This window comes from Fortiea sp. LEGE XX443, assembly GCF_015206815.1.
GTDB lineage: Bacteria > Cyanobacteriota > Cyanobacteriia > Cyanobacteriales > Nostocaceae > Nostoc_B.
This window is the reverse complement of sequence record NZ_JADEXZ010000010.1, coordinates 57,672-105,276: the sequence shown is the minus strand read 5'-3', so window position 1 is coordinate 105,276 and position 47,605 is coordinate 57,672. Positions and strand designations below refer to the sequence as shown.

General features: G+C 40.8%; 44 protein-coding genes, 1 tRNA gene and 2 pseudogenes (1 of these 47 running past the window's edge). 20 read left to right on the top strand and 27 right to left on the bottom strand.

Going from position 1 to position 47,605, the window contains the following annotated elements:
- Positions 1-171: 171 nt before the first annotated feature.
- From IQ259_RS06795 to IQ259_RS06785, 3 genes are all read right to left on the bottom strand, one after another.
- The gene (locus IQ259_RS06795; protein ID WP_228014403.1) at positions 172-1,179 is read right to left on the bottom strand and encodes a M48 family metallopeptidase; all 1,008 of its coding nucleotides are present in this window, start codon (positions 1,177-1,179) and stop codon (positions 172-174) included.
- A 6-nt stretch (positions 1,180-1,185) separates the two neighbouring features.
- On the bottom strand, positions 1,186-1,773 hold the full coding sequence (locus tag IQ259_RS06790; RefSeq protein ID WP_193882873.1) for a LemA family protein: 588 nt from the start codon (positions 1,771-1,773) through the stop codon (positions 1,186-1,188).
- 230 nt (positions 1,774-2,003) lie between these two features.
- On the bottom strand, positions 2,004-2,777 hold the full coding sequence (locus IQ259_RS06785) for an MlaE family lipid ABC transporter permease subunit (RefSeq protein ID WP_193882870.1): 774 nt from the start codon (positions 2,775-2,777) through the stop codon (positions 2,004-2,006).
- Between the two features lie 606 nt (positions 2,778-3,383).
- Between IQ259_RS06785 and IQ259_RS06780 the strand changes: the two genes are divergently transcribed.
- On the top strand, positions 3,384-5,057 hold the full coding sequence (locus IQ259_RS06780; protein ID WP_193882868.1) for a fasciclin domain-containing protein: 1,674 nt from the start codon (positions 3,384-3,386) through the stop codon (positions 5,055-5,057).
- A gap of 73 nt (positions 5,058-5,130) precedes the next feature.
- On the opposite strand, the gene IQ259_RS06775 is transcribed toward IQ259_RS06780, so the two are convergent.
- The 8 genes from IQ259_RS06775 to IQ259_RS06740 form a co-directional block, all read right to left on the bottom strand.
- Positions 5,131-6,522 (bottom strand): UDP-glucose/GDP-mannose dehydrogenase family protein, encoded by a 1,392-nt coding sequence (locus tag IQ259_RS06775; RefSeq protein WP_193882865.1) that lies wholly within the window; start codon positions 6,520-6,522, stop codon positions 5,131-5,133.
- A 160-nt stretch (positions 6,523-6,682) separates the two neighbouring features.
- Positions 6,683-7,618, bottom strand: coding sequence for a UDP-glucuronic acid decarboxylase family protein (locus tag IQ259_RS06770; RefSeq protein WP_193882862.1), 936 nt, complete (start codon positions 7,616-7,618; stop codon positions 6,683-6,685).
- Positions 7,619-7,964: 346 nt separating this feature from the next.
- Positions 7,965-10,067 carry a cation:proton antiporter gene (locus tag IQ259_RS06765; RefSeq protein WP_193882859.1) on the bottom strand — a complete coding sequence of 701 codons (2,103 nt, stop codon included), beginning with the start codon at positions 10,065-10,067 and terminating at the stop codon, positions 7,965-7,967.
- 142 nt (positions 10,068-10,209) lie between these two features.
- Complete coding sequence (locus tag IQ259_RS06760; protein WP_193882857.1) at positions 10,210-10,866, bottom strand: HAS-barrel domain-containing protein; 657 nt, start codon at positions 10,864-10,866, stop codon at positions 10,210-10,212.
- 101 nt (positions 10,867-10,967) lie between these two features.
- A complete protein-coding gene (locus IQ259_RS06755) occupies positions 10,968-11,165 on the bottom strand; it encodes an NAD(P)H dehydrogenase subunit NdhS (RefSeq protein ID WP_193882854.1) in 198 nt (65 codons plus the stop codon).
- A 101-nt stretch (positions 11,166-11,266) separates the two neighbouring features.
- Entirely contained in the window at positions 11,267-12,646 is a 1,380-nt protein-coding gene (gene rodA / locus IQ259_RS06750) for a rod shape-determining protein RodA (RefSeq protein WP_193882835.1), read from the bottom strand.
- A gap of 98 nt (positions 12,647-12,744) precedes the next feature.
- Positions 12,745-13,839 (bottom strand): Mrp/NBP35 family ATP-binding protein, encoded by a 1,095-nt coding sequence (locus IQ259_RS06745; RefSeq protein ID WP_193882832.1) that lies wholly within the window; start codon positions 13,837-13,839, stop codon positions 12,745-12,747.
- A gap of 337 nt (positions 13,840-14,176) precedes the next feature.
- Positions 14,177-14,701, bottom strand: coding sequence for an SRPBCC family protein (locus IQ259_RS06740; RefSeq protein WP_193882829.1), 525 nt, complete (start codon positions 14,699-14,701; stop codon positions 14,177-14,179).
- Between the two features lie 65 nt (positions 14,702-14,766).
- Here IQ259_RS06740 and IQ259_RS06735 point away from each other — a divergent pair, with 65 nt between their 5' ends.
- The 3 genes from IQ259_RS06735 (at position 14,767) to IQ259_RS06725 (ending at position 16,986) form a co-directional block, all read left to right on the top strand.
- Positions 14,767-14,913 carry a hypothetical protein gene (locus IQ259_RS06735; RefSeq protein ID WP_193882826.1) on the top strand — a complete coding sequence of 49 codons (147 nt, stop codon included), beginning with the start codon at positions 14,767-14,769 and terminating at the stop codon, positions 14,911-14,913.
- 231 nt (positions 14,914-15,144) lie between these two features.
- Positions 15,145-16,188, top strand: coding sequence for an oxygen-dependent coproporphyrinogen oxidase (gene hemF, locus IQ259_RS06730; protein ID WP_193882823.1), 1,044 nt, complete (start codon positions 15,145-15,147; stop codon positions 16,186-16,188).
- Between the two features lie 429 nt (positions 16,189-16,617).
- Positions 16,618-16,986 carry an STAS domain-containing protein gene (locus IQ259_RS06725; protein ID WP_193882821.1) on the top strand — a complete coding sequence of 123 codons (369 nt, stop codon included), beginning with the start codon at positions 16,618-16,620 and terminating at the stop codon, positions 16,984-16,986.
- 84 nt (positions 16,987-17,070) lie between these two features.
- Here IQ259_RS06725 and IQ259_RS06720 read toward each other — a convergent pair whose 3' ends face one another.
- A complete protein-coding gene (locus IQ259_RS06720; RefSeq protein WP_193882818.1) occupies positions 17,071-17,688 on the bottom strand; it encodes a chromophore lyase CpcT/CpeT in 618 nt (205 codons plus the stop codon).
- A gap of 176 nt (positions 17,689-17,864) precedes the next feature.
- Here IQ259_RS06720 and psb29 point away from each other — a divergent pair, with 176 nt between their 5' ends.
- Positions 17,865-18,572: a photosystem II biogenesis protein Psp29 gene (psb29, locus tag IQ259_RS06715; protein ID WP_193882813.1), complete on the top strand. Its 708-nt coding sequence runs from the start codon at positions 17,865-17,867 to the stop codon at positions 18,570-18,572.
- Positions 18,573-18,593: 21 nt separating this feature from the next.
- On the opposite strand, the gene IQ259_RS06710 is transcribed toward psb29, so the two are convergent.
- Both IQ259_RS06710 and IQ259_RS06705 read right to left on the bottom strand, forming a co-directional pair.
- On the bottom strand, positions 18,594-19,382 hold the full coding sequence (locus tag IQ259_RS06710; RefSeq protein WP_193882811.1) for a hypothetical protein: 789 nt from the start codon (positions 19,380-19,382) through the stop codon (positions 18,594-18,596).
- A gap of 379 nt (positions 19,383-19,761) precedes the next feature.
- Positions 19,762-20,061, bottom strand: coding sequence for a 30S ribosomal protein PSRP-3 (locus tag IQ259_RS06705; RefSeq protein ID WP_193882808.1), 300 nt, complete (start codon positions 20,059-20,061; stop codon positions 19,762-19,764).
- Between the two features lie 151 nt (positions 20,062-20,212).
- Here IQ259_RS06705 and IQ259_RS06700 point away from each other — a divergent pair, with 151 nt between their 5' ends.
- Both IQ259_RS06700 and IQ259_RS06695 read left to right on the top strand, forming a co-directional pair.
- Positions 20,213-21,013, top strand: a complete 801-nt coding sequence (locus IQ259_RS06700; RefSeq protein WP_193882805.1) for a TIGR01548 family HAD-type hydrolase — start codon at positions 20,213-20,215, stop codon at positions 21,011-21,013.
- Positions 21,014-21,120: 107 nt separating this feature from the next.
- Positions 21,121-22,515, top strand: coding sequence for a cytochrome P450 (locus tag IQ259_RS06695; protein WP_193882802.1), 1,395 nt, complete (start codon positions 21,121-21,123; stop codon positions 22,513-22,515).
- A 375-nt stretch (positions 22,516-22,890) separates the two neighbouring features.
- On the opposite strand, the gene cysC is transcribed toward IQ259_RS06695, so the two are convergent.
- From cysC to ruvB, 4 genes are all read right to left on the bottom strand, one after another.
- The gene (cysC, locus tag IQ259_RS06690) at positions 22,891-23,442 is read right to left on the bottom strand and encodes an adenylyl-sulfate kinase (RefSeq protein ID WP_193882799.1); all 552 of its coding nucleotides are present in this window, start codon (positions 23,440-23,442) and stop codon (positions 22,891-22,893) included.
- 51 nt (positions 23,443-23,493) lie between these two features.
- Positions 23,494-24,771 carry a glycosyltransferase gene (locus IQ259_RS06685; protein ID WP_193882796.1) on the bottom strand — a complete coding sequence of 426 codons (1,278 nt, stop codon included), beginning with the start codon at positions 24,769-24,771 and terminating at the stop codon, positions 23,494-23,496.
- 100 nt (positions 24,772-24,871) lie between these two features.
- Positions 24,872-25,678: a tetratricopeptide repeat protein gene (locus IQ259_RS06680; RefSeq protein ID WP_193882793.1), complete on the bottom strand. Its 807-nt coding sequence runs from the start codon at positions 25,676-25,678 to the stop codon at positions 24,872-24,874.
- 176 nt (positions 25,679-25,854) lie between these two features.
- Entirely contained in the window at positions 25,855-26,955 is a 1,101-nt protein-coding gene (gene ruvB, locus IQ259_RS06675; RefSeq protein ID WP_193882790.1) for a Holliday junction branch migration DNA helicase RuvB, read from the bottom strand.
- Between the two features lie 157 nt (positions 26,956-27,112).
- Between ruvB and hisF the strand changes: the two genes are divergently transcribed.
- The 11 genes from hisF to rpsN all read left to right on the top strand — a co-directional run bounded on the left by hisF (position 27,113) and on the right by rpsN (position 38,482).
- Positions 27,113-27,886: an imidazole glycerol phosphate synthase subunit HisF gene (gene hisF, locus IQ259_RS06670; RefSeq protein ID WP_193882787.1), complete on the top strand. Its 774-nt coding sequence runs from the start codon at positions 27,113-27,115 to the stop codon at positions 27,884-27,886.
- 109 nt (positions 27,887-27,995) lie between these two features.
- Entirely contained in the window at positions 27,996-28,187 is a 192-nt protein-coding gene (locus IQ259_RS06665; RefSeq protein ID WP_015113328.1) for a hypothetical protein, read from the top strand.
- 94 nt (positions 28,188-28,281) lie between these two features.
- Positions 28,282-28,354 (top strand) — tRNA-Ala (locus tag IQ259_RS06660).
- A 15-nt stretch (positions 28,355-28,369) separates the two neighbouring features.
- A complete protein-coding gene (locus IQ259_RS06655) occupies positions 28,370-28,513 on the top strand; it encodes a hypothetical protein (protein WP_193882784.1) in 144 nt (47 codons plus the stop codon).
- A gap of 215 nt (positions 28,514-28,728) precedes the next feature.
- Complete coding sequence (locus IQ259_RS06650) at positions 28,729-31,356, top strand: site-specific DNA-methyltransferase (protein ID WP_193882781.1); 2,628 nt, start codon at positions 28,729-28,731, stop codon at positions 31,354-31,356.
- A 25-nt stretch (positions 31,357-31,381) separates the two neighbouring features.
- Entirely contained in the window at positions 31,382-32,740 is a 1,359-nt protein-coding gene (locus IQ259_RS06645; RefSeq protein ID WP_193882777.1) for an AAA family ATPase, read from the top strand.
- A gap of 10 nt (positions 32,741-32,750) precedes the next feature.
- Positions 32,751-33,266: a hypothetical protein gene (locus IQ259_RS06640; RefSeq protein ID WP_193882774.1), complete on the top strand. Its 516-nt coding sequence runs from the start codon at positions 32,751-32,753 to the stop codon at positions 33,264-33,266.
- 38 nt (positions 33,267-33,304) lie between these two features.
- Positions 33,305-36,121, top strand: a complete 2,817-nt coding sequence (locus IQ259_RS06635; RefSeq protein ID WP_193882771.1) for a BPTD_3080 family restriction endonuclease — start codon at positions 33,305-33,307, stop codon at positions 36,119-36,121.
- Positions 36,122-36,241: 120 nt separating this feature from the next.
- On the top strand, positions 36,242-37,315 hold the full coding sequence (gene rseP / locus IQ259_RS06630; protein ID WP_193882768.1) for an RIP metalloprotease RseP: 1,074 nt from the start codon (positions 36,242-36,244) through the stop codon (positions 37,313-37,315).
- Between the two features lie 123 nt (positions 37,316-37,438).
- A complete protein-coding gene (nth, locus tag IQ259_RS06625; protein WP_193882765.1) occupies positions 37,439-38,107 on the top strand; it encodes an endonuclease III in 669 nt (222 codons plus the stop codon).
- 72 nt (positions 38,108-38,179) lie between these two features.
- On the top strand, positions 38,180-38,482 hold the full coding sequence (gene rpsN, locus IQ259_RS06620) for a 30S ribosomal protein S14 (protein ID WP_193882762.1): 303 nt from the start codon (positions 38,180-38,182) through the stop codon (positions 38,480-38,482).
- 53 nt (positions 38,483-38,535) lie between these two features.
- Here the strand turns inward: rpsN and IQ259_RS06615 are convergent, their stop codons facing one another.
- Positions 38,536-38,865, bottom strand: a complete 330-nt coding sequence (locus IQ259_RS06615; protein ID WP_193882745.1) for a hypothetical protein — start codon at positions 38,863-38,865, stop codon at positions 38,536-38,538.
- A gap of 148 nt (positions 38,866-39,013) precedes the next feature.
- On the opposite strand from IQ259_RS06615, the gene aat reads away from it, so the two are divergent.
- Positions 39,014-39,589: a leucyl/phenylalanyl-tRNA--protein transferase gene (gene aat / locus IQ259_RS06610; protein WP_193882742.1), complete on the top strand. Its 576-nt coding sequence runs from the start codon at positions 39,014-39,016 to the stop codon at positions 39,587-39,589.
- A gap of 73 nt (positions 39,590-39,662) precedes the next feature.
- Here aat and IQ259_RS06605 read toward each other — a convergent pair.
- From IQ259_RS06605 to IQ259_RS06570, 8 genes and pseudogenes are all read right to left on the bottom strand, one after another.
- A pseudogene (locus tag IQ259_RS06605) lies at positions 39,663-39,917 on the bottom strand (Uma2 family endonuclease); the annotation flags it as partial.
- Positions 39,918-40,068: 151 nt separating this feature from the next.
- Positions 40,069-40,383 (bottom strand): annotated as a pseudogene (locus IQ259_RS06600) (Uma2 family endonuclease); the annotation flags it as partial.
- A 99-nt stretch (positions 40,384-40,482) separates the two neighbouring features.
- Positions 40,483-41,292: a DUF3598 family protein gene (locus IQ259_RS06595; protein ID WP_193882740.1), complete on the bottom strand. Its 810-nt coding sequence runs from the start codon at positions 41,290-41,292 to the stop codon at positions 40,483-40,485.
- A 44-nt stretch (positions 41,293-41,336) separates the two neighbouring features.
- Entirely contained in the window at positions 41,337-42,239 is a 903-nt protein-coding gene (locus tag IQ259_RS06590; RefSeq protein WP_193882737.1) for an ABC transporter permease, read from the bottom strand.
- A gap of 305 nt (positions 42,240-42,544) precedes the next feature.
- Complete coding sequence (locus IQ259_RS06585) at positions 42,545-44,257, bottom strand: diflavin flavoprotein (RefSeq protein ID WP_193882734.1); 1,713 nt, start codon at positions 44,255-44,257, stop codon at positions 42,545-42,547.
- 694 nt (positions 44,258-44,951) lie between these two features.
- Positions 44,952-45,203 carry a hypothetical protein gene (locus IQ259_RS06580; protein WP_193882731.1) on the bottom strand — a complete coding sequence of 84 codons (252 nt, stop codon included), beginning with the start codon at positions 45,201-45,203 and terminating at the stop codon, positions 44,952-44,954.
- 246 nt (positions 45,204-45,449) lie between these two features.
- A complete protein-coding gene (locus IQ259_RS06575; RefSeq protein WP_193882878.1) occupies positions 45,450-45,998 on the bottom strand; it encodes a DUF2231 domain-containing protein in 549 nt (182 codons plus the stop codon).
- A gap of 27 nt (positions 45,999-46,025) precedes the next feature.
- The gene (locus IQ259_RS06570) at positions 46,026-46,766 is read right to left on the bottom strand and encodes a DUF2993 domain-containing protein (protein WP_193882728.1); all 741 of its coding nucleotides are present in this window, start codon (positions 46,764-46,766) and stop codon (positions 46,026-46,028) included.
- 256 nt (positions 46,767-47,022) lie between these two features.
- On the opposite strand from IQ259_RS06570, the gene IQ259_RS06565 reads away from it, so the two are divergent.
- On the top strand, positions 47,023-47,605 hold the 5' portion of the coding sequence (locus IQ259_RS06565; RefSeq protein WP_193882725.1) for a hemerythrin domain-containing protein. It continues 473 nt past the right edge of the window; the window shows 583 of its 1,056 coding nt (coding positions 1-583); the start codon lies at positions 47,023-47,025; the stop codon falls past the right edge of the window.

Sequence of the window (47,605 nt, the reverse complement as noted above, 5' to 3'; positions counted from 1 at the left end):
CCTTTTAATTGCTGTGCAGTTTCCTTCAACAAATGCTTTAGTGAATCTGTTAATTCCATTGACACCTATGCACATCCAAAATCGAATCATCATTGAATTTACTACAAAAAGGGAAGGGAAAGGTTGCTAACGGCAACCTTTCCCTTCCCGCCACCAGAATGATTATCATTTTCATAAGTTGTATACTTTATTCTCTGGAAGTCCCTTACAGGCAGTAGTGTTACGAACCTTTACACCCCGAACACGACGAATCCGTTCTACTAAGGGCGGGTGGGTAGCTAAGATATCTTCCCAAAAAGATGGGTTGAGAGCATTGCCAAAAAACATGTGGCTGACAGCTTCCGCACCAGGAGCAATCAAGCGTGAATCCATACTTTGGAGTTTCTCCAAAACTCCAGCAATGCCATCGGGGTTCCGAGTGAACTGTACAGCAGAAGCATCTGCCAAAAATTCTCGTTGACGGGAAACAGCAGCTTTGATCAGACTACCGCAAATAAATCCAATCCCGCCAATCAGCATCAGTACCAAGCCAAACGCCCAGAGAGGTAAGCCTTTGTCTTCACGGGAGCTACTGCGAAAATGCCACAGCAATCTGCCAGTGAAGTAAATAAATAAAATGCCATGCAGCAACCCGATCAAACGCAAATTTAGCCGCATATCTCCATTGAGAATATGGCTAAATTCATGCCCAATCACACCTTGTAATTCATCTCGGTTTAGATGCTGTAAAGTCCCGCGAGTTATGCCAATCACAGCATCGTTAGGCGTAAACCCCGCAGCAAAGGCATTGATGCTAGTTTCTGCATCTAAAAGATAAACTTCTGGGACAGAAATACCAGAAGCGATCGCCATTTCCTCCACAATATTTAATAGTTGTCGCTCTTGTTCGTTAGCCCTTTCTGAGATCAGTAACTTTCCCCCTAACTCCTGGGCGATGACTCTACCTCCTTCCCGCAGACAGAAAATTTTATATAGACTGGCTAGAGCGATCGCAATTGTAGTTACACAAACAACACCCAAAAATAATTCCCCATGCCACCATACCCGCGGAGCCATACGCAAGAGAAACAATATGGCTATGTAAATTGCCCCAATCATTAACCCTATTGATAAAACATACAGCCCGACTAACTGTTGTGTATTCTGTCTTGCCCGGTCTTGATGTTCAAAGAAATTCATAAAGATTTAAAAAGATACACGGGGAGCTTGTCGGACTTCGGATGTGGCTTCTGGCAGCAATTCTGCGATTCTAAAGTTAAAAGTATTTGCTACCAAGTTACTGGGGAAAGATTCATTTTTAGTGTTGTAAAGAGTCACAGCATCATTAAAAGCCTGACGTGCAAAAGCAATCCGATTTTCTGTTGAAGATAGTTCTTCCATGACTTGAGTCATGGTGCGATCGGCTTTCAGTTCTGGATAAGATTCAGAAATTACCATCAAGTGTCCTAAAGCACTTGTCAATGCTGCTTCTGCATTACCCAATTGCTGCATCGCTTGAGGATCGCCCGGATTCTGTACAGCACGACTACTAGCATTAATAGCCGAATTACGAGTCGAAATTACTGCTTCTAGGGTTTCTCTTTCATGTTTCATATACCCTTTGGCAGTTTCTACTAAATTGGGAATTAGATCATAGCGACGTTGTAATTGCACATCAATTTGTGAGTACGCATTTTTGTAATGATTACGAAATTTAACTAAATCGTTGTAACTGCTAATCAGAATTACAGCTACAGTTGCAACCAAGGCAATAGAAAATATGAAAATTCCCATAATATTCTGATTCAATTTACAAAACTTACATGACAAAAACTGAAGTGTAGTGTCTTAAATTCTGCTGAATAAACAGCTAAATTTTTCTGAATACCAACAATAAGTTTACTTTGCCGCAACAAGCTTCGTCGTCTGTAAAATTAATTACGCAACTTTACTGATATTTAATTTAGATACTAAGATTATCTGCTTTCTGGTAAATAATTAAAGAAATTAAATTTATTTTATAGTTAAAATGTAGGCTTTTCAAATAGCATTAAAGAGAGAATAAAATCAATAATAAAAATTGCTACCCATGTCGTAACTACTGCTGTTGTTGCTGACTCTCCTACTTCCTTCGCTCCTCCTGTTGTAGTTAATCCCCAACTGCAACCATTAACAGCCACCAGAATTCCAAAAATGAATCCCTTTAATAAAACTATTAATAAATCTGATGGTTCTAAAAAAGCTCTGACTGACTCTAAAAATGTTTCAGGAACAATCTGGTAAAACTGTGCTGCGGCAAAAACACCACCAGCAATGCCTATAACTAAAGCAAAAATCGTCATCAAAGGCATCATTAAACAGCAGGCGATTACTCTAGGCAGCACCAGATAATCAATCGGATCAGTTTTGAGCATATAAAGTGCATCAATTTGCTCTGTAACTCTCATTGCGCCTAATTCTGCGGCAAAAGCAGAACCGACTTGTCCAGCAATAATACTAGCTGTCAAAATTGGAGCTAATTCTCGGCAAAAAGCTAAGGCAAAAGCACCCCCCACAGCACTAACAACACCAAATTTTACTAATTCCCTGGCTGTCTGAATAGTGAAAATCATCCCAGCAAAACCACTCACAAGTAGCACTGGAAAGAGAGAACCAGGCCCAGATGTCACCATGTGTTCCAGAATTTTGCGATAGTAAGTTTTTCCTTGGAGTAAATGTAGCAATACTTGACCAAAAAGTAACACAGCAGAGCAACAGCGCCCAATCCATAGTTGCTCTTTATTTTGTTTTGGTAGCAATTTTATCGTCCTTAAGGCTGAGTTTCTTGCACCTAATATGAGGGAATAAACACTCAGGGATGCACTTTGTTATTTGCGAAGTACTGGTTAGATAGTTTTACACTTATATTCCCAATAAAATGGGGGATTTTTTATTTATTTTGAAACTTCTTAAGACAAAGTAAAAAATCATTTTTCACACTGCACCATATCTTAAAAAACTGTCAGATTGATGGTAGCTAGACTCTAATTATTGCAGATGAATTACTAATTTAGGGGAATTTACAGCAACTTCAATAAAATAGACAACTATCTAAAGTAGGAGAATTTATTGAAAAAATGTCAGCTTTTAGCTAGTGGCTAGAATGTGTTTATTTTTGAAATTATTAATTGTAGATATACCATTGAGTGTCTATTTCTAATAGTACCAAATGTCATGCAACAGGAAGGTTAATAAATTAATAAAAAAGCAGCGATCTAAGCTCACTTACTTTAGATAAGCATCCTACTACTAAATCCCACCTTCGCTGAACTGATGAATTTGTGGTTTTGGATATGGGAATAGATCGCCATTTCGTGAAATATCTGGATTTTCAATATTTCTACTTTATTCTGGAGGAAATTTTCATGGGTAATTTATTTGGTTGGTCATTAGCACATACAAGTTTGCTGGTTTTAGGAGTAACAACCGCTACAATTAGTCCGATAGTAGTTTCTGCGCCAGTTTCCGCTCAAACTACTACTCCATCTGCTGCTAGTAACTTTTCTGATGTGAGTTCAGATTACTGGGCAAGCCCATTTATTCAAGCCCTAGCCGCAAGAAATGTCATTTCTGGATTTCCTGATGGTTCTTTTAAACCTAGCCAAGCTGTGACTCGTGCCGAATTTGCGACGATGATTCAAAGAGCTTTTAATCAGAATCCTGTTCGACAGATAAATACAGGCGGCTTTACAGATGTACCTGCCAATTATTGGGCAGCTTCTGCGATTCAGGAAGCATACGAAACAGGATTTATGACGGGATATCCTGGCAATGAGTTTCGTCCTAATCTCCAAATTCCGAAAGTTCAGGCGATCGCGGCTTTGTCGAGTGGTTTAAATTTAAATACTAGCGGCTCTGCATCAGATGTTCTCAATAATTACTATACAGATGCTTCCGTGATTCCTGATTATGCGGAAAATGGTGTGGCCGCCGCAACTCAAGCAAACATTGTTGTTAACTATCCAAATGTCAAACAACTTAACCCCCAAGTGCCTTTAACTCGTGCTGAAGCCGCAGGGTTGTTGTATCAAGCTTTAGTTAGACAAGGGCAGGTACAACCCCTAGCAAGCAATGTGGCGGCTGCTAACTATATAGTGGCTAGAAGTACTGGCGGCACACAAACTAGTACTGGCAATGATATTGTGGCGATCGCTGCGTCTAATAATTCTTTTACTACTTTGACTTCTTTACTGAAAGCGGCAGGTTTAGTTGATACTTTGCAACAACCAGGCCCTTATACAGTGTTTGCGCCTACAGATGAAGCATTTGCAGCTTTGCCAGCTGGCTCTGTACAGCAGCTACAGCAGCCAGAAAACAAAGAATTATTGGTAAAAATTCTCAGATATCATGTGGTTCCTGGCGCGTTAACTGCTAGTCAACTCACGGCTGGCGAACTAAAAACTGCCGAGGATGCACCTGTAAATATCCAGGTTGATAGCGCTAATAATCAAATTGCAGTCAACGGTACTAGAGTTATCCAACCAAATGTTCAAGCTAGTAACGGTGTGATTCACGTAATTGACCGAGTTTTGATTCCACCTAATTTGAACGTTAGCCAACAACCAGGAGACACTAATCAAACCACTCCCGAAGGAACTCCGACTACTGATATTGATCCCGGTAGAGCTACTCGTGGTGGCTCTAGCTATATTGGAGTTGCTGGTAACATCGGCTTGGGTGGAGACAGCGCTTTAAGTGAAGGGAACGTGGCAGTAATTAGTAAAGTTGGTCTAACAAATTATATTTCTGTACGTCCTTCCGCTGTGTTTGGCGACGACACTGTAGTTCTAGTACCTGTAACTTTTGATTTTTTACCTCGTTCAGTCAATCCCACTGGTGAACAGCGTTTTCCTGTTTCGCCTTATGTAGGCGCGGGTGTAGCGATCGAAACTAGCAATGATGCTGACGTTGGATTGCTTTTAACTGGTGGTGTAGATGTTCCTTTAGGCGATCGCTTTACGCTGAATGGTACTGTCAATGCTGCTTTTTTAGATCAGACTGATGTTGGTCTGCTATTCGGTATTGGTTACAACTTTTAAGTAATTTCCTCACCCTAAGCAAAACAGACGCGAATTATCGCGTCTGTTTTGTTGAAAAATCAAGAATTAAAATTTATCTTCCAACACCAACGTATTGGAAACCGGCTCTAACCATTGTTTCAGGGTCTAGGAAGTTACGACCGTCGATAATTACGGGGTTGTTCATTAATTTTGCCATCTTGGCATATTCTAATTGGCTAAATTGTTGCCATTCAGTCACCAGTACTAAAGCATCACAACCATCAGCTAGTCTTTCAGCATCAGTTTCTACCAATACGCCAGATAGACCATGACGCATACCTGTTTGAGAAATAATCGGGTCGTAAGCTTTAACTTTAGCTCCTAAGCGGTTGAGTTGCTCAATTAAATTGAGTGCGGGCGCATCGCGCAAGTCGTCGGTATCAGGTTTGAAGGTCAGACCGAGTAACCCAACAGTTTTACCTTTGAGGATTTTGAGGACTTGCTGAAGTTTTTCTAAAGCTATCAAGCGCTGGCGTTCATTAACGCTGACGGCTGATTTGAGTAATTGGGCTTCATAGCCGTAATCGTCAGCAGTGTGAATTAAGGCTGAAACGTCTTTGGGGAAGCAGGAACCACCCCAACCAATCCCAGCTTGTAAGAATTTGTTACCAATGCGGGAGTCTAAACCGATGCCTTTGGCTACTTGAGTGACATCAGCGCCGACGCGATCGCAAATGTTAGCAACTTCGTTAATAAAACTAATCTTGGTTGCCAAGAAAGCGTTAGCAGCGTATTTGATCATCTCTGCTGAACTTAGGTCTGTAGCCAGTATAGGTACAGGCGGTAAAGATTGGTCAGCCGCAAACTTGCGCTCAACAATAGGGGCATAAAGTTCTTGCATCATGGCGATCGCTCTAGAGCTATTGCCACCTAGTACAATGCGATCGGGGTTAAATGTGTCGTATACTGCCGAACCTTCGCGCAAAAATTCTGGGTTACTGACAACATCAAAATGTGCGGCAATTTCTGGCAGTTTGTCATCGCTAGGCACGCCACCTGCTGGTACAAGTGCTTTTTGGCGTTCAGCAATTCCATCTAAAACAATCATCCGCACCCAGTCGCCAGAACCAATAGGTACTGTGGATTTGTTGACGATGACTTTGTAGCCACCGTTAAGATTTGTGCCAATCCCTCGTGCTACAGCTTCTACATAACGGGTATCGCTTTCACCAGTGGGTAGAGGTGGTGTACCGACCGCAATAAAGAGAATCTCACCGTGAGCAACCCCAGCAGCGAGATCCGAGGAAAACTCAATTTTGCCTGATTGAATGGCAGACTGCATAATTTCTGACAGGCCAGGCTCAAAAATGGGCGACTGGCCAGACTTCATAAGTTTGACTTTTTCTTCGTTATTGTCTATGCAAACTACGTCATGCCCAATGTGAGCCAAGCAAGCACCTGTGACTAAACCAACGTAACCAGTACCTATTACGCAAACACGCATTTTATTTAACTCCTCGCTTTTTTGGGGTTGTTCTTCAAAAAGAAGTTGTCAATACGACATCTACACACCGTCTATTAACCAATCACTCAAATACGAGCAATGGCTAGAGTCTAGCCTGTACCTGCTTCACAGCCGTAGACAAAGCTGTGAAGCTTAAATCCTAAGTATCGCTTTTGATGCGATCGCGGAAATCCTCTACTGTCAGTTTTAACCCTTCTTGCAGAGGAATGGTAGGTTCCCAATTTAACCAAGTCTTTGCTTTTGTAATATCGGGGCGACGGCGACGAGGATCATCAGAAGGTAGCGGCTCAAATTTAATTTCGGCATCTGGATTCACCAACTTCTGCACAGCCTGTGCTAATTCTAAAATTGTGTATTCATCGGGATTACCTAAATTTATTGGCCCAGTAAATTCACCATTCATCAGTCGCATCAGACCTTCTACTAAATCTGATACGTAGCAAAAACTACGTGTTTGTGTACCTTCACCGTATACGGTTAACGGAATCCCCCGTAATGCTTGGACAACCAAGTTGCTCACTACTCGACCATCGTTTTCTAACATCCGTGGGCCATAGGTGTTAAATATTCGAGCAACCCGAATCTCAACTTTGTTCTGTCTGTAGTAGTCAAATGCCAAAGTTTCGGCAATTCTTTTGCCTTCGTCGTAACATGAACGCAGTCCAATGGGATTAACGTTACCTCTGTATTCTTCAGTTTGGGGATGAACTTCCGGATCACCGTAAACTTCGCTAGTTGAAGCTAACAAAAATCTTGCTTTGACACGTTTAGCTAACCCCAACATATTCAGCGTTCCCATCACGTTAGTCTTAACGGTTTTAACTGGGTTGTACTGGTAATGTACTGGGGAAGCTGGACAAGCTAAGTGGTAGATTTGATCGACTTCTAAACGAATTGGGTCAGTGATGTCGTGGCGGATCAACTCAAAGTTTTGGTGACCCATCCATTTGAAAATATTACGTTTAGTACCCGTATAAAAATTATCTAAGCATATTACTTCATGTCCTTGGGGTATTAGTCGGTCGATGAGATGGGAACCAATAAACCCAGCGCCGCCCGTCACCAAAATTCTCATAGTTTTCCTGATATTTACAGATACTAGTAGTGGCTGTTTAGCTTGTTGTTAGAGTACCCAGCCGAGATCCAAAAATGGAGGGCGAACAGAGCTAATCAATAATGTATTTTGGGATTGACTAATTTTTTGTGTATGCAATTTCGTTACATTAACACTTAATTACTGAAGAATTCATTTAGCAAAATAGCAAACATCACTTAATTCGTGAGCATTTTTACTTGAGAATTCATCAAATCTTCAACAAAATAAAGTTTCCTGTAAAATCTAAAATCGTTATCAGTTCTGGCTTTTAATGTACCTGAAGGTTCAAAATTCTATCTCTAGGTTTGTGAAACCAGGAAATTCCTTAGACAGTGGAAGTAGTGTTAGTAACACTTTTAGGTATGGTACTGATTTGAGTGCGTTTTACCTCTTTCAGCATGACAATGGAGCAAGTAAGTTGCCTTGCTACCTGAGTCGTGACATCACTCATGGTTAAGTCACCAGGAATAGTATAATTACGTATAAAAGGCAACACTACTAAGTCATACAATCGTGCTGCCTGCAAAATTGCTTGGGCAACATTTTCATGAGTAATGATTTGAATGTCTGGGGGATTTACCTGAGCTAATTGTGAGACTAAAAGAGAGAGGTGCGATCGCCTAGCTGCGATTTTACTAGAACTAATGCGGCGATCGCACACATTTAAAACCGTAACTTGGGCTTGATTGGCTTCTGCCAGCATTTGAGCAAACTGTATAAGCAATGCAGGTGAAGTTAAATTTTCTAATGGTACTAGGATGCGCTGAATTTTATGGGGTGATTCCACCAGACGTGTCACCGCCACAGGACAATGAGATGTCCAAAGTACAGCATCAATCACATTGCCAAATAAACGCGATCGCAAATCAGTACGTTTACCCCAACCCATAACAATTAAACTGGCTTTTTGCTCCCGCGCTGCTCTGCTAATTCCTGGCGCAAAGGCATCATCAATCCGCAGCAAAGGTATTGCTTCTATTCCCAAGCTAAGACTTTGATCTGTCGCTTTTGCTAGTAACCGCTCGCTCCGTTGCAGAGATGCTTCTAAGTGTGCAGCATCCATACGAGCCGCAATTTTAGCAATAGTTAACGGTATAATTTTGCTATTTTCCCGACGGGCTAATAAGGCCGCCATTTCAATTAAGTAATGCTGAGACTGAGGATTATATATAGGTACAACTATAGTAAAATTACTGCGGTTTTCGGCTGTTTTTTGTTCAAGTAAATTTATAATTACTGGTTCCGGTATGGGTGGTGTTAAAGCCACGGCTAGGCGACTGGTGAGCAACGGCCCCAATGTTGATGTAATCAGCATCAACACTACAACACTATGTAACACTTCAATTGACAGCAAACCAGCACGATATCCTACAAAAGTCGCAGCTAGTGTCGTACTTACTTGAGGTAATGATACAGACCACATAGTTAACATTTCTTGCCAGTTGTAGCGGTAAAAGAACTTTGCTAACAATGCTGCGAGAAATTTGCTAACAATGACACCAAATACGACTAACAGCATTAACTTTAAAGTCGTTATGCTTCTACCCCAAGCAGGCAAATCAATCAGCAAACCAAGGTCAACAAAAAAAATGGGAATAAAGAGGACGCTACCAATAAATACCACCTTTTCTTTAACTGGGCTTTCACCTATGACTCCATTTATCGCCAAACCCGCCAAAAAAGCACCGACAATTTTTTCAATGCCGATAAATTGAGCGCTGATAACTGCTAAAAATACAGAGAGTAATACAAATAAAATTTTATTGCCTTCATCGTCTCTAGAACAGCGAAAAAATTCTTGTCCAGCCCAATCAAAACCTACTACAATAATCGTTGAGTAAACGATTAACCGACCTAATAAAATGAGTAGATTAGATAAACTAAACACATCTACTTGTAGACTAATTACACAAACAGCTAATACCAGAAGAACGCTAATATCAGTAAATATTGTAGCTCCAATAGTGGCGCTCACAGCTTGATTATTAACAACTCCCAAGCGGCTCATAATGGGATATGCCAAAAGGGTATAGGAAGCAAATAAACAACCCATTAATATAGATGTATTCCAAGCAAAGCCAAAAATTCTGCCTACCAAGATTCCCGTCAAAAAAGGGATCAAGAAGGTGAAGCCAGCAAATCCCAAAGAGCGTTTTTGATTCTGGTGTAACTTCCCAAAGTCCTGTTCTAAGCCTACTAAAAACATCAAATAAACTAAGCCAATGTCAGATAGTAGGTCTATTATTGGCAAATCAGCAGGAAATAGATTCCAGCCTGATGGGCCAAGTACGACTCCAGAAAATACCAAACCAACTAAACCTGGTAGCCTGAGACGCTCAAACAGGATGGGTACAACTAAAATAACCACCAGCAAAATTGCCAAGGGAATGACTGGTTCTTGAGCAAGAACTTGTAATACTGGTTCCATAGGTAGGATTTAAAGAGGATATGGTAAATTAGCGATCGCATTTAGGCGATCGCTAATTTAAAATAAATACTTATAGAAGCTACCCTGAAAAATAAAAAAACTTATTTTAAACTACCTAGGTAATTGTTTAAGAACGAACTACCTATGGATGGATTTGACTCAAAATAAAACGTAAGCGATCATAGTCGTCTTTCAACAGCACACTCAGCATCCGTCCTGCCTTAACAAGCCATTCTCTATCAGCTTTGCGTAACTGGTAAACATCTCGAATGGCTGCGGCGGCTAAGGACTCAACTGGCGCACCGTTTACAGACAATAATGTGCGTAAAAAATCTAGGTTTTCTGTAAATTTAATGATTGCTTCGGCTTCACATCGATAAACAGCTTGATGAATTTGCGGCGGACGAGGTGGTAGATACTGATATATTCTGGGGATTTCATGGGAATCCTGGCAAGGTAGTGCAAAACCAACAATCGCCGCCCGAAATTCGGTTTTCAGCATGGCAAATATCTGGGGTTGTTCTTCACGTAAATCCTGCAATGACAACCCCAGAGCCACCGCCCGATGTATGGAATCTATGGGCATAGTTGTGGCATAAGACACCACAGCATACACTTGATTGCCTGATTCTTCATCCACAGCACAAACCCAACTACCAAAAGGTGGCATAGCTGGAAAGCTTAAGTCTTCTGGTTCTAAGCACTGTGCCAGAAACTCGGTGGTATTAGTCTCAATCACCTCCGCAATGTGGTTGGGGTGGCGATCGCTTGTGGCAAACTGTGGTAAAGGAAGGCGCATGATAGTGCTGAGTGCTGTTAGCGGTAGCGGGGCGTTCAGCCCGTGCTGAGTGAATAGTCAATAGTCCACAGCTTTTTGACTATTGACTGTTAACAAAAATCCTATTTTGCTTTTTTTCGTCCGGCTGTGGTGTCTACAAGTTCCAACTCTGAGAGGCGAAAGGTAATTAATTTATCCCAGTTGCCACCTTCAAACAATACAGCTACTTTGCCATCACTTACCCGTTGTACGAGTCCTTCGTAACGATAGTAGGTATCTGCGGGATTATTGACGCGAACAGTTGCTCCAGGCAGAATCATGATTTTTACCTTCGCTGATTTACTGTTAATAGCTTAATACTTGTCCTTTGTCATTGGTTACTTGTTATTTGCGCTAAAACTATTAACCATTGACTAATGACTCATAAATAGTACTTCTGCCGTTGTCGGAAATTTGCTACGGATTCTACTATTCCTAAACCGATGAAATTAGTCAGCATAGCAGAACGTCCGTAACTCATCCAAGGCAACGGAATTCCGGCTACGGGTGCTAAACCAACAGTCATACCAACATTAACAATTAACTGAAACATGATCATTGACAAAACACCAATCGCCAATAACGAACCAAAGTTGTCTTTAGCTGTTTGTGCTACATGCAGCAAACGGAAGCAAATCAAGCAAAAAACGAATAATACTACCAAACAACCAATAAAACCAAATTCTTCACCCACTGCGGAGAAAATAAAGTCTGTATGCTGTTCGGGGACAAAATTTAGTTGTGTCATTGGCCCCTTAAATAAACCCCATCCCCAAACTTCTCCCGCACCAATGGCTATCCGCGATTGAATGAGGTGATAACCTGCACCTAGGGGATCATGATCGGGGTCAGTAAAAACCGTGAGACGGGCTTTTTGATAGGGTTTTAAAACATGGTTCCAGGCGAAAATGCCTAGTTCACCACCCAAGATATTGAGAGTCCAAGCACCAATAGCACCAAAACCAAATCGCCGCCAAGGTAATGTTAGCCAACCCAAAATTGCCATCGCAAATGCCCAAACAATTCCTAAAGGAGTAAGAGCTACTTCTTTAAGAAATCCTAAAGGCTCAAGAGCTATTTCTTTAAATCCTAAAAGCGCAAAATCTAGCACTTTAAACAAGTCGATTGGTTCTGGTAACGGCCAGTGAATGCTAAACAAAATGGCGGAGATTACAGGAGAAATTAACAGAATGAGCCAACCAGGGTTAGCATTAGCCCAGTAGAGCATCCCCAAAACGATCGCCCCAAATACTAAGGATGTAGCCAAATCTGGCTGCAAAAATATTAGTCCCCAAGGAATAGCAGTAATTGCCAAGGCACGAAAAACATTGTCGAGGGAAGCCGCTGTTCGCTTATGCAGTAAAGCCGCTAGGGTAATAATGATGCCAATTTTGGCAAATTCTGACGGTTGGACATTAAAACCAGCAACACTAATCCAACGCTGTGCGCCTTTGGCACTAGTACCAGCCAGCATCACCGCAATCAAGCTCATGTTAGTGAGAGCGTATGTAATCCAATGCCATTGAAGTAAATTTTCGTAGCGGATACGAGCTAAAAACAACGCTATGAAAACACCAATGCCAGATACTAACCAGTGCCACCACCAGTCTGTGACAGGTTGTTTCAGTTCTGTACTCAAGATCATAAGGCCGCCAAAGATACTGGCAGCAACAGGCAAACAAAATAATAACCAATCTACTTGTTGCCAAGGCTTAACCCAAGATTTCCAGCGAATTTTGGGGAGCGAACGTTTTAATAACATTGTGCGATTTTAGACTTTAGTTTGAAGACTTAAATTTATTGACGACTAATAATCTGTATTCCCAGGCGATCGCCCAGGAATCAGACAAAAATTCAAATTTACGCTGTCAGCGCGGCGACTGATACTTTACCCGCTATGGTAAGAGCGATCGCTTTTAATGCTTTAGCAGAGGCCGAATTAGGTTCAGCCACGACAATCGGCACACCACTGTCACCACCAACCCTAGTAGAAATCTCTAGGGGTACGCAGCCTAGTAAGGGAACTCCTAATTCTGTGGCGGTTTTAGAACCACCACCAGAACCAAAAATATCGTACTGTTTATCTGGCATATCGGGGGGAATGAAGTAGCTCATGTTTTCTACTATTCCCAAAACTGGGACGTTCATTTGCTGGAACATCCGCAATCCTTTGCGGGCATCTAACAAAGCAACAGTTTGTGGTGTGGTGACAATTACGGCTCCAGCCATTGGTACGGCTTGAGTTAAAGTTAACTGGGCATCACCAGTTCCCGGTGGCATATCAACAATTAAATAGTCTAGTTCTCCCCATTCCACTTGGTAGAGAAACTGGCGAATTACACCATTCAGCATCGGTCCCCGCCAAATTACAGGCTGATCTTTGTCAATCAAAAAGCCCATTGAGACTAATTTGACACCGTGATTAAAAGCAGGTTCTAAAACTTCACCTTTTTCTGTGGAACGGACGACAATTTGAGCATCAGCTAGTCCCAGCATGGTGGGATCGTTGGGGCCGTAGATATCGGCATCAAGCAACCCAACTTTTGCACCTGTTTGGGCAAGGGCGACGGCTACGTTGACGGCTACCGTGCTTTTACCCACACCACCTTTACCACTGGAAACCGCCAAAATATTTTTCACACCAGGAACACCATTGCGATCGCGCAGGGTGCCGGTGGCATCAGGTAAATTTTTTTGCTGGGGTGTTTCTGCTGTTACTTCTACATTTATTTCAGTAACACCAGGTAGTTTTTTTACAGCTTTTTTACAGTCTTCGACAATAAATTCACGTAAGGGGCAAGCGGGTGTAGTCAACACCAAAGTGAAGCTAACCTTGCCATTGTCAATGTTGACGTTGCGAATCATATTCAGTTCTACCAGACTCTTGCGGAGTTCTGGGTCTTGCACAGGTCGCAACACTTCTAAGACTGAGCGGGAATCTAGGACATCGTACATAGTGTTTTCAGCATTACCGCCGTAAAAAAATTTAAGAAATTTTTATTCTTACCTAATAGAATCTTAACTTTCTTGGGAGTAACGCACTAGAGATGAATCAAGGATGAAAGCTAAAAAATTTCTACTAGTACAGCTTGGCGGAAATAGCGCAAAGTTGGCGGTGTCGGTTTCCGTCCCGCCAAACTTTGTAAGAGAAGCAGACTATTTGAAATGGGTAAAAAGCTTTCGGTATGAGTACTCTTTCTTTTTACTTTTGCCTTCTTGTACTAGCCTGCGGCAAGCCATCCTTTGGGTGTGTACACACTTCATCCTTCAGACTCACACTTTCCTCTAGCTTCTAAAAATCAAAACAACTATCTTTAAGTGATTTTTTCTTGCGGGATACCGCTTGCACGGCGGCATTTTCTACGGCTTCAACTAAAGAACGTGCAACCTGATCTGCATAAGGACGAGACAATGACCAAATCAGAGGGGATAACCAGCCTTTAAGTGTTACAGAATACGATAAACAAGTACCACAAACAGTAGATTCAACTTGATAAGTAACTCGCTCTTCCACTCCAGGAATTGCCATCACTCTCACACTCAGTAATTCTCTGGGATTAACTCGCTCCACAAATATACGGATAGGAAATGGCGAAAAGCGTGTGACAGCCAGGTAAATTAAGCCAGGTTTGGGTACTAATCCGTAGGGGACGTTGGTACTTTTTAGTAGAGGATGCCAGGAAACATCTGTTAGATCAACTACTTTTTGCCACAATTCATCTACTGAAGCGTCACTAATTTCTCGGTACGTCCGTACTAGAGACGCACAAAACCGACGACGTTTGCGGTGGATGAATTTAGATAACCAACCTCGCATTTACCTTATCCTCCTCGCTACAAACTTGCTGGGAACTCTGGTATGGTGAGCAATTATGGTTGCTCTTGCGTAACATTTCTCAATATTGTTTTCGAGATAGCAGCCACCGATTAGGAACAAATAACAACAAGGTTGCTAGGGCTGGAAACCAAGGCTTGCAGGGCATCACCATCATTGCTACGGCATATGCTAACTTGCTAGAAGCTGGTTGAAAACCAGAATGTTCCCATCAAGAAGTACAAAAAAAACTCAGTCAATATACAAGCCTATACGCATTTGAGGGAAAATAACTCTAGTCATACACATCAATCATGTAAAAGCTTGACAACTAAGACAAAAGTAGTTTAAGCAAGTCGAGCTAAAAACAGGTTCGTATTGCCTACAAATTTTTAACTAAAAATTTCTGGCTTTTTGGCAATTGTAATTAAGGTTCGGGAATCTCTATGTTGACTAATTCGCACGCGCCAACGTTAAAAGCAGTATCATCCAAATTTTTACCACCAACGGATGCTAAAGCTAGGGTGAGTCAGTGGATGAAACAGCTGCAAGACGAAATTACCCAGGCTTTGAGCGATCTAGATGGTGTTGGTAAGTTTCAGGAAGATGCTTGGGAACGCCCAGAGGGTGGTGGTGGGCGATCGCGTGTGCTGCGTGAAGGTAAAATCTTTGAACAAGCAGGTGTAAATTTTTCTGAAGTTTGGGGTTCTCATCTGCCAAAATCAATTCTAGACCAACGCCCGGAAGCCGAGGGACACAAATTTTATGCCACAGGTACTTCTTTGGTATTACATCCCCGCAATCCTTATGTCCCCACAGTTCATTTAAACTACCGTTATTTTGAAGCAGGGCCAGTCTGGTGGTTTGGTGGTGGTGCTGACTTGACACCTTACTACCCTTTTGCGGAAGATGCTGCCCATTTTCATCAAACCCTGAAACAAGCTTGTGACCAACACCACGACGAGTATTATCCAGTATTTAAGCGTTGGTGCGATGAATATTTTTATCTCAAACACCGCAATGAGACACGGGGTGTAGGTGGTTTGTTTTTTGACTATCAAGATGGTCAAGGTGCTTTGTATCGCGGCCCCAACCCCAATGGCCCAGCCGCTGATTACAGTGACAAAGTTGGAGTAGTAGAACAACGGACTTGGGAAGATTTATTTGCTTTTATCCAAGGCTGTGGCCGAGCCTTTTTGCCAGCCTACGCGCCCATTGTAGAACGCCGAGACGGAATAGAGTATGGCGATCGCGAACGGAATTTTCAACTCTACCGTCGCGGTCGGTACGTTGAATTTAACTTGGTTTACGACCGGGGGACAATTTTTGGACTCCAAACCAACGGACGCACAGAATCCATTCTCATGTCTTTACCACCCTTGGTACGCTGGGAATATGGTTATCAGCCTGAACCCAATTCCCCCGAAGCCGAATTGTATGAAACTTTCCTCAAGCCTCAAGATTGGATAAATTGGACACCAATCCACTAAGGTAAAGTGCTGAGTAATCCATCCAAAGGTAGATTTATCTGCTATTCTGCTACCAAAAAAATCAGTGTTGGGTATGTTGTATTGGAATACAAAATTCTGCATATTCGTTACTTAGTACTAGCTTGCGCCCCGCAACGCTCACAGAGCTTTCAACTCAGCGCTTTCATTGGCACTCAGCACTTTTTTAGTGAGTTACACTACTAAAGGTAAGCACCTAGTAAATAGGTGACTATTTTAGCTGTAACTTGTCCATCTCAAGTGTCAGCACTGGATAGTTCTCTAAAGTGGTGAGTCAATTAATTTACCAAATTTTTAGAAAACTTCTACTTTAAAACAAGTGAAGTACTACTAAGTAAGTTCTTCGACTCACCAATCTCAGGCTTAATCCAGCAGTAGTCAATTTGAAAATGAGTGCCACGGGGATTTTTAGTGATACAGATAGAACAAACAACCTATACAACCCAGGACGGTAATACCGTCATAGTTTTAACACCAGCCGGTCGCCTAGACATCACTACAGCTTGGCAATTTCGCCTGAAGTTGCAGGAATGTATTTCCAAACTCAGCCGTCATGTAGTGGTGAATCTTGGTCAGGTAAATTTTATTGATAGTTCTGGTCTCACGTCTTTGGTTGCTGGTATGCGTGATGCTGATAAAGTCAAGGGCAGTTTCCGCATCTGCAACGTACACCCAGAAGCCAAACTCGTGTTTGAAGTCACAATGATGGACACAGTATTTGAAATCTTTGAAACAGAAGAGGAAGCTTTAGAAGGTGTTCCTCGTAGTATGGCTAGTTAATAGAGTGCTGAGTACGAAAAACATACACTAACAAAGCATGAAAAAATAGCTCAAGTCCAAGGGCTATTATTTTTTACTCAGCACTCAGCGCTCAGCACTATCAAGTGAGTACTCTTCTCGTTTAGTGTAGCGATAAGGGCCTAAAATCGCTCCCCAAGTTGCTTTTCCCGTCTCCGAGTCAATACCTTTGTCGTGGCTGTAAAATTCTTCTGCTGTGGCTTCAAACCCCAAGGAAACTTGTACAGTGTTGCCTAAATAATTAAAGCAACAACGAGTCTCGGTCGGTTGAGTAGCGACAAATTTGTAGTTGTTGGCAGCTAATTCTTGCTGGGTAACTGTCAGGATACAACCTGGCAATAAATCTAACTGTTCGATTGTCAGTGTCTTGAGTAAAGCAGGATTACGGCCTGCACCACTTAAGGCACTTGGATTTTTAGGCATGTAGTACTGAATTTGCCAGGTTGTATTAGAATCGTTGCCTGGCATTAACCGCAATATTCGCTGTCGGTAAGGGCGGTCTAAGTTGATAATATTAGCTTGTTCAGCAAACAGGGCAATACTATCTTCTGTGAATAAGTTAACTGGTCGTTGCCACATACGTAGGTGGACATACCAAGCAGGTTCTGCTAAAGCTTGTTCCCGATTATCAAACTCACCAGCTATGTACTTACCTAGAGTAATTAGAAGGGGTAAAAAGCTCATAACTTAATGATGCACAATCCAAAATATTTGATAGCTGGTTATTGAGCAATAAAAATTGATCCCACTTATGCTACCAAATTAACTAAAGATTATGATGAGAAACCCGAACTTGGCAAACTAGCCTTTAAGGGAGACAATAAAATAACGTCGCCCTTAACATTCTTAATATTTTCTTTGTGAATAACGTCCGTACTGTCTCTGATACAAAGCGAACTTTCTATTCTTTACATACCCGTCCCATCAACACAATCTATCGCCGGGTAGTAGAAGAGTTGATGGTAGAAATGCATCTGCTATCAGTAAATGTTGATTTTAGTTACAATCCAATTTATGCCTTGGGCGTTGTCACAACCTTTGACCGCTTTATGGAAGGCTATCAACCGGAACGAGACAAAGAATCAATTTTTCATGCCATCTGTCAGGCTGTAGAGCAAGAACCGCAACACTACAGACAGGATGCTGAAAGGTTACAAGCTTTGGCGAAAATTTTACCAGTCCATGATTTAATTGCTTGGCTCGGCCAAACTGAGAATTTAGGTAGATATCCTGATTTGCAAGCACAATTGCAAGCGATCGCAACTAATCCTCAATTTAAATATAATCGCTTGTTCGCTATTGGTCTATTCTCCTTATTGGAACAGTCCGATCCGGATTTAGTTAAGGATGAAAAGCAACGCACTGAGGCTCTAAAAACTATTGCCGCTGGTTTGCATTTATCTGACGACAAACTCAACAAGGATTTGGAGTTATACCGCTCTAATCTAGAAAAAATGTCGCAAGCACTGGTGGTAATGGCAGATATGCTCTCAGCTGACCGCAAAAAACGCGAACAACGCCAACAACAATCTACTACACCAGTTACTCCCCCAACGGCTAATGAATAGTTGACAGTCATCAAGAGTTTATCAATTCTTTGGAGGAAAAGTAATTTTGTTACCCACCGGAGTACTAATTACCTTTCCTCCCAAATTCTCAATTTCTTTAATTGCTCTTTTACGAGTTTTTTCATCAACTCCATTATTTAATACCATTGCCCAGGTAGCAATTCGAGCGTATCTGCCATCAGGATTACGACTGATAAATTCAGCAGTTTGAGTAGAATTTTGAGCTATATGTTGACTTTCTGGGTCTGAATAGTTATTTGCCCAATCTGCTGTCATCGTGAAAGAATTTTGCGCGGCTTGAGCATCTCCTAAAAATAATAATTCATCAATGCCTTTATAACGCCACACATAATAGGACTTTTCAGGAACTTGGGGAGATATGGACTGCAAACCCTCTCTCATCAATTCTATGGAGCGTTCTGGCATTGCAGCATACATAGCAGTACTAGTAGAAAGACCTATATAAGCTCCTAAAAATCGTGGGTCATGTTTAATAATAATGTCAAAATATTCTGGGCTAAGGCTGTAACCTGTTTTCTCTCGAACTTCGTCATCACCAAAATATTGTAAAAAGTTTAAATAAACCCAATTAGCAATAAAATTGTCATAACCGAAACTAGGTAATTCCTTTAATATACTGAGGCGGAGATATTCTACTTGGATATCTTTTTCTAAACTTTCTAAGGAAGAGGCTTGTTTGTTAATTAATAGTGATTGTAGTCGCGGCAATTGAAGGGTGCTAACTCCTAATATACTTAAACAGGCGACCAGAGGCGTAATTAAAGCTTGATAAGATAAACGCAATAACATATGAGGCTATTTTTTTGCAGTTATAGTCGCCTCATTGTATGCAATATTACTTATTATCAGTATAGATTTTAAATAATTTTTAAGTAATCTATTATCCTAAATAATTATCTGAAGTCAGTTGATGAACAAAATACATCATCTGTAGAGAAGCGATAAAGCTTCTCTACAGATAGTATATTTGTCACATTCTTTTTTCAAATTGGAAAGAAAACACCAATTTGCTCAGAAAGAAAGAGCGGTAGAAATTTAGCCATATAGACTCAAAATCTGTTGTTGCTGTTTGTTAACCCTGTTGCACAACTTGTTGATAGTGGCAGCAGGGACAAGAAAATCAAACTAGGGACGCTTGTAAGACAGCAAAAGAGCTAATTGTGAAACACTACGCACTACCTGTGAAACCAACTTCTGGAAACTTCAATTGAGCTTCTGCCATTGGACGGTTTTTGCCTTCCTCTTGCCAGTAGTTAATCACTTCTGTTGATTTATTGAGCAATTCAACGCGATCTAGCTCACTAATCCAGTGTTTGGATTCGAGTTCCTTTTTTAACTCTTCCCACGCATCATTTCTAGGCCAGAAAAAATACTTAGTCAAAGGACTAGTACCTTTGCCTACAACTTGGTCTACTGCTAGGGCAACGTTATCTTCCAACCAAAGAATTTTCAAAATGAACTTGGTCAATCACACCTCCGGGAAATATCCGGGCATTACTTACTAAGTTTGCGATTGCTTATTTTAACTTAATATCTCACCGGATGACCAAAGAGTGATTAGCAATGACATACTTATCCCATTTACAATCTGAAAGGCTTAAATTCTGAACCACGCAATTATGACTGCACAAGTTTCAGCACGAGCAATTGTCGTTTTTGATATTGATGGCGTTGTGCGCGATGTTAGCGGTTCTTATCGCCGCGCGATCGCCGATACTGTAGAGCAGTTTACAAACTCAGCATATCGTCCCACACCGTTAGATATCGACCAACTCAAGTCTGAAGGGATTTGGAATAACGACTGGGAAGCATCTCAAGAATTAATTTACCGCTACTTTGAGTCTCAAGGAGAACTACGAGAACAACTACAACTAGATTACAATACGATTGTTGCCTTCTTTCAAGACCGTTACCGGGGAGCAGACCCAAAAAATTTTACAGGATATATCTGTGATGAACCTTTATTGTTAAGCTCAAGCTATCTCCAGCAGCTGAGTGGAGGTGCGATCGCTTGGGGATTTTTTAGCGGTGCTACTCGTGGTTCTGCTAATTACATCTTAGAAAAACGTTTGGGCTTGCAGTCTCCAGTCTTGATTGCGATGGAAGACGCACCCGGTAAACCAGATCCGACAGGATTATTTGCCACTGTTGACAAGTTAGAGCGTGGACAAAAAACTAGCACAGCAGTTATCTACGTGGGCGATACAGTCGCTGATATGTACACAGTAGTTAAGGCGCGAGAATTACAGCCACACCGCCCTTGGATTGGTGTTGGCGTGTTACCACCGCATGTACAGGAAACAGCAGCACGCAGTCAATCTTATAGTGAAACACTCCAAAAAGCTGGAGCCGCAGTAGTTTTGAGTAATGTCGAGCAGTTAAATCCAAGCAAAGTTGAAGAACTATTACGATCTTGCTAGGGCTGAGAATAGTTCGAGAAAGCGATCGCCTGAATCATTGTTCTAAGATTAAGCAAGTTATACGTGCAGTCATCGATCGCTGATTCTAAATTATTGGGTAATGTAAAATGTCTAATCTCAAACTGCCTGATGGCCCCAAAACTCATCCTTGGGTACAAACCTATCAGTGGTTAGCTAACCCTTTGGGATTTATGGAAGCTTGTGCTAAACGCTATGGTGATATTTTCACTCTGCGAATAGGCCCTGTTTTTACTCCTCAAGTTTTTATTAGCAACCCCCAAGCAATTGGACAGATTTTTACAACTCCTCCCCAACTTTTAGATTCTGGTGCGCCAGCAGGTATCAAAGCTCCTTTGTTGGGACAGCATTCTTTACTAGCACTAGAAGGGAAACCCCATCAGCGCCAACGCAAGCTATTAACACCACCTTTGCATGGAGAAAGGATGCTGGCTTATGGTCAGTTAATCCAAAATATTACCGAGAAAGTGACTGCTAAATGGCAAATTGGGCAGCCTTTCTCTATGATCTCTTCTATGCAAGAAATATCCTTTGAGGTAATTTTAAAGGCTGTCTTTGGTATGCAAGACGGGCCACGTTACGAAAAACTCAAGGAACTACTGATCAAAATTCTGAATCCCCAGCAACCTTTTATCACAGCAATGATATTTGTCTTCCCATTATTGCAACGGGATTTAGGCGCAAAAAGTCCTTGGGGACAGTTTTTACGTTTACGCCAGCAAGTTGACGAAATCATTTACGCTGAGATTCAAGAACGTAAAGCCAAACCAGACCCATCTCGCACTGATATTTTGTCATTGATGATGGCTGCACGGGACGAAGAGGGTCAAGCGATGACAGATGTAGAGTTACGAGATGAGTTGATTACTCTCTTGGTGGCTGGTCATGAAACTACTGCGACTTCTCTAGCATGGGCAATTTACTGGGTTCACCGTTGTCCACAGGTACGAGAGAAACTACTGCAAGAATTGGAGAATTTAGGTGCAGATGCTGATGCTAATGAAATTTTTAAATTACCTTATTTAAATGCAGTTTGTTCAGAAACACTGCGTTTATATCCAGTGGCGATGTTGGCATTGAATCGATTGGTTAAATCACCCTTAGAAGTTATGGGTTATCAGTTAGAACCCGGAACTTTGGTGGTTCCTTGTATTTATTTAACCCATCATCGAGAAGATTTATATCCTGAATCAAACCAGTTTAAACCAGAGCGTTTTTTAGAACGTCAGTTTTCTCCTACTGAGTTTTTACCTTTTGGTGGTGGGAATCGCCGCTGTATTGGTATGGCTTTTGCTTTATTTGAAATGAAATTAGTTTTAGCCACAGTGTTGTCACAATTGCAGATGCAAGTCGCAGATAGCCAGCCAGTACAGCCAGCACGTAAAGGTGCATTGCTGGGGCCATCTGGGGGTGTCAAAATGATTGTGACCGGAAAAAGTTTACGAAAACCGAGTGTTTTTGAGACTAGTGCTAATTCAGTTTAAAGATTAGCAGCATAAATAAGTAGGCTCAATAACCTAGAGCCTTCTGCAAATAGCAAAAATCAAGTTGTATTATTATGAGGAATAAAGCTGCGTATCACAAGAAATTTCCATTGTTCTGTGTGGTAAATGGCTTTACGTCTAATATTTGTACCTAAAGTCATAATGACCAATTTAAAAAAATAAAATATACGTCTTTTGCAGTTTTTATCAACTAAAACATAATCTTAAGTATTGTATCCATTGTAATCAAAATAAGGTTGCAACTTCTGACGAATTTGCTTATGGTTGTGTTCTACCTCTGGCAATAAGTTAAGTTGACGCGGTTGAATCAAGCTGTCATAGATTAAATTTAAATAACAACTTTTTTGTGATGTTTCACTGTTCAGCAAGCGAATAAATATAGCCTAGCTCTGCCAATTTTGCCAAAACCTTACTTGCACTTTCTTCAATAGTTTCTTTATCTGTTCTGCATTCTACTTCTGGGTTCAATGGTGGCTCATACGGGTCATCAATCCCAGTAAAATGCTTAATATCGCCATTTCGCGCTTTTTTGTATAGGCCTTTTACGTCCCGTTCCTCACAAATCTCCAACGGTGAATTAACGTAAACTTCCATAAAATTACCAATGCGTTGCCGTACCTCTTCACGAACTTCGCGGTAGGGTGAGATAGCTGAAACGAGAACAATCACATTATTCCGAGTCAGAAGATGAGCCACAAAACCAATGCGGCGGATGTTTTCATCGCGGTCTGCTTTGCTGAAGCCCAAACCATTACATAGATTTTGGCGCACTATGTCACCATCGAGGACTTCGACTTGATATCCAAGCGATCGCAATTCTCTTTCTACGACTCGGTTAATACTGGTCTTTCCGGCACCACTTAGACCAGTAAACCAAATTGTAATACCATATTGCTTTAGCTTCACTTAACCCCCAGTCTCGTGCAATGTAATTTATGATCTTTACAGATGTCTAAACTATGTTTCTCTCAAAACAGGCTTTCCTGTAGCTACGGCTTGTTCAACAATATCAATTGCTCGGCTAACTCCCCCTGCTGTCTTAATTGCTGCTTGTAATCTCAAAGCATTCTTTTGATAAGAATCATTCGTCAATACTTTTTGAATAGCTGTTTGCAGTTTAGAAACAGTTACTTTCTTCACTGGTACAGCCTCACCACATCCAGACCAAGCAATACGAGCCGCTACACCGGGTTGATCATTAGTAATAGGAATTGCAACCATTGGTACACCGTTTGTTAAGCATTCCAAAGTTGTATTCATGCCAGCGTGGGTAATGGTGAGATTGGCTTTTTGGAGCAATTGGAGTTGAGGTGCATAACTAACAACTAAAGGATTTCCGGGTAGTTTTTGTAAAACTTCAGGATTTGCAGAACCACCCAAAGAAATTACTAATTGAGCATCTAAATCTTTACAAGCTTCAGCAATAGAGTGAAAAACTTCTAACAGACGATTTTGGATAGTTCCCATTGAAGCGTAAATTAAAGTTTGCCCAGTCAACTTTTCAAAAGGGAAATCAGCCGCATCTCGACCAACTGAACTGTGATATGGCCCTGTGAAATGGAAGCACTGAGGTAAATTTTGTCTAGGAAATTCCAATTCCGCAGGTTGTTGACTGATTTGAGCTAGTGAGGAATAGCGTTTATTCGGCTCAGAGTATGTAGGTAAATTGTTGTCTCGACAATACTCATTGATAACTTCTGTGATTGGTTTGCCGATGCGATCCAACAACTGATAACCTACTTTGTTACGTAGCTTTGCCCACCAAGTTGGGTTATAGTCCCAGTTAGTCATGAAGGGGGGGACACTATCTTCCCGATTAAGTACTACAGCGCTACAAATAGTAATATAAGGCAGTCCTAAGACATCTGCGATCGCTCCTCCTTCTCCTGTAACTTGATCTATTAGCAGTGCTTCTACACCCGTACTTTTGATTGCAGTAGGTGCTTCCCTCAGCATGGTAGTTGCACTATCTCTCAGTAATGCAACTGTGTATTGCAATGCAGCACGTCCACTGAGTTGTCCTAATTTGGCTAAGGCTTCTGCATTTGCTCCAACCGGATACTCAGCTTGACCAATGGCACAATATTCTAATCCAGCTGCCAGTGTTTTAGCTTCAGCTTCGAGAAACCCAAATAAAGTCACACGATGACCCCGCTGCTGCAATTCTTTTCCTAGGGGAAGCATCGTGTTAAGATGACCCGTTGATGACGGACAGATTAGCCCATAGTGAGTCATATTTTTGTTTCTGGTGTAATTACAACGTTGATGTAATATATACCAAAAAACGGGTCAAGATTGATACAGACAGGTAAAAGCGGGGTTTTTAAGACAGTACCTACTGAAGTTTCAAAAACTTATCTAAAGCTGCTACCATACTAGGCGGCCAACGGCGGATATTCTGCACCCAGTTAATATCTTTGTAACGGTTATCCAAGCCATAGGCGGCTACCCAGTTACTTTCGGCTTCGCCTTTTTGACCATTTACCCAGTAAGCTGCTGTTAAGGCAGCACGTATATCAGCAAACTTAGAATATTTTCGGGCTATATTTCGCATCTCACGGATGGCTTGGTCGATTTGACCATTTTCATATAAAGCCAGGGCGTAGTTAGCACGGGCAAAGGCAAAATTTGGCGTAATTTCGGTGGATTTTTGATAATCTGCGATCGCATCTGGCCATTTTCCTAAACCTGCTTTGGCATTACCTCGATTGTTATAGGCCATTGCATCGTTCGGATCTAATTCTAAGACGCGGTTATAATCTGCGATCGCATCTGACCATTTGCCTAAACCTTCTAATGCTGTACCTCGATTCAAATAGGGATCTGTAACATTTGGAGCCAATTCTACGGCTTTATTGTAGTCTGCTAGTGCGGCTTCTAACTTATTCTGACTCACCCGCGAATTTCCCCGATTACTCCATGCACCCGCATTGGTAGGAAACTTCTCAATAATTTTTGTCCAATACATTTCAGCCTTAGCAAAATCACCCTGATTTGTGGCTGCAAACGCTTGATTTGCCCACTCATCTCCTTGTTGGAGTTCCTCTGGCGTAAAGTTAGATTGTAGGGATTGTGCTATGACTGGTTGACCCCAGCCAAACACAAGTAACAGACAAAGAATAACACTAATTAACTTGATCATCTGGATTTACCTGTGTCTATGAGGAGGTTAAAAGGTAAAAGTAACCGAAGTGTAAAAAAAGTAAAAAGAGAGAATGCTTATTTTGTATAAGCTTTTCACCTTTTTAAGATAGTGGCTTTATTTATGCCGTGCTGTACTAGATATTTTCTTTTGTTTTTACCTTTTTAAGTTTGAGTTCACAACAAAGACATCTGCTCATTCGGCGGTGTAAATCCCATATGCTTGTATGCAGCTTTAGTGGCGGTTCGTCCGCGGGGTGTGCGGCTTAAATACCCAATCTGCATCAGGTAAGGTTCATATACTTCTTCAATAGTTTGAGTATCTTCACCAGTGGCTGCGGCGATAGTTTCTAAACCCACGGGGCCGCCATTAAATTGCTCAATAATCACACTCAACATCTTACGATCTGTCCAATCTAAGCCACAGGGGTCTACTTGGAATAGTTGGAGTGCTTCAGATGCAACGCTTTCGTTGATTTCTGTTAATTTTTTAACTTCCGCATAATCACGCACTCTTTTAAGTAGCCGATTGGCAATTCGCGGTGTCCCTCGTGAACGACGAGCGATTTCTGTCGCACCATTTTCTGTAACGTTGGTTTGCAGTAGTTGAGAACTGCGGAGAACAATTTTGCTAAGTTCATCCACTTCATAAAAGCGTAACTTTTGAACTAAGCCAAAGCGATCGCGTAGGGGTGAAGTTAAAGCACCAACACGGGTTGTAGCTCCCACTAAAGTAAATTTTACCAGTGGCAAACTTCTAATGCGAGCGCTTGTACCTTTGCCGATGGTAATATCTAAGCGATAATCCTCCATAGCTGGATAGAGAATTTCTTCTGTCATCCTTGAGAGGCGATGAATTTCATCTATAAATAGAATGTCTCCGGGTTTGAGGTTCACTAGTAGCCCCACAATATCCCGTGGACGTTCTAGGGCTGGCGCACTCGTAATTTTATAATTGACCCCCATTTCCGATGCTAAAATCATTGCCATTGTCGTTTTACCCAATCCTGGCGGGCCATATAACAACAAGTGATCTAGCACTTCACCCCGTGATTTTGCGGCTTTGATGGCAATTTCCAGTACATCTTTTAAGTCTTTCTGTCCTAAGTAATCGGCAAATCGCTGTGGTCGAATACTCTCTTCTGGCTTTCCTTGTTCATCAATAGCGGCTTCCGGTTGCAAAATATTCTCTTGGGAGGATGCTTTTGTTGACTCCCTTTGCTGTTTGGGCTGTCCATTAGGTTCTGGAGGCTGTTTTTTCGAGGAGATGATCGCCATAATTCAGCTATTTACTTTGACTTGAGGACTAGTTGAGTGTCATCGAAATCGCAATACTTGAGAATAAACCTCAAATGCAAAAATTTTAGTTTGGGAAGACACGTACCCATTTAAAATTTAAATTCCGAACAATGAAGGAAGGAGTTGAAAAGTTACTATGTTATCTAAAAGAATCTTACCCTGCTTGGATGTGAAGGCGGGACGGGTTGTAAAAGGAGTTAACTTTGTCAATCTCCAAGACGCAGGTGATCCGGTTGAATTGGCAAAGGTTTACAACGATGCTGGGGCAGATGAGTTAGTATTTCTGGATATTACAGCCACTCATGAAGACCGCGATACAATTCTCGACGTAGTTTACCGCACGGCAGAGCAGGTCTTTATTCCGTTAACTGTGGGTGGTGGAATACAATCATTAGAAAATGTTAAAGCTTTGTTACGGGCTGGAGCCGACAAGGTTAGTATTAACTCTGCGGCAGTACGCGACCCAGACTTAATTAATCGGGCAAGCGATCGCTTTGGCAATCAGTGCATAGTTGTTGCAATTGATGCCAGACGCAGAGTTAATCCGGAAAATCCTGGTTGGGATGTGTATGTACGTGGTGGCAGGGAAAACACTGGTTTAGATGCTCTCAAATGGTCTGCTGAAGTTGAACAAAGAGGAGCCGGAGAACTATTAGTTACAAGTATGGACGCTGATGGTACTCAAGCAGGTTATGACTTGGAATTAACAAAAGCGATCGCCCAATCAGTACAAATCCCCGTAATTGCCTCTGGGGGTGCAGGTAATTGTGAACATATCTATGAAGCTGTAACTGAAGGTAAAGCAGAAGCCGCATTGTTAGCATCATTACTTCACTACGGGCAATTGAGTGTGTCAGAAATTAAAAATTATTTGCGCGATCGCCATATACCAGTACGTTTGTACTTTTAAGCTAAAAGAAAGATATCATTAAAATCCAAGTGCCTGCCACCCAAATTCAATACAGTTCTCAAAAACGATGTTAATATTAGTTTACAAGTATTAATAAATATTAAAAAATATGTTAATCCCTATTTTATTATTTGATGTGGCGCTGGTGGCATGGTCACTGCATCTAATGGAAAAAGCCTACGAGAACAAAGAATTTTCTTTGATGTTGGCTGGTACATTGGTAGCCCTCGCTGCTGCTGCCATGTTAGTAGTTTACTTCCTCATGGGTCACTGTATGACCTACCTATTACAAGTTTCATAGAAAGTAGTGTTTAATAAACTAAGTATTTCATTCATTTCATCAAGATAACTTGACAAACAAAAAAATATTAAGATAAAATATAAAATGGACTTTTGGGGTTATAGCTCAGTTGGTAGAGCGCTGCAATGGCATTGCAGAGGTCAGCGGTTCGAACCCGCTTAGCTCCATTTTAAATTTTAAAGATGAAAGATCAACACTTTTGTGGTGTAACTTTAGCCATAACTTTGCCGCAATGGCAAGCTTATGGTTCCAACACACCTCGGAAATATTATGCTTCCAGTTGTTACAGCTTGGCGAAAACAAAAAGTAGTCGTGCCTGTAATTAATAATACAGCTAAAGAGCTTACTATGTTATTACTCAGAAACCAATTTGATAAAAATGGCAACAATGGTATGTGAACCCGTAATACCCATTTGGTTGGAGAAAATTTACCAAAGAGTAGTCAACCAGTTGAGAAGCTAAGTCGCAAAAATTTTAACGAACTGGTCTAACAGGTCAAATAGATTGTAAATTAAAAGCTCTGAGACAAGGGAAACTGATATGGCAAGGCAGAGGAAATCAGAGCAGAGAGAAATTGAGCAATATAAGCATGAAAACCAGCAACGAGCCAATAACCCGCCAATTGGACTAGTTAACCCAGATACTGACCCAGAAGAGGATACTAAAAAGTATGCCTACGATCCTCACCTTGATCCTCAGTTAGTTTGGGCTGGGAAAGCAGAGCATACAAGTTTTGAAGTGCCTACAGTCTCGCTGCACGTCCATGAACGGATAGATCCGCGCACAATTATTGAGGCAGTGCGGAAGCGTAAAGATGAAAAGATTAAACAACTGTCTTTATTTCAAACTCCAGAAGAAAATCCTCCGATTCGACAGGCTATTGAATTCTACAAGCACAAGCATAATTGGACAAACCGCTTAGTTGCTGGAGATTCCCTTTTAGTAATGAACTCATTACTACAAAAAGAAGGAATGGCAGGGCAGGTGCAAATGATTTATATAGATCCGCCTTATGGAAGTCAATATAATTCTAATTTTCAACCATTCGTGAATAAACGGGACGTAAAAGATCGCAATGATGAAGATTTAACCCAAGAACCAGAGACTATTAAAGCATTTAGAGACACTTGGGAGTTAGACATTCATTCTTACTTAACTTATTTGCGCGATCGTTTATTGCTGGCAAAAGATTTACTCCATGAAAGTGGTTCTATTTTTGTGCAAATAGGTGATAAAAATGTCCATAGAGTTCGGTGTTTAATGGATGAAGTATTTGACAGTAACAACTTTTGCATGGAAATTGTGCTGATGAAAGCAAGCAGTCAGTCATCTAAATTATTACCAGGTGTCAATGATTTTTTGCTATGGTTTGCAAAGGACATCAGCCAGATAAAGTATAAAGAATTGTTTACAGAATGTGACCCTATAGAAAATCCAAACGAGCGATATATTTGCGTTGAGACAAAAAATGGAGAACTTATTGATCTTTCTTTAGCACAAAAAACAGGAAAGCAACCATTACCAGAAGGTCGTATTTGTAGATTATGGCCAACATTTTCTCAAAGACGTGGTAATGATAATTCATTTAAATACACTTTTAATAATGTTGAGTATGAGCCGCCTACAAGATATGGCTGGCAAACCACTATTACAGGTCTAAATCGTTTAGCTGCTGCTGGAAGATTACATCCTATTGGTAAATCACTACGATGGAAAGTCTATCACGATGAGTTTCCTTATAAGACTTTAAACAGTACTTGGTTAGATTTAAGACCGGGTGGATTTGGGGAACAGAGAATTTATGTTTTACAGACCGATCATAGAGCAATAGAGCGTTGTCTTTTAATGACAACTGATCCAGGAGACTTAGTACTAGATCCAACCTGTGGCAGTGGCACTACAGCTTATGTTGCAGAACGTTGGGGAAGACGTTGGATGACTTGCGATACTTCTCGTGTATCTATTACCCTGGCAAAACAAAGGTTGATGACTGCAATTTTTGATTATTATGAATTGGCGAATTTTAAAGAAGGCTTAGGTGACGATTTTAAATATAAAACAGTATCTCGCATTACGCTAAAATCTATTGCCAACAATCCAGAAATCAAGGAAGGAATGGCAAGAAAAGAAATTGAAGAAGTAATTAAAAAATACGCTGCTAAGGAAATTCTTTACGATCAGCCTCTAGTTGATAAATCAAAAGTAAGAATTACAGGTCTATTTACAGTTGAGTCTGTTCCTGCACCAACCGTTAAACCCCTTGATAATGTCGAAGGATTGACTGATACCCCAGATGCAGATCAATCCATTGCCCGTTCTGGCGAAACACTGCGGCAAGCAGAATGGCGAGATGAACTTTTCAAAACAGGAATTCGAGGTAAAGGCGGTCAATACATTCTATTTTCTAGAGTTGAACCTTTACCGGGGACTCGTTGGCTTCATGCTGATGGCGAAACTAAACCCAGTAATGAAGAAAATGACACTTCTCTCTTAAGTGGCGGTACTCAAAACAAGCCAATGCGAGCTGTTATTTCCTTTGGGTTAGAACATGCTCCTCTCGATCAACGCCAAGTAGAAATGGCAATTCAAGAAGCAGAAACCCAGAAACCCAAACCCAAATTAGTTATTTTTGCTGCCTTTCAATTTGACCCTGAAGCAGCAAAAGATATTGATGAAACTAACTGGCCTGGTGTGACTCTACTCAAAGTACAAATGAATGCGGATCTACTTACAGAAGACCTGAAGAAAAAACGTGCCAGCAACGAGAGTTTTTGGCTCATTGGTCAACCTGATGTCGCACTTCGTCGTATTCATCGAGGAGAAGATACAGGTAAATGGGAAGTAGAAGTGCATGGCTTCGATTACTACAATACTAGAACCGGAAATGTTGAATCTGGCAGTGTTGAAAAAATTGCTATGTGGATGCTAGATACTGATTATGATGGCAGGAGTATTTTTCCTTCCCAAGTTTTCTTTCCAATGGCAGGAGAGAAAGATGGCTGGTCACGTCTTGCCAAAAATCTGAAATCCGAAATTGATGAAGATTTAATTGAGTCCTATCAAGGCACTGTTTCATTACCTTTTGAAATAGGTAATTATCAGCGTGTTGCTGTAAAAATAGTTGATGATAGAGGAATCGAATCTCTAAAAATTATCCGGCTAACTTAGAAGGTTAACTAATTTCAATGTACTTATGCTTACTAATATTAAAATCAAAAATTTTCGAGCATTTCGAGAAGACATAGATGTTCGTATCAGACCAATAACAATTTTGATTGGTAGAAATAGTGCGGGAAAATCCACACTTATTAAGTTTTTACTTATGCTCCAGCAAACTCTAGAGTCTAGCGAATCTAGTGAAGGTGATTTTTTTTCTACGGAGGGGCGGCACGTTAGCCTTGGTACTTTTAAAGATTTACAAAATACTAATTCTCGTAGTAAGGTAGCTCAATTTACTCTAAATCTCAAAACTAATGATTTACCTGATACTAAAATTCAACAAATTAGAGAAAAACTCCAACAAAGTAAAGCGATACCAAAAATAGAAGATAATAGCACTGATATTGCAATTAATTTAAACCCGTTTTCAACTTTCATAGATGAAGATCCGCTAGGACAAGCAACTAGCGTAAAAGTTGATTCACAAATCACTGCAAATGATTTAATAGCTGATTTTTGCATTTTCGGAAGTATTCCATATAGTGGTAAACAAGCTAAACATACAGTTACTTGTAAGATTGGAGGAAAAAAAGTTCTTCATAAAAAAGAAACAAATATTAGGCGCACTAGATTTCTTAAATTTCCTCTCCCAAATGATCCAGTAGAGATACTCAAATCTGCTTTTGATAATCTTTACCTAGATGGTATAAGAAATGAAATTATCTCTATGCGACATTTATCACCTGTTCGTGAAGAATCAGAAAGAAGTGTCATACTAGGCAGCCCGCCCCTAGATGATGTTGGACATAGGGGTGAATACGCTATGCCTCACTTACAGCGTTTGCTTACTGATGGTGGAGAAAGAGCAGATTTTGTTTTACGACATATTGAATCTGTTATTGATATTGAAGATGTAAAATTTAAATCTCAAGTGAAGGGATTTATTCCTGAATTTCGAGCAAAAAACAAATTAACTGGAGCCGAATCTTATCTAGCAGATTTTGGTTTTGGTGTTAGTCAATGTATACCAATCTTTGTACAAGGAGCTTTACTTAATCCAGGAAAGTTACTAATTGTTGAGCAACCAGAAGCTCAAATTCACCCAACTGCACAACTTGAAATGGGTTCTTTTTTCGCTGAATTATGGACAAAAAGAGGTGTTCCGTCCATAATTGAAACTCATAGTGAGAATATCATTATAAGGTTGCGTAAGCTGATTGCAACAGGACAATTGAAGTCAGAAGATGTGACGGTTGCATATTTTTATATCAAGGATAATTCTGTCCAAGTAAAAAATTTATATATTAACTCAGATGGCAGTTTTGAAAAAGGACTTCCTATGGAGTTTTTTGGAGCAGATATTCTAGAAGCTCTCAGTATTGATATTATGTAATAAATCAAAAATGACAGAAAATAAGCAGTTAATACCAATTGTGATTGATACTAGTGTATTTATCCATATTCTTAATCCCCAAATCAATGAAGGTAGGCATATTGACATCCTACTTGCTCGACTTGCATCCACACATCAACTTCAAATTGACAAAGCAGGTAAAATTGACGTTGAGTATAAAAGAAAACTTTTTGATGTAATCACTAACATGGATGAGCAAAGATTTGAAAAACAAATTCTCCAGTTTTGGATTTTAACCAAGAGAAAAAATATAATAGACATTGAACCATCAGAGCAATTAAGGAATGGAATAGAAAAGATTATTAATGATAAAACTAAAAGTGTTGATCGTTGCCTTGTAGCAACTGCTGCTTTAACTACTGCTGATTTAATTACTAATGACGGTGTAGATATTTTGAATAATGCTTCAGCCTTGCATAAAGAAATTAAAAGAAATAGACTAAAAAAAATTCAATTAATGAATTCTCAAACAGCACACACTAATTATTGTATAAATACCAATTAAAAATCACAAATACTTGTTAGGGAATGTTGAAAAAAGCTATGATATCTTCATCAAAAATTCACCAGCTTATTATAAACTCTCCCTACGAGGAGCCAAAAAGATACTGGCAATATAATTACCAAACTCGCCTTTTTAAACTTGTAGAAGGCAGAAGACCCGCAGGTTATACAATAGCTTCTGAAAACTCAAAATCTTTTGATGATCCTGGTAAATTTGTTGAAATCCCTCTAGTTAATCAAGTACGTTTGCGAGTCAAAGCTTGGTGTGAAAATGGACATCCTGGCGTTACAGGTATTACTAAGCGTCTATTAGAACACTGGCATAACCCCGAAGAACACGATTTCCCGTTTTTCTTTTGCCAGTTAGAAGCAATAGAAACCTTAATCTGGTTGGTTGAATCTCCAGCATCTGAAAAGGTTGGTATTGATATTCCCTCTGATGGAGGAGCATTTAAACGTCTCTGCTGCAAAATGGCGACAGGTTCAGGAAAAACCATTGTTATGGCTATGCTGATTGCATGGCAAATCCTTAACAAAGTCACCTATCCTCAAGATCCCCGTTTTTCCAAAGCTATTTTTATTGTCGCACCAGGACTCACCGTTAAAAATCGCCTTCAAGTTTTAATTCCTTCCACTGAAAACAATTACTACGAGATTTTCAACATAATTCCTTTTAGCTTGTTTGATAAGTTACGTCAGGGTAAAGTTGTAGTTCGTAATTGGCACGTTCTCAATTGGGAAACAGAGGAACAGATTGAGAAAAAGAAGGGTGTAGATAAGCGTGGAGCAAAAAGTGATGAAGCTTATGTCAGGGATGTTTTAGCTGAACTGGCTAGTTTTAGCAATATTTTAGTCATTAATGATGAAGCACATCATGCTTGGCGTATTCCTGCGGAATCTAAAATAAAGGGTATTAGTAAAGAAGATATTGATGAAGCAACAAAATGGATTGGTGGACTTGATCGCATTAACAGAGCTAGAGGAATACTCACCTGTTTTGATTTTTCTGCTACACCATTTGTACCTTCTGGTAAGAGAAGTTCAGAAGAAGCTTTGTTCGGCTGGATTGTGAGTGATTTCGGGTTGAATGATGCGATTGAGTCAGGCTTAGTTAAAACTCCTCGTGTTGTAATTCGTGATGATGGGAGGCTGAACCTTAGAGACTTTAAATCGCGTTACTATCATTTATATAATGACGTTGAAGTTAAAGATGATTTCAATCGCAAAGCAAAACTAAATGAATCTTTACCTGATTTACTAAATAATGCTTATTATTTATTAGGTAAAGACTGGTTAGAAACAGCCAAAGCTTGGGAGAAAGCTGGACATAAAGTTCCTCCCGTCATGATTTCTGTTGCTAACCGCACCGAAACCGCAGCCAGGATTAATTATGCCTTTAATCATCATAAAATTCAAATAGAAGAACTTTGCATTCCAGAACGTACTCTCCACATAGACTCTAATGTTTTGAAAATGGCAGAGTCTCAAGAAGAAAGTTCTGAGATCCAATACAGAACCTCAGATATTAATGAAGATGATACATCTGATGAAGAAATTACGCCCAAGTTAACTAAACAGCAACAAGCAGAACTTTTAAGGCAAAAAGTTGATACGGTTGGCCAAGTTGGTAAACCTGGTGAACAAATTCAAAATGTTATCTCAGTTGGGATGCTATCTGAAGGGTGGGATGCTAAAACAGTAACTCACATTATGGGTATTAGAGCATTCACCAGCCAACTTCTCTGTGAACAAGTTGTGGGTCGAGGCTTAAGAAGAACCGCTTACGACATTAATCCAGAAACAAATTTGCTTGAACCAGAGTATGTCAACATTTTTGGTGTTCCATTCACCTTTATCCCCCATGAATCTAATGAAGAAACAACACCTCCACCCCCTCAACCTAAAACTGAAATAAAACCAGATCCAGAAAAGCAAGAGTTTGAAATTAACTTTCCCAATATCATCCGAATTGAGTACATTTATAAGCCTGAACTTAAGCTTAATTTAAATCAAGTTGAACCTCTAGAACTAGACGCTTTTGATAATAGTACGCTGGCGGAATTAGCACCAATTGTTGATGGTAAACCTGATGTTACAAAAATTAAGGGTATTGATCTGGAAGATTTAGGACGTAAATTTCGGATGCAGAAAATTGTCTTTGAGACTGCTAGAGACATTTTTGTGCAGATGAAACCTGGTTGGAAAGGCAATCGAGAATATTTATTAGCCAAACTGATTAGATTAGTAGAAGAGTTTATTGACTCAGGTTTAATCAGAATCAATCCACCTTTATTCAATTTAGATGAGATTCGACGGCGGATTCTTATTACTCTTAATTTAAGTAAAATAGTTCAACACATTTGGAATGCTATTTATTTAGAAAATACAGAAGCAATTGAACCTGTTTTTGACCAAAATAATCCGATTCGCTCTACTGCTGATATGCGTTCATGGTATACAGGCAAGCCATGTGAATACACACGAAAATCACACATCAACTGCTGTGTTTTCGATAGTACATGGGAAGCTAGTGAAGCATTTGAACTAGATAGAAACCCTAATGTTCAAGCTTGGGTTAAGAATGATCACCTGGGATTTGAAATTCTTTACATATTTGACGGAGTTGTTCGCAAGTATCGACCAGACTTTATTATTCGCCTAAAAAATGGGAGTTTCTTAATTTTAGAAACTAAAGGAAATTACACTCAGAAAGACGTAGCTAAAAGTGTATTTCTAGATCAGTGGATTAAAGCAGTTAATCAGCATGGTGGCTTTGGTTTTTGGCAACGAGATATATCAAGAAATCCATCTGACCTTAAGATGATCTTAGATAGGGCGGTTTCTCTATCAAAATGAGGCTTAATTAGGCAACGCCAACTTAAGTATCGGCCTTGTAGGATGGTTTGAGTCTCTGTGTCTGTTCCTCAACTACTACAATTAAGAAGATATATCCGAATATTTTGACTAAATTGCTTTATGTCAGTTTTAGCAGCGATCGCAGTCTTGGCTGTTTTGATTTTGGTACACGAACTGGGACATTTTGTTGCAGCACGGTCTCAAGGCATTTACGTTAACCGGTTTTCCTTGGGTTTTGGCCCGATTTTGTGGAAGTACCAAGGAACGGAAACCGAATATGCTGTTCGTGCTTTTCCCTTGGGTGGCTTTGTGGGCTTTCCCGATGATGATCCAGATAGTGAAATTCCACCCAACGACCCGAATCTGCTGCGTAACCGTCCAGTTTTAGACAGGGCGATCGTGATCAGTGCGGGCGTAATCGCAAATTTAATATTTGCCTACTTAGTGCTAGTTCTGCAATTGGGTATTGTTGGCATACCAGAGAAATTCAATTATCAACCCGGTGTGATTGTCCAACCAGTGAATGAGCAATCTATTGCCTATCAAGCCGGGATTAGAGAAGGAGATATTGTTCTAGCCGTTAATGGTCAACAACTAACTGCTTCGGAAAAGTCCACAGCTATATTGACCAAAGAAATTCAAACTCATCCTAATCAGCAAATCGAACTCAAAGTTCAGCAGAAAGACCAGCAAGTTTCCCTGAAATTAACACCAACCCAAGGCGCTGATGGCAAAGGTCTAGTTGGAATTCAACTAGGGCCAAATGGTAAGCCGGTTTATCGTAGACCCAGTAGTCCTTTCGAGATTTTTGGGATTGCTGCGAACCGCTTCCAACAATTATTTGTGGGTACACTCAATGGTTTTGGACAGTTAATTACTAACTTCCAACAAACCATTGGGCAAGTTTCTGGGCCAGTTAATATCGTCAAAGTTGGTGCTAAATTAGCGGCTGACGACAGCACTAACTTGCTCTCTTTCGCGGCGATTATCAGCATTAACTTAGCAATTATCAACATCTTGCCTCTACCTGCATTGGATGGCGGACAACTAGCTTTTCTGCTGATTGAAGGTTTGCGCGGTAAACCTTTACCTACCCGTATTCAAGAAGGTGTAATGCAAACTGGCTTAGTGTTACTTTTGGGCTTAGGAATTTTCCTGATTGTCAAAGAAACCATCCAGTTAACTACTCAGTAGGAATGGGTACAAAAATTGCCTCAACGCCCTCAGATTTAAGTCTGGGGCTATCTGAACAAAGCCTGCAAAAGCAGGCTAAATTATTTGTAATGGCGAATTTGATTCGCTTTTGCTAAAAATCCAGTGACCACTACCCGCAAATCTCCATCTAAAAAACAACGGGCGTTAGAAATTCTCCACCGCCTCAAGCATCTGTATCCAGATGCAACTTGCTCATTAAACTACTCAACGCCTGTACAACTACTAGTTGCAACAATTCTCTCTGCTCAGTGTACAGATGAGCGAGTCAATAAAGTAACACCAGCTTTATTTAGTCGTTTTCCAGATGCAGCCAGTTTAGCCAATGCGGACTTAGAAGAGTTAGAAAACTTAGTACGTTCCACAGGGTTTTATCGCAATAAAGCAAAAAATATTCAAGCCGCTTGTCGAATGATTGTGACTGAGTTTGACTCTGTTGTTCCTAACCAAATGGAACAATTATTAAAGCTCCCTGGTGTGGCTCGGAAAACGGCAAATGTAGTTTTAGCTCATGCCTATGGCATTAATGCTGGAGTAACGGTAGATACTCACGTTAAGCGTCTCAGTCAGCGCTTGGGTTTAACTAAGTATCCTGACCCGATTAACATTGAAAAAGATTTGATGAAGTTATTACCCCAGCCAGATTGGGAAAATTGGTCAATTCGGCTGATTTATCATGGTCGTGCTGTTTGTAAAGCCCGCTCTCCCGCTTGTGGAGCTTGTCAGCTGGCTGATTTATGTCCTACTACTAATAAAGCGATCGCGGTAGGGTAGTTCACATCAAGAGTATCCCTAGAATTAATAGGGACACTGTAGAATGGAAAATGCTGTCTTTAATTAGAATGTATGGCGAAGAAGAGTATGATTGAGCGCGAGAAAAAACGCGCCAAGTTAGTTGAAAAGTATGCCGAAAAGCGGGAAACCCTGCTGGAAGAATTCAGACAGGCAGAATCTTTAGAAGATAAGCTGGATGCTCACCGGAAAATACAACAACTACCCCGTAACAGTGCGCCCAACCGTCGCCGCAATCGCTGCTGGGTAACTGGTCGTCCTAGAGGTGTTTACCGCGACTTTGGACTGTCTCGGAACGTTCTCCGGGAGTGGGCGCACGAAGGTTTGTTACCTGGAGTGGTTAAGTCTAGCTGGTAGTCAATAGTCGATAGTCAATAGTCAAAATATGGACTGTTGACTTTGGACTTTATTTATTGACCGCAGCAATGGTCTATGCCCAGACTTTCTAAGAGTAGATCGCTGACGGCGTTAGCGATCGCAAACTCTCCATAAAAGCTTTTGGAAAAATCAAACGCTTGCATCTCTGTGACAATGGCAATTACCAGAGAACCTAAGTCGTTTTCTCCTTCCATGCGTTGACGCACAAAGATTTGCGCGGCTCGCTGGGCAATCTTTTTGTTGATTGCTTCCGGGATAAATTCTGTATCAAGCCACCGCAACAAACGCTCTTGTAACCACTCACCTTCAAGGAGGGGATTGTTAGCTGGTGGTAGGGTGATGGATGGGATTGGTTCAGTCATATTTATTTAAACGCAGAGGAATGCTGAGGATATCGCAGAGAGAAGTCTGTGCGGAGGCTTCCTCCGATCAGAACTTCGGGAGGAGCGCTGAGGATGGCGATCGCATCAGACTGCGTTCCTCTGATATTTTTTATTTTTAGTTTGATCTATGCAATATGATATCGCCGCTATTATTCAAGGTTATGCTCAAGGCTATTTTCTCATGGCTGATGACAATGATGGCTTGAGTTGGTATGGCAGCCGCGATCGCACTTTGATTCCTTTAGATGAGCGATTCCGCTATCCTAAGTCTTTGCAGCGTGTGTTGAATCAAGAACGGTTTACGGTGGCGATTAACCGTGATTTTCCGGCTGTTGTTGCTGGCTGTGCGAACCGAGAGACAACCTGGATTTCGGAAGAATTAAAAGAAATTTACTTTTTACTACATGAAACGGGTTTTGCCTATAGTTTTGAAACTTGGCAAGGTGATGAACTCGCTGGCGGTATTTTAGGAATTGTGATTGGCGGTGCTTTTATTGGTGAATCGATGTTTTACCGGATTCCCGAAAGCTCAAAGGTAGCAATGGTAAAGTTAGTAGAAAGATTGCGCCAAAGGCAATTTGTCCTGTTTGATGCTCAAATGATGAATCCGCATTTGGAAAGATTTGGCGCTTACGGTATTGGCGATGAAGCATATCAAGCTTTACTCCAGAAAGCGTTACAACGACGTTGTAGTTTGGTATAAATTATTACGAATCACGAATGGCGATCGCTAATTTATGTACGAGATTATTAGTGGGGAAAGGGCGTAACTACAATCACTCTAGCAACCAGTTAAATAAGCTTTCTACTGTTAAGCTGAAATCTTTAGCAAATTCCGGGACTGGTAACTTTGTTTCTGGTTCTTCGTAAACTTTAGTTGCTTGATTTGGCAAGTAAACAAACACAGATTTTTCTTTAGGATCAATCAGCCATCCCATCTGAGTTTCATACTTGAGACAATGGAGAATATTCTTGATAACTTTAGTTTGACTTTGATCAGGAGATAAAATTTCAATTGTCCAATCTGGGGCATTGGAGTTTAGACTAATTTTATTTATAAAACCACAAAACCCTTATCCAGAAAGGCTTTGATTATTTATAGGTTGGTTTTGATTCCAAAGCTTAAAATGCTTGCTACACAAGGGTTTTAACCTTAAAAAAAGAATTTAGTCTAAACTCCAGTGGGGCAATTACAAAGACGTTAGCAACGCCACCATTCTCTTGACGAGCAATTCTGTCCCACATAAACACAGAAATGTCAGGCACAATTGAGCGATTTCCAAATGTACAGCGAAGTTCACAGAAAGCCCGCGCAATTTTTTGGGGTTTTACGATTAAATTAATTGCAGGTGCTAACTCTGTCTGAATTGCGCTGTGTTCTCCTTGTGGCATCGGTTTTTGGATGATACGCCCATCAATATATTCACTCGCAGGTTCTGTTTCTGGTAAATCGAGGAATTCAGGGAGAGTAAAAGTTTTAGCAGGGGTTTGTACCATTTAAGGCTTCCTTACAAAAGCTAAGTTGTACTACTGCTATTTGTTATTCTACAGATTGATAAATCAGTTGGCGATTTTTGGCAGGAGTCATAACCACTCTTATACCTTTTGTTCAGTAACCAATGTAAGACTAACCCATTCACCTTTATCGCTGTAGCTGCGAACCATACGCTGGCGCAGATTAGGTTGAATTAACCAACCGACTTCTAAAAATAAGGGTTGACGTAACTTTACTTGCAATGGAGATGTTGCTGAAGCACCATTAGGTAATAGTAAAACTTGCACCTGCTTTTGTGGATTTTGGTCAAAGTGAATGATAGAACCGTTGATAGTGGCGGTTGAAGTGATTGTTCGTTCCCCAAAAGTCAAACTCTGCACTAATCTTCCTGTGTCATCTAGATGTAATTTTAGCGTTGAAGAGTAAGTGTCAGGCGATCGCCAGTCAGGATATATTGTAATAGCTTCACCGCGCCACTCTCCCAACAAATCATTTACCGATAAGGCAGGGTTTTCTAGTGGTTCCGTTCCTGCTAAATGTTCACGAATTAAGGTTATTTTATCTAGCTGACCGTTTTTATCAAATAATTGAACTAAACGTAAGCGGCGATTTTCATGAATTAAACCGAGTTCTGCACCAAATTCAGTAAATGGTGCTAACTGAATGGAACCTTGAGAAAATGCCCCATTTTCAAAGAATAGTGTACTCTTAGCGAGAGAACTGTATTCTAAGACTAAATCTTCTTGTCCTTCACGCCGGACAATTTGGCGGATGGTTTTGTTGTCGTTCAAACCTTCTAAGGAAACGACGCTGTTGATATCGTTTAAAAGCGTACCTTGAAGGGAAAATCGAGTAAATGAACCTTGCCACTTACCGAGATTTTGCAATAAACATTCCCATTGAGATTTCATAGTTATTAGTCATTGGTCAATAGTCCATAGTCAATAGTTAATGACTATGCTTTAGCAAATCGATGTACAGCAAATAAGCTTCCTATTAATCCTACCGTTGCACCGAAACTTAAGAGAATCAGGGGTAATAATAAGATTTGTGAGGGCGCAAGTTGCAAACCATTGGCAATGAATTGAATAAACTCTGGTTGATTGGCTAGTAATTTACCCAAAAACTGTTCAATTACAGAAATGAAACTCCAAGCGATCGCACCGCCAACTAAACCAAAGGAAATACCCTGTAAAATAAATGGCAGATAAATCCACGCGGAAGTTGCGCCTACCAGTTGCATAATTTCAATTTCGCGCCGTCGCGCCATGACAATTAGGCGGATGGTGGTAGTAGTGACAGCGATCGCAGTTAAAGTCAGAATACTAGTAATTGTCAAAGTAAACCAGTTCAAACCCCGATGTAACTGGGCGATGCGTTTGACTGCTTCATCTACATACAGCACCGCCTCGACACCCCGTAATTTAGCCAGATGGGTGGCTAAAGTCGGCACTACTTGAGAATTTTGCGCTTTCACCTTCATCTCATCAACTAAAGGATTTTCGCCTAGCTGCTGGGTAGCACCGTCAATATCAGCAATTCTCAAATCTTTGACTAATTTTACCCATGCTTCGTCTTTAGTAACGGTTTGCATCGCTACTACTCCTGGCATTTTTACCACCAAATGTTCGATGCTTTTAGCTTCTACCCCTGGTTCCAGATACACTGATACTTCTAACTGACTGCCAAACTGGTTAAGGAGTTTTTCTACTTGCCAAGAAGTTTGCAGACTTAAGCCAAATAGAAATAGTAACACTGCAACAGTGCTAACAGCTGCCCAATTCATCCATCCACCGCGCAGCAACCCCAAAAAGGTTTCTTTGAGTAAATAGTCGAGTTTCGTGAGAAATTTGAACACAGATTCTACCAATTCGTAATTCGTAATTCGTAATTCGTAATTTTAGAATTACATTACTCGTTATACTCGATGTAATGAAGTTTACCCATGTCATTCTTACTAAATAATGCCGTTTGCAATTTTTACTCAAACCTAACCCCCAACCCCTTCCCTACGTTCGCGCAGCGTGTCGTTCGCGGTAGCGTTGCGTAGCAAAGACAGGGAAGGGGAGCAAGAATCAAAGCCTCTCTCAGCTTGCCTAACGGCAGGCTGATGCCAACGGGGAGATGTTTGGAGAGGGGTTTAAAAAACTCAGCACTCAGCACTCAATAATGCGTTGCAGACTTGCGATGATGCACAGATGTGACACCATCTTGATTTAAAACCTTACCGTTTTCCACAGTGGCATAAACCAGCCAGTGATCACCAGATTCCATGCGGTTTTGAACTTTACACTCCAAGTAAGCTAAAGCATCTGTGAGTATAGGAGAGCCATTTGTACTTTCCTCGGTAGCAACATCTGCAAATCGGTCTTGTCCAGGGCTAAAGGGTTTGAGGAAATGTTTCATCAACCCCAAATGATTGCCTTCCTGGAGAATGTTTAGGACAAATTTATTACCTGAATGAGTAAGTGGTTCTACGGCGCGGTCTTTAGCAACGGCTATGGTTAATCCCGGCGGATTAAAGCTGGCTTGAGCTACCCAAGAGGCTAACATGGCGCTGGCTCTATCGTCGTGTTTGGCTGTTAGCACACACAGAGAACCTACGATGCGTCCAACTGCTTGTTCAACATTCGTGGCTGGTAGACTTTGCACGCGCACTTTTTTTGCTTTTTTCAGTGTTTGGGCAAAGTCTGTTCCGGCTTCTTCACATAATTGCAAGGTAGCATCGTCGGGTTTAAACTTGATGCGGATGGTATCAAAACCAAAGCGATAGCCAGCATCTTTGAGTTTGCTTTCAATTAAATCGACGGCTTCGCCACTCCAACCAAAGGAACCAAATACACCTGCAAGTTTATTATTTGTTCCTGTTGACAGCACGATCCCTAAAGCTGTTTGTACTGGTGTGGGTGCATGTCCTCCCAGCGTTGGGGAACCCATGATAAAACCAGCAGATTTTTCCACAGCCGCGCGGATTTCTTCTGGCTCGGTAAATTCGCAATTAATTGATTCTACAGCAACACCAGCTTTCGTAATGCCACGGGCGATCGCTTGGGCTAAGGTTGTAGTATTTCCATAGGCTGACGCATAAATTAAGGCTACTGTCAAGTCAGCAGATGTTTGCTGTTGACTCCATTGCCGATAAGCTTGAGTCAAGTCAATTAAGCCGTAACGTACCAACGGCCCGTGTCCCGTCGCGTACAAACGTACAGGAAAATCCGCCAGTTTTTCTAACGCTGTTTCTACTTGCCGCGCATGGGGAGCCATGAGACAATCATAATAATAGCGGCGGTCTTCGTTAATTATTTCCCAACCTTCATCAAATACTTGGTCGCCGCAGATATGCGCCCCAAATAACTTATCTGTGTAAAGAATTTCGGTTTGCGGGTCGTAGGTGCAGAGTTCATCAGCGTAGCGGGGGTTGGGTGTAGGAATAAATTGCAAATAATGTCCCTTACCTAAATCCAGGGTTTCTTCCCCCCGCATGATCATAATTGGTAAGTCTTGATTTTCTAAAACTCCGCGTAAATTAATCGCCCCCGGATTAGAACAGACAAAGGTAATTTGTGGCGCGATTTCTAGTAAAGCCTTCAATGTGGCGGCGCGGTTGGGATTGATATGACCGAGAATAACATAATCAATCGCTTTCACATCAAGGCGCTTTTGTAAAGCCTCCAAATAAATTTGCGTGAAGGTTTCCCCAGGCGGGTCAATCAAAGCAATTTTATCACCTTGAATTAAGTATGAATTTGCAGTCGTGCCTTTAGCTAAAGCATATTCTATTTCAAATCTCAGTCTTGCCCAACTGCGCGATCGCAGTACGGTTGTATTTGTAGCAATAGGTAGTATCTGCACATCACGAGGTTTAGTTTCTGTCATAACTTTTGAATAACTTTTTTTTAAGTATTTTTTATGAATGAGACAGCAATTGCTACAAATTAGTACACAATTGCAGTAAATAGATATCTATTTATAATTAAAGCTTAATTTGTTTAATTAAATTTTGACTATTTATTAGAGGCAGGGGGCAGGGGGAAAGGTAAAAACCTTGCCCCTTGTGGGCAAAAGCCCCCTTGCTCCTTTTCTCCCTTGGTTGTTCGCGTAGCGTCCCGTAGGGAAGCCCCACCCCTTGTGGGTGGTTTTTCTCCCCTGCTCCCTGCTCCCCTGCTTTTTTCACTATGGAATGGATAAAATAACAGCTTTCCCACAGAGTAGTAATTGCAGATATCTGGCGATCGCATCTTTCTACCTTGTGGTGCGTATTTTACCAATTGGTAAATAGCCGAGAGCTTTGATTCTGCCATTATTATAGGATTTTAATGATAATTTTTATTTATGCAATAGTAACGACAATATAAGCATTTACCACAAATAGATAAGTGTTAGTAACAAAACAAGTTGCGTTGGTAGCGATCGCATAAGTTGTCGTTACTAACAAATTAGCATTCGTAACGAAACAAGTTGCGTTGGTAGCGATCGCAACTTATTTCCTAACGACACGAATTGCGTTGGTAGCGATCGCAAAACTTGTCCTTACTCACAAACAAATATAATCAACTATGCCGCAGCCATTCTAAAATTTCATCAACTGACTGGGTGTAAAGACTTTGAGGGTGTTGTAGTTTGATATGGGGGTGCTAATAAAACAAATCGCACCTTTAAATTTGCTGATGGCGTTGAAAAACGCATTGCTGTATGTCAATTCACCTGGATTATTGGTTGCGCCTGGGTGAAATACTAAAACCACCCGTTTATCAGTTTCTAGCAAATCCCAATAAGTTTGGAGTTCCGCCACTGATACCAATTCACGAAAATCTTGATACAAATTAATGGTTTTTAATTCTTTCCGTCTGCTCCCTACCCCCTGCCCCCCTGCGACCTACTTGTATCAAACTTAAAGTGAAACGGTATGACGACCTACCCCAGGGTAATACTTAAATAAAAAGCCCATCGCTGTCACGATGAGCAAAGAGACGATGATGAATATTTTTGATCTGTGGTTGTGGCGCATTTTTACAAAGCTATAGACTAGGCAAGATTCTAGCCTTCATGTCTTTGATCTCAAATAAAATTACGGGTATCTTTTACTTCCAGCTCCGACTACTCCAATTTTGTGGCGATAGGACAGTTCTGCACCAAACCACCCAGAAATGCTAGTCAGTGTACCAACTACAAGGGATAGTAACAACCCCCAAGGTAAGAGACGCGCCTCAGCGTCACCCAAACGCAGGAGAAAGTTGAACAGCGTTAAAACCAGGAGCGAAACATTCAGAATGAGATGTATCCAGCCAGCTTTGCGCTTGCGGACTCGCTCAATTTTCAAAAAGTCGCTCATCCCGATCGCAGCTGCAATTACACCTCCAGCCAATCCAAGTCCGATTAACCATAAAGAAGCCCTCGCCCAGAAAAAGTCACGAGTTAACCAATAGCCGAAGTCGCTTCCCAAGGCTGCGGCTAAAAAAGCTATGGGAAAAATTACGCTTAAAGGGTGTAGAGGATGTCCAGCGATCGCTACTGTACTAGGTACACCTGGATCACGATATTCTTGATCATTACTTTCAATAACAGGTGGAATATTGGGAAATGGAGTAGAAGCTGATGTTGTTTCTGAAGTATCCATAGTGTCCATAAGTTTAGTATCCTTTATTTAAGCGGAAGGGATTTGCTCTACATACGCTTCTGCTTGCAGCGTTAGTTTGCCTGGCGTAATTTCTAGTTGCTTAACTCGCAGACTCATTCCTTCTAAATCGAAGTTACTTAAATTCAAAATTTCACTCGTTTGGTCAACTAGAGCTTTTGTCAATTCGGGTGATATTTCTTCACCTTCGCCATACTCGACATTTTCTAAAGAAACAGTTTGCCCGTTAATATTTACCTTAGGTAATGCGGAGAAAGCAATTTGTTGAGTTTCACCTGTTTCTTTTAATTTGATGCTTGCATTTAGCCCTATTTTTTGATTATCCAGTAAGCGAAAGTCTACATGTTGAGGTTCTATACTCCTTGAATGCCCATTAATATGTATTTTCTGGCATTGAAGTTGTGAACGCACATATTCAGAATTAAAAGCGCGGTTGATATCACTTTCAGTCAGAACTACTTTAGCACTAGCTTCCGTAGGTTTAGTTAATTCAATTTTGCCAAAAGCCACACTTAAAGGATTGATAGCAACATTACCCATTTGCATTTCTAGTTCCTCCATCCGGAGGTCTTGTTGCATTACTAATCCTTCGCCTGTGATCTGTACTGTGTCTACTTGTCCCTGAACCATTTTGAAGGGATCAGTTTTAATATTGACATCCAAATTTTCTACTTCATCCAACTGGCTAGATAAGCCGATTTCTGCGGCTTTATTTAGAGCCTGCTCTCCTAGTCCAGGACTTTCTGACATTGTATTTTTATCTCTTGTTTTGACTATCTTTGGACAATCTAGAAAAATAATTTAAAAAAATTATCTATCTAATGATAGAGGAAGCTTTAAAATTTTGTATATCCAAAAGAATAATTAAAATTTTTTATGTTAAAAAATATCGCTTTCTATCTAGAGTTGCGCTACTGATCGCTCAAAAGAAAGATGGAAAATAATTAACTTCATGACAAGCTGTAAATAGGAATAATCCGATTATTTTTTTGAGGAGAACTTCAGAATGGTATCAACTTTAGATGATACAAAACGTAATGCTATTGCTACTAAACTGGCTAGTATTAAATTAATTCAACAGTTACTCATTGAGAACGAAGAACGGTTTTTGAGAGAATGTACTGATAGCGAAATCTCGGATCGCATTCGAGATTTCCTGGAAGATGATCGCAAAAACTTGGGGATTATCGAAACTGTAATTGTGCAGTATGGTATTCAGCAAGAGCCAAAAAAAACTGTGCAAGAAATGGTCGAAAAAGTTCGCCAATTGATGCAAGGCTCAGAACTAAGTTTCTACGAAAAAGTATCTCAGCACGAATTACTCAAGCATCAACAAGTCATGAGTGGCTTATTAGTCCATAAAGCAGCTCAAAAAGTTGGTGCTGATGTCATGGCTGCAATTGGCCCTATCAATCCCGTTAACTTTGAGAACCGCGCACATCAAGAGCAACTCAAAGGAATTTTAGAAATTTTAGGTGTCCGCGAACTGACTGGACAAGATGCCGATCAAGGAATTTGGGCAAGAGTTCAAGATGCGATCGCAGCCTTTAGCGGTGCCGTAGGTAGTGCTGTTACCCAAGGTACTGACA

Coding starts and splice junctions, on each gene's coding strand:
- IQ259_RS06795 (WP_228014403.1), bottom strand. CDS start 1,179: ATGAATTTCTTTGAACATCAAGACCGGGCAAGACAGAATACACAACAG.
- IQ259_RS06790 (WP_193882873.1), bottom strand. CDS start 1,773: ATGGGAATTTTCATATTTTCTATTGCCTTGGTTGCAACTGTAGCTGTA.
- IQ259_RS06780 (WP_193882868.1), top strand. CDS start 3,384: ATGGGTAATTTATTTGGTTGGTCATTAGCACATACAAGTTTGCTGGTT.
- IQ259_RS06775 (WP_193882865.1), bottom strand. CDS start 6,522: ATGCGTGTTTGCGTAATAGGTACTGGTTACGTTGGTTTAGTCACAGGT.
- IQ259_RS06770 (WP_193882862.1), bottom strand. CDS start 7,618: ATGAGAATTTTGGTGACGGGCGGCGCTGGGTTTATTGGTTCCCATCTC.
- IQ259_RS06765 (WP_193882859.1), bottom strand. CDS start 10,067: ATGGAACCAGTATTACAAGTTCTTGCTCAAGAACCAGTCATTCCCTTG.
- IQ259_RS06760 (WP_193882857.1), bottom strand. CDS start 10,866: ATGCGCCTTCCTTTACCACAGTTTGCCACAAGCGATCGCCACCCCAAC.
- IQ259_RS06755 (WP_193882854.1), bottom strand. CDS start 11,165: ATGATTCTGCCTGGAGCAACTGTTCGCGTCAATAATCCCGCAGATACC.
- rodA (WP_193882835.1), bottom strand. CDS start 12,646: ATGTTATTAAAACGTTCGCTCCCCAAAATTCGCTGGAAATCTTGGGTT.
- IQ259_RS06745 (WP_193882832.1), bottom strand. CDS start 13,839: ATGTACGATGTCCTAGATTCCCGCTCAGTCTTAGAAGTGTTGCGACCT.
- IQ259_RS06740 (WP_193882829.1), bottom strand. CDS start 14,701: ATGCGAGGTTGGTTATCTAAATTCATCCACCGCAAACGTCGTCGGTTT.
- hemF (WP_193882823.1), top strand. CDS start 15,145: ATGTTGACTAATTCGCACGCGCCAACGTTAAAAGCAGTATCATCCAAA.
- IQ259_RS06720 (WP_193882818.1), bottom strand. CDS start 17,688: ATGAGCTTTTTACCCCTTCTAATTACTCTAGGTAAGTACATAGCTGGT.
- IQ259_RS06710 (WP_193882811.1), bottom strand. CDS start 19,382: ATGTTATTGCGTTTATCTTATCAAGCTTTAATTACGCCTCTGGTCGCC.
- IQ259_RS06700 (WP_193882805.1), top strand. CDS start 20,213: ATGACTGCACAAGTTTCAGCACGAGCAATTGTCGTTTTTGATATTGAT.
- IQ259_RS06695 (WP_193882802.1), top strand. CDS start 21,121: ATGTCTAATCTCAAACTGCCTGATGGCCCCAAAACTCATCCTTGGGTA.
- IQ259_RS06685 (WP_193882796.1), bottom strand. CDS start 24,771: ATGACTCACTATGGGCTAATCTGTCCGTCATCAACGGGTCATCTTAAC.
- IQ259_RS06680 (WP_193882793.1), bottom strand. CDS start 25,678: ATGATCAAGTTAATTAGTGTTATTCTTTGTCTGTTACTTGTGTTTGGC.
- ruvB (WP_193882790.1), bottom strand. CDS start 26,955: ATGGCGATCATCTCCTCGAAAAAACAGCCTCCAGAACCTAATGGACAG.
- hisF (WP_193882787.1), top strand. CDS start 27,113: ATGTTATCTAAAAGAATCTTACCCTGCTTGGATGTGAAGGCGGGACGG.
- IQ259_RS06665 (WP_015113328.1), top strand. CDS start 27,996: ATGTTAATCCCTATTTTATTATTTGATGTGGCGCTGGTGGCATGGTCA.
- IQ259_RS06655 (WP_193882784.1), top strand. CDS start 28,370: ATGAAAGATCAACACTTTTGTGGTGTAACTTTAGCCATAACTTTGCCG.
- IQ259_RS06650 (WP_193882781.1), top strand. CDS start 28,729: ATGGCAAGGCAGAGGAAATCAGAGCAGAGAGAAATTGAGCAATATAAG.
- IQ259_RS06645 (WP_193882777.1), top strand. CDS start 31,382: ATGCTTACTAATATTAAAATCAAAAATTTTCGAGCATTTCGAGAAGAC.
- IQ259_RS06640 (WP_193882774.1), top strand. CDS start 32,751: ATGACAGAAAATAAGCAGTTAATACCAATTGTGATTGATACTAGTGTA.
- IQ259_RS06635 (WP_193882771.1), top strand. CDS start 33,305: ATGATATCTTCATCAAAAATTCACCAGCTTATTATAAACTCTCCCTAC.
- rseP (WP_193882768.1), top strand. CDS start 36,242: ATGTCAGTTTTAGCAGCGATCGCAGTCTTGGCTGTTTTGATTTTGGTA.
- rpsN (WP_193882762.1), top strand. CDS start 38,180: ATGGCGAAGAAGAGTATGATTGAGCGCGAGAAAAAACGCGCCAAGTTA.
- IQ259_RS06615 (WP_193882745.1), bottom strand. CDS start 38,865: ATGACTGAACCAATCCCATCCATCACCCTACCACCAGCTAACAATCCC.
- aat (WP_193882742.1), top strand. CDS start 39,014: ATGCAATATGATATCGCCGCTATTATTCAAGGTTATGCTCAAGGCTAT.
- IQ259_RS06595 (WP_193882740.1), bottom strand. CDS start 41,292: ATGAAATCTCAATGGGAATGTTTATTGCAAAATCTCGGTAAGTGGCAA.
- IQ259_RS06585 (WP_193882734.1), bottom strand. CDS start 44,257: ATGACAGAAACTAAACCTCGTGATGTGCAGATACTACCTATTGCTACA.
- IQ259_RS06575 (WP_193882878.1), bottom strand. CDS start 45,998: ATGGATACTTCAGAAACAACATCAGCTTCTACTCCATTTCCCAATATT.
- IQ259_RS06570 (WP_193882728.1), bottom strand. CDS start 46,766: ATGTCAGAAAGTCCTGGACTAGGAGAGCAGGCTCTAAATAAAGCCGCA.